The sequence below is a fragment of the Streptomyces sp. UW30 genome (assembly GCF_008042075.1).
In the GTDB taxonomy this organism is placed as follows: domain Bacteria; phylum Actinomycetota; class Actinomycetes; order Streptomycetales; family Streptomycetaceae; genus Streptomyces.
The window spans coordinates 850,769-896,825 of the sequence record NZ_RDBN01000037.1; the positions used below are offsets into that span (position 1 = coordinate 850,769).

The 46,057-nt window shown below is 71.6% G+C and carries 41 protein-coding genes, 1 rRNA gene, 1 pseudogene and 1 other annotated feature; of the genes and pseudogenes, 32 read left to right on the top strand and 11 right to left on the bottom strand.

The genetic code is table 11. The features are described from left to right. Positions 1-241, top strand: a sequence feature (23S ribosomal RNA rRNA prediction is too short). A gap of 118 nt (positions 242-359) precedes the next feature. From rrf to EAO75_RS46715, 3 genes are all read left to right on the top strand, one after another. Then, a 5S ribosomal RNA gene (gene rrf, locus EAO75_RS22530) occupies positions 360-476 on the top strand. A gap of 241 nt (positions 477-717) precedes the next feature. Then, entirely contained in the window at positions 718-1,923 is a 1,206-nt protein-coding gene (locus tag EAO75_RS46710) for a hypothetical protein (RefSeq protein ID WP_261989384.1), read from the top strand. Next, complete coding sequence (locus EAO75_RS46715) at positions 1,815-2,576, top strand: hypothetical protein (protein ID WP_222723987.1); 762 nt, start codon at positions 1,815-1,817, stop codon at positions 2,574-2,576. Before EAO75_RS46710 ends, EAO75_RS46715 begins: the two co-directional genes overlap by 109 nt. Before the next feature lie 55 nt (positions 2,577-2,631). Here EAO75_RS46715 and EAO75_RS22540 read toward each other — a convergent pair whose 3' ends face one another. Then, entirely contained in the window at positions 2,632-3,924 is a 1,293-nt protein-coding gene (locus tag EAO75_RS22540; protein ID WP_147996862.1) for a DUF1015 domain-containing protein, read from the bottom strand. Between the two features lie 72 nt (positions 3,925-3,996). Here EAO75_RS22540 and EAO75_RS22545 point away from each other — a divergent pair, with 72 nt between their 5' ends. The 4 genes from EAO75_RS22545 to EAO75_RS22560 all read left to right on the top strand — a co-directional run bounded on the left by EAO75_RS22545 (position 3,997) and on the right by EAO75_RS22560 (position 8,128). Beyond that, positions 3,997-5,025, top strand: a complete 1,029-nt coding sequence (locus tag EAO75_RS22545) for an HAD hydrolase-like protein (protein WP_147996863.1) — start codon at positions 3,997-3,999, stop codon at positions 5,023-5,025. A gap of 78 nt (positions 5,026-5,103) precedes the next feature. After that, positions 5,104-6,147 carry a FecCD family ABC transporter permease gene (locus tag EAO75_RS22550; RefSeq protein ID WP_147996864.1) on the top strand — a complete coding sequence of 348 codons (1,044 nt, stop codon included), beginning with the start codon at positions 5,104-5,106 and terminating at the stop codon, positions 6,145-6,147. Between the two features lie 8 nt (positions 6,148-6,155). Then, entirely contained in the window at positions 6,156-7,238 is a 1,083-nt protein-coding gene (locus tag EAO75_RS22555) for a FecCD family ABC transporter permease (RefSeq protein ID WP_147998023.1), read from the top strand. Then, the gene (locus EAO75_RS22560; protein ID WP_147996865.1) at positions 7,235-8,128 is read left to right on the top strand and encodes an ABC transporter ATP-binding protein; all 894 of its coding nucleotides are present in this window, start codon (positions 7,235-7,237) and stop codon (positions 8,126-8,128) included. The genes EAO75_RS22555 and EAO75_RS22560 overlap by 4 nt, the downstream gene beginning before the upstream one ends. On the opposite strand, the gene EAO75_RS22565 is transcribed toward EAO75_RS22560, so the two are convergent. Continuing rightward, positions 8,112-8,459 (bottom strand): SCP2 sterol-binding domain-containing protein, encoded by a 348-nt coding sequence (locus EAO75_RS22565; protein ID WP_147996866.1) that lies wholly within the window; start codon positions 8,457-8,459, stop codon positions 8,112-8,114. The genes EAO75_RS22560 and EAO75_RS22565 overlap by 17 nt on opposite strands. Positions 8,460-8,629: 170 nt before the next feature. On the opposite strand from EAO75_RS22565, the pseudogene EAO75_RS22570 reads away from it, so the two are divergent. From EAO75_RS22570 to EAO75_RS22590, 5 genes and pseudogenes are all read left to right on the top strand, one after another. Further along, positions 8,630-9,097 (top strand): annotated as a pseudogene (locus tag EAO75_RS22570) (SAM-dependent methyltransferase); the annotation flags it as partial. Then, a complete protein-coding gene (locus EAO75_RS22575; protein WP_147996867.1) occupies positions 9,094-9,999 on the top strand; it encodes an NAD kinase in 906 nt (301 codons plus the stop codon). The pseudogene EAO75_RS22570 and the gene EAO75_RS22575, both read left to right, overlap by 4 nt. A gap of 233 nt (positions 10,000-10,232) precedes the next feature. After that, the gene (gene recN, locus EAO75_RS22580; protein ID WP_147998024.1) at positions 10,233-11,951 is read left to right on the top strand and encodes a DNA repair protein RecN; all 1,719 of its coding nucleotides are present in this window, start codon (positions 10,233-10,235) and stop codon (positions 11,949-11,951) included. A 67-nt stretch (positions 11,952-12,018) separates the two neighbouring features. After that, positions 12,019-12,810, top strand: a complete 792-nt coding sequence (locus EAO75_RS22585) for a hypothetical protein (RefSeq protein ID WP_147996868.1) — start codon at positions 12,019-12,021, stop codon at positions 12,808-12,810. Between the two features lie 327 nt (positions 12,811-13,137). Further along, positions 13,138-14,274: a glycosyltransferase family 4 protein gene (locus EAO75_RS22590; RefSeq protein WP_147996869.1), complete on the top strand. Its 1,137-nt coding sequence runs from the start codon at positions 13,138-13,140 to the stop codon at positions 14,272-14,274. A gap of 10 nt (positions 14,275-14,284) precedes the next feature. Here the strand turns inward: EAO75_RS22590 and EAO75_RS22595 are convergent, their stop codons facing one another. The 3 genes from EAO75_RS22595 to EAO75_RS22610 form a co-directional block, all read right to left on the bottom strand. Further along, positions 14,285-15,925, bottom strand: coding sequence for a PucR family transcriptional regulator (locus EAO75_RS22595; protein WP_147996870.1), 1,641 nt, complete (start codon positions 15,923-15,925; stop codon positions 14,285-14,287). Between the two features lie 1,000 nt (positions 15,926-16,925). Continuing rightward, complete coding sequence (locus tag EAO75_RS22605; protein ID WP_147996871.1) at positions 16,926-18,305, bottom strand: FAD-binding oxidoreductase; 1,380 nt, start codon at positions 18,303-18,305, stop codon at positions 16,926-16,928. A 66-nt stretch (positions 18,306-18,371) separates the two neighbouring features. Beyond that, positions 18,372-20,174: a glycoside hydrolase family 15 protein gene (locus EAO75_RS22610; RefSeq protein WP_147998025.1), complete on the bottom strand. Its 1,803-nt coding sequence runs from the start codon at positions 20,172-20,174 to the stop codon at positions 18,372-18,374. Between the two features lie 527 nt (positions 20,175-20,701). On the opposite strand from EAO75_RS22610, the gene EAO75_RS22615 reads away from it, so the two are divergent. From EAO75_RS22615 to EAO75_RS22685, 15 genes are all read left to right on the top strand, one after another. Further along, positions 20,702-22,372 (top strand): CTP synthase, encoded by a 1,671-nt coding sequence (locus EAO75_RS22615; RefSeq protein ID WP_147996872.1) that lies wholly within the window; start codon positions 20,702-20,704, stop codon positions 22,370-22,372. Positions 22,373-22,470: 98 nt separating this feature from the next. Further along, a complete protein-coding gene (locus tag EAO75_RS22620; RefSeq protein ID WP_147996873.1) occupies positions 22,471-23,097 on the top strand; it encodes an NUDIX domain-containing protein in 627 nt (208 codons plus the stop codon). Positions 23,098-23,287: 190 nt separating this feature from the next. Next, positions 23,288-25,375 carry a tetratricopeptide repeat protein gene (locus EAO75_RS22625; protein ID WP_147996874.1) on the top strand — a complete coding sequence of 696 codons (2,088 nt, stop codon included), beginning with the start codon at positions 23,288-23,290 and terminating at the stop codon, positions 25,373-25,375. A gap of 135 nt (positions 25,376-25,510) precedes the next feature. Next, a complete protein-coding gene (gene ald / locus EAO75_RS22630) occupies positions 25,511-26,635 on the top strand; it encodes an alanine dehydrogenase (protein ID WP_187284546.1) in 1,125 nt (374 codons plus the stop codon). 399 nt (positions 26,636-27,034) lie between these two features. Further along, a complete protein-coding gene (locus EAO75_RS22635; RefSeq protein WP_147996875.1) occupies positions 27,035-28,171 on the top strand; it encodes a ParA family protein in 1,137 nt (378 codons plus the stop codon). Continuing rightward, entirely contained in the window at positions 28,156-28,770 is a 615-nt protein-coding gene (locus tag EAO75_RS22640) for a hypothetical protein (RefSeq protein WP_147996876.1), read from the top strand. The genes EAO75_RS22635 and EAO75_RS22640 overlap by 16 nt, the downstream gene beginning before the upstream one ends. Before the next feature lie 18 nt (positions 28,771-28,788). Next, the gene (locus EAO75_RS22645) at positions 28,789-29,925 is read left to right on the top strand and encodes a segregation and condensation protein A (protein ID WP_147996877.1); all 1,137 of its coding nucleotides are present in this window, start codon (positions 28,789-28,791) and stop codon (positions 29,923-29,925) included. Then, positions 29,922-30,575: an SMC-Scp complex subunit ScpB gene (gene scpB / locus EAO75_RS22650; RefSeq protein ID WP_147996878.1), complete on the top strand. Its 654-nt coding sequence runs from the start codon at positions 29,922-29,924 to the stop codon at positions 30,573-30,575. The genes EAO75_RS22645 and scpB overlap by 4 nt, the downstream gene beginning before the upstream one ends. After that, positions 30,575-31,696 carry a pseudouridine synthase gene (locus EAO75_RS22655; protein WP_147996879.1) on the top strand — a complete coding sequence of 374 codons (1,122 nt, stop codon included), beginning with the start codon at positions 30,575-30,577 and terminating at the stop codon, positions 31,694-31,696. Before scpB ends, EAO75_RS22655 begins: the two co-directional genes overlap by 1 nt. Positions 31,697-31,797: 101 nt before the next feature. After that, on the top strand, positions 31,798-32,763 hold the full coding sequence (locus tag EAO75_RS22660; RefSeq protein ID WP_147996880.1) for a sigma-70 family RNA polymerase sigma factor: 966 nt from the start codon (positions 31,798-31,800) through the stop codon (positions 32,761-32,763). Next, positions 32,760-33,308 (top strand): TIGR03086 family metal-binding protein, encoded by a 549-nt coding sequence (locus EAO75_RS22665; RefSeq protein ID WP_147996881.1) that lies wholly within the window; start codon positions 32,760-32,762, stop codon positions 33,306-33,308. The genes EAO75_RS22660 and EAO75_RS22665 overlap by 4 nt, the downstream gene beginning before the upstream one ends. Before the next feature lie 54 nt (positions 33,309-33,362). Beyond that, positions 33,363-34,778, top strand: a complete 1,416-nt coding sequence (locus EAO75_RS22670; RefSeq protein ID WP_147996882.1) for an MFS transporter — start codon at positions 33,363-33,365, stop codon at positions 34,776-34,778. Positions 34,779-34,845: 67 nt separating this feature from the next. Then, entirely contained in the window at positions 34,846-35,592 is a 747-nt protein-coding gene (locus EAO75_RS22675; protein WP_147996883.1) for an NUDIX hydrolase, read from the top strand. Further along, the gene (locus tag EAO75_RS22680; protein WP_147996884.1) at positions 35,589-36,611 is read left to right on the top strand and encodes an ADP-ribosylglycohydrolase family protein; all 1,023 of its coding nucleotides are present in this window, start codon (positions 35,589-35,591) and stop codon (positions 36,609-36,611) included. Before EAO75_RS22675 ends, EAO75_RS22680 begins: the two co-directional genes overlap by 4 nt. A 3-nt stretch (positions 36,612-36,614) precedes the next feature. Next, on the top strand, positions 36,615-37,364 hold the full coding sequence (locus EAO75_RS22685; protein ID WP_147996885.1) for a DNA polymerase beta superfamily protein: 750 nt from the start codon (positions 36,615-36,617) through the stop codon (positions 37,362-37,364). On the opposite strand, the gene EAO75_RS22690 is transcribed toward EAO75_RS22685, so the two are convergent. From EAO75_RS22690 to EAO75_RS22705, 4 genes are read right to left on the bottom strand one after another with little or no spacing between them, the layout of a single operon-like run. Beyond that, positions 37,290-38,033, bottom strand: coding sequence for a DNA polymerase beta superfamily protein (locus EAO75_RS22690; RefSeq protein ID WP_147996886.1), 744 nt, complete (start codon positions 38,031-38,033; stop codon positions 37,290-37,292). The genes EAO75_RS22685 and EAO75_RS22690 overlap by 75 nt on opposite strands. A gap of 22 nt (positions 38,034-38,055) precedes the next feature. Beyond that, the gene (locus EAO75_RS22695) at positions 38,056-38,493 is read right to left on the bottom strand and encodes a Rieske (2Fe-2S) protein (protein WP_147996887.1); all 438 of its coding nucleotides are present in this window, start codon (positions 38,491-38,493) and stop codon (positions 38,056-38,058) included. Beyond that, positions 38,490-39,074, bottom strand: coding sequence for a DUF6529 family protein (locus tag EAO75_RS22700; RefSeq protein ID WP_147996888.1), 585 nt, complete (start codon positions 39,072-39,074; stop codon positions 38,490-38,492). Before EAO75_RS22700 ends, EAO75_RS22695 begins: the two co-directional genes overlap by 4 nt. A gap of 24 nt (positions 39,075-39,098) precedes the next feature. Further along, positions 39,099-39,755, bottom strand: a complete 657-nt coding sequence (locus tag EAO75_RS22705; protein ID WP_147996889.1) for a hypothetical protein — start codon at positions 39,753-39,755, stop codon at positions 39,099-39,101. Positions 39,756-39,994: 239 nt separating this feature from the next. On the opposite strand from EAO75_RS22705, the gene aroH reads away from it, so the two are divergent. The 5 genes from aroH (at position 39,995) to der (ending at position 44,441) form a co-directional block, all read left to right on the top strand. After that, positions 39,995-40,363: a chorismate mutase gene (gene aroH, locus EAO75_RS22710; RefSeq protein ID WP_147996890.1), complete on the top strand. Its 369-nt coding sequence runs from the start codon at positions 39,995-39,997 to the stop codon at positions 40,361-40,363. Beyond that, entirely contained in the window at positions 40,360-41,445 is a 1,086-nt protein-coding gene (locus EAO75_RS22715) for a prephenate dehydrogenase (protein ID WP_147996891.1), read from the top strand. The genes aroH and EAO75_RS22715 overlap by 4 nt, the downstream gene beginning before the upstream one ends. A 110-nt stretch (positions 41,446-41,555) precedes the next feature. Beyond that, positions 41,556-42,242, top strand: a complete 687-nt coding sequence (cmk, locus tag EAO75_RS22720; protein WP_147996892.1) for a (d)CMP kinase — start codon at positions 41,556-41,558, stop codon at positions 42,240-42,242. Positions 42,243-42,295: 53 nt separating this feature from the next. Then, a complete protein-coding gene (locus EAO75_RS22725; RefSeq protein WP_147998027.1) occupies positions 42,296-42,883 on the top strand; it encodes a lysophospholipid acyltransferase family protein in 588 nt (195 codons plus the stop codon). Between the two features lie 79 nt (positions 42,884-42,962). Further along, entirely contained in the window at positions 42,963-44,441 is a 1,479-nt protein-coding gene (gene der, locus EAO75_RS22730; protein WP_147996893.1) for a ribosome biogenesis GTPase Der, read from the top strand. A 53-nt stretch (positions 44,442-44,494) separates the two neighbouring features. Here the strand turns inward: der and EAO75_RS22735 are convergent, their stop codons facing one another. Both EAO75_RS22735 and EAO75_RS22740 read right to left on the bottom strand, forming a co-directional pair. Then, positions 44,495-44,845 carry a hypothetical protein gene (locus tag EAO75_RS22735; protein WP_147996894.1) on the bottom strand — a complete coding sequence of 117 codons (351 nt, stop codon included), beginning with the start codon at positions 44,843-44,845 and terminating at the stop codon, positions 44,495-44,497. A 134-nt stretch (positions 44,846-44,979) separates the two neighbouring features. Then, complete coding sequence (locus EAO75_RS22740; RefSeq protein WP_147996895.1) at positions 44,980-45,762, bottom strand: hypothetical protein; 783 nt, start codon at positions 45,760-45,762, stop codon at positions 44,980-44,982. Positions 45,763-46,057: the final 295 nt, after the last annotated feature.

The following is a 46,057-nucleotide window of genomic DNA, read 5'->3' on the forward strand; positions in this document are numbered from 1 at the left end:
GTCCCTAGTACGAGAGGACCGGGACGGACGAACCTCTGGTGTGCCAGTTGTTCTGCCAAGGGCATGGCTGGTTGGCTACGTTCGGGAGGGATAACCGCTGAAAGCATCTAAGCGGGAAGCCTGCTTCGAGATGAGTATTCCCACCCACTTGATGGGGTAAGGCTCCCAGTAGACGACTGGGTTGATAGGCCGGATCTGGAAGCACGGTAACGTGTGGAGGTGACCGGTACTAATAGGCCGAGGGCTTGTCCATAGAGGCTCGCGTCCACTGTGTTGGTTCTGAGGCAACGACCGTTGCCGGTTTCTAGAGCAGAACAGACAAAAGAAGAGTGTGCTTGTTCGCTCGAAACCATTAGGGTTTCGGTGGTTATAGCGTGAGGGAAACGCCCGGTTACATTCCGAACCCGGAAGCTAAGCCTTACAGCGCCGATGGTACTGCAGGGGGGACCCTGTGGGAGAGTAGGACGCCGCCGAACAATCTTTGGAGGACCCCTGGTCCCAGCGTTCAGCTGGGACCAGGGGTCCTTTTGTTTTTACAATGCTTGCGGTACCGAAGACAGGAGTCACCCATGTCCACCAACTCTCCCGACGACCGACCGGAGCGCGAACCGCGGCGACGGGAAAGTGGTGACCGCGGCGACCGGGGTGATCGAGGCGGTTACCGAGGCGACCGTGGCGGTGCCCGTCGCGACAACGACCGTGGTAGCTACGGGCYTCGTGACGATCGTCGCGGCGACGACCGGGGCGGTGATCGGGGCGGCGACCGCGGTGGTGACCGTGGTGGCTTCCGTCGCGACGACCGCCGTGACGACCGTCGCGGCGATGACCGGGGCGGCTTCCGGCGGGACGACAACCGTGGCGCGGGCTACGGCCGGCGCGATGACCGCGGCGGCGACCGGCGTGAAGGCGATCGTGGTCCCCGTCCGCCGTTCCGTAGGGACGACCGTCCCGGCGGGCCGCGTCGCGACGACCGCGACCGTGGCGTCCGCCGCGAGGGCGATCGCCCCTCCTTCCGTCGTGACGACCGAGGGGAGCGTCGCGACGACCGCCGTGACGACCGCCGCGATGACCGTCGCGGCGATGACCGTGGTGGCTTCCGGCGGGACGACAACCGTGGCGCGGGCTACGGCCGGCGCGATGACCGTGGCGGCGACCGTCGTAGCGACGACCGTCGTGATGGCGACCGTGGCGGCTTCCGTCGGGACGACCGGGACCGTGGGTTCCGTGGCGACGACCGGGACCGTGGCTTCCGCCGTGACGATCGCCGTGACGACCGTCGGGGCGATGACCGCGGTGGCGACCGAGGCGGTTTCCGGCGCGATGACCGTCGTGGTGATGACCGGGGTGGCGACCGCGGTGGGTTCCGGCGCGATGATCGTCGTGACGACCGGCGTGATGACCGTCGTGGTGATGACCGCGGTGGGTTCCGGCGCGACGATCGCCGTGGTGATGACCGGGGTGGCGACCGCGGTGGGTTCCGGCGCGATGATCGTCGTGACGACCGCCGTGACGACCGTCGCGGCGATGACCGTGGCGGCTTCCGGCGGGACGACAGCCGAGGCGACCGGCGTGACGACCGTCGGGGCGATGACCGCGGTGGCGACCGAGGCGGCTTCCGGCGGGACGACAGCCGAGGCGACCGGGGTGGGTTCCGTGGGCGCGACGACCGTGGTGGTCGTGGGCCTCGTCGGGACGACCGTGGTGGGCGGCCCGGAGGGTTCCGCGGGCGGGACGACCGGCGCGATGACGGGCGTGGCGGTGGCCGGTTCCGTGATGAGCGGGATCGTGACCGGGACCGCGAGCCGATCAAGCGGCTGCCGATCCCCGAGGACGTCACGGGTGACGAGGTCGACAAGGACGTACGGCAGGAGCTTCAGAGCCTGCCGAAGACGCTCGCCGAGGATGTCGCCAAGAACCTGGTGATGGTCGCGCGGCTCATCGACGAGGACCCCGAGGGCGCTTACGGCTACTCCAGGGTGGCTCTGCGGCTCGCGTCGCGTGTCGCGGCCGTACGAGAGGCGGCCGGGTTCGCCGCGTATGCCACGCAGAAGTACGCGGAGGCGCTCGCGGAGTTCCGGGCGGCGCGGCGGATGACGGGTGGCGTGGAGCTGTGGCCGCTGATGGCCGACTGTGAGCGTGGGCTCGGGCGGCCGGAGAAGGCGCTCGACATGGCCGGGGCTCCCGAGGTGCAGAAGCTCGACAAGGCCGGACAGGTGGAGATGCGGCTCGTCGCGGCCGGCGCCCGGCGTGACATGGGGCAGCTGGACGCGGCCATCGTGACGCTGCAGAGCCCCGAGCTCGCCTCCAACGCTGTACAGCCGTGGACCGCGCGGCTGCGGTACGCGTACGCGGACGCGCTGCTCGCCGCCGGGCGGCAGGGTGAGGCGCGCGAGTGGTTCGCGAAGGCCGTCGAGGCCGACAAGGACGGCAGCACGGACGCCTCCGACCGGCTCGCTGAGCTGGACGGTGTCGAATTCGTCGACGCCTTCGACGAGGAGGAGGGCGAGGGCGACAGCGAGGACGGCAGCAGTGACGTGCAGGCGTCGGCCGACCCCGAAGAGGGCGACAAGGAATGAGCCGCGGGTGAAGTGAGGGGCGGGATTCCGGACAGGGGTCCCGCCCCTCGGCGTTTCAGAGGTCCAGCGTGCGCAGCACCAGGCCCGAGGCCGGTTTCGGGCCGAACGACGTCGACTTGCGGGGCATCGTGACGCCCTGGCGGGCGAGGTCGCGTACGACGTCCTCGCGGACCGGGTGCATCAGGACGGCCGTACCGCCGTCGCGTTCCGCTTTTCCGACCGTCGCGGCGGTGTCGTGGATGTAGGCGATGCGGGTGGGGTCGTCCTCGGGGATGTGCCAGACGTGGGCCAGGAGCGTGGCGTGCAGGACCGTCGCGTCCAGGGTGCGCCAGGCGGCGGGGCGGTCGGTGGGGACCGTGCGGGTGAGGAGGGCCGCGTCCGGTCGGTCGACGAGGTGGAAGGCGCCGTCTCCGGCGAGGAGGTAGGCGTTGCCCACGCAGGCCGCGTCGGCCAGGGTCTCCAGCGCTTCGGCGAGGGGGACGTCGAGGCGGCGTACGCGGAACAGGCCGTCGAGGGCGGCCAGGGCCTCAGGCACCGGCACGCCGTGCAGCAGGCGGTGGATCGCGCGGACGCGGAGGGGATAGCGAGCCGTGTCGACCAGCAGGACCAGGCCGTAGTCCCAGGGGCTGGGCGCGGTGTGCTCCGCGCGTAGACGTCGATAAGTCGCCCACCGGTGGTGGCCGTCGGCGATCAGGGCCTGGCGGTTGGTCAGGTCCGACTGGATGCGGGCCAGGTCGGCCGGGTCGGTGATCGACCACAGGCGGTGGCTGAAGCCGTCCTCCGTGGTGGTCGCGAGGAGTGGCGGGCCCTCGATGGTGCGCTCGATGACGGAGGTCGTGTCGGCCGCCGTGCCGTTGCCCCGGTAGGTCAGGAGCAGGGGTTCCAGGTTCGCGGACGTGGCGCGCATCAGGGCCGCTCTGTCGGCGACCACGTGCGGCATGACGTCCTCGTGCGGCAGGACCAGGCCCTCCGACGGCTCCGAGACGCGCAGGGCGCCGATGACGCCGCGCTGGAGCATGCCTTCGCCGTCCCGCTGTTCGTAGACGTAGAGGCCGGGCTCGGGGTCCGTCGTCAGTACGCCTTCGGACAGCCAGCGGCGCAGGGTCTTCGCCGCCTGTTCGTTGCGGGCGTCCGGCGAATCGGCCTGGGGGAGGATCAGGCGGACGATGTTGTACGGATCCGCGTCCTGGAGATGGTGCACGCCGTCGGGGCGGACGACGACGTCGTACGGAGGTGATGTCACGGCGGCCAGGCTGCCGACCCGGTCGGGGTCGTAGCGAAGTCCTCGGAACGGGGTGAGTTCGAGGCCTCGGCGCGCCGTTGATTCCGGGTGACCTGCTGTGTTCATCCAGGCATCGTACGGGTGTCAGTGGCATGGGGGATGATCGGGGGAAAGCCGTCGAACGAGGAGCGATGCCAAATGAGCCAGAGCGTCAGGAAGAGGCCCGCAGCCAGTGGCCAGGCCCTGAGCGAGGCGTACGACACGGCGCTGCTCGACCTCGACGGTGTGGTGTACGCGGGCGGGAACGCGATCGTGCACGCCGTCGATTCGCTCGCGACGGCCCGTGCGGGCGGGATGCATCTGGCATATGTCACGAACAATGCCCTGCGGACGCCGGACGTCGTGGCCGCGCATCTGACGGCGCTCGGGATACCCACCGGCGCGGACGACGTCATCACCTCGGCGCAGGCGGTCGCGCGGCTGATCAGTGAGCAGGTGCCGGCGAAGGCCCGGGTGCTGGTGATCGGCGGGGAGGGGCTGCGGGTCGCCCTGCGGGAGCGCGGGCTGGAGCCGGTGGAGTCGGCGGACGACGATCCGGCGGCGGTCGTGCAGGGGTACGGCGGGCCGGAATTGGTGTGGGGGCGGTTCGCGGAGGCGTGCTACGCCATCGCGCGCGGGGTGCCGTGGTTCGCGTCCAACACCGACCTGACGATTCCGAGCGCGCGCGGGATCGCGCCGGGCAACGGGGCGGCGGTGGAGGTCGTGCGGATAGCCACCGGCGCCGAGCCGCAGGTGGCGGGCAAGCCGTTGCCCCCCATGCACCGCGAGACGATCCTGCGCACCGGCGCCGAGCGGCCGCTGGTGGTCGGGGACCGGCTGGACACGGACATCGAGGGCGCGTTCAACGGGGACGTCGATTCGCTGCTCGTCCTGACCGGCGTGACCGACGGCGCCCAGCTGCTGGCCGCGCCGCCGCAGCACCGGCCGACGTATGTCGACGCCGATCTGCGCGGGCTGCTCACCGGGCAGCCTGAGGTCGCCGAGGACGGGCAGGGCTTCCGGTGCGGTGGCTGGACGGCTACCGCGCGGGCAGACCGGCTGGAACTCGACGGTGACGGGGCGGCCTTGGACGGCCTGCGGGCGCTGTGCGCGGCGGCCTGGACGGCGGCCGGGGACGGCTCGTGCGCGCTGGACTCGGGAAAGGTGCTGGCGCGGCTGGGCTGGTGAGTCGTCGCACCGCTGCGGAGTGAGCGAGCACATGCAGCGGGATCGTGGCTGAATGGGAGGGTAGGCTAACCTAACTGCGTGTTGGTTGACAGTCCTCCCGAACAGCGCGCGGAGTCCGTGTCCGCGCCCCCAACCCGACGGGCGATACGTGCCGTTGGGCTGCTCGTCTCTGTCCTGATTCTGGTGGTCGTCGTGTTGGCGAGCATCGCGATCGGGGCGAAACAGCTGTCCCTCGGGGAGGTCTGGCACGGGCTGTTCGAGAGTTCGGGGACCTTCGGCGACGTCGTGGTCGACGACCGGATCTCGCGCACCGTCCTCGGACTGCTGGCCGGCGCCGCGCTCGGCCTCGCGGGGGCCGTGCTCCAGGCGCTCACCCGCAACCCGCTCGCCGACCCCGGCCTGCTCGGCATCAACGCCGGAGCGTCCGCCGCGGTCGTCACCGCCATCACCTTCCTCGGCGTCACCAGCTTCAACGCCTACGTCTGGTTCGCCTTCCTCGGCGCGGCCGCGGTCGGGGCGCTGGTCTGGTTCCTCGGCGGCAGCCGGGGAGCCACGCCGGTCCGGCTCGCACTGGCCGGTACGGCGATCAGCGCCGCGCTCTACGGCTATCTCCAGGCCGTGATGATCATGGACGACGCGGCGCTGAACAAGATGCGCTTCTGGACGGTCGGTTCGCTGGCCTCGGCGACGGACTCGACCATCAAGCAGGTGCTGCCGTTCCTCGTGGCCGGCATGGTCCTCGCGCTCGCCCTCGCCCGGCCGCTGAACGCCATGGAGATGGGCGACGACACCGCCAAGGCCCTCGGCGCCAACCTGAACCGCACCCGGGTGCTGGCGATGCTCGCCGCGACCGTGCTGTGCGGCGCCGCGACCGCGGCCTGCGGGCCGATCGTGTTCGTCGGCCTGATGGTGCCGCACGTCGTGCGCTCCTTCACCGGCCCCGACCTGCGCTGGATCCTGCCGTACGCGGCCGTCCTGTCGCCCGTGCTGCTGCTCGGCGCGGACGTCCTCGGCCGTATGGTCGCCCGGCCCTCCGAGCTCCAGGTCGGCATCATCACCGCGATCCTCGGCGGACCGGTCTTCATCTTTCTCGTACGACGGCGGAGGACGGCCCAGCTGTGAGGACCGCACTGAAGAGCGAACCGAAGACGGCGGCGCCGGACACGGCGCCGTCCGCCCGCGCCAACCGCGCCGTACGGACCCCGGGCGGGCTCTCCGTCCGCCTGGACGTCCGGGCCCTGACCGTCGTCGTCCTGCTGCTGCTCGCCGGGCTCGCCGCGAGCGTCCTGCTGATCGGCACCGGCGACTTCCCGATCTCGGCGGGCGACGTGCTCAGGACGCTGGTCGGCGACGGCAGTGCCGGGCAGGACTTCATCGTCAACGAGCTGCGGCTGCCGCGTGTGCTGGTCGGGCTCCTCGTCGGGGCCTCGCTCGGCCTCGCCGGCGCACTGTTCCAGGCGCTGTCGCGCAACCCGCTCGGCAGCCCGGACATCCTCGGCCTCGGACAGGGCGCCACGGCCGGCGCGCTCGTGGTGATCGTGCTGTTCTCCGGGGACGCCGACCAGGTCACCGTCGGCGCGCTCGTGGGCGGACTCGCGACCGGTTTCGGCATCTATCTGCTCGCCTGGAAGCGGGGCGTGCACGGCTACCGACTGGTCCTGGTCGGTATCGGCATGTCCGCGATCATGACGGCGGTCAACAGCTATCTGATGACCAAGGCCGACCTGGTCGACGCGGCCCGCGCGGTCGTGTGGATGACCGGCTCCCTCAGCGGCCGTGACTGGGCCCAGGTCTGGCCGTTGCTCGCGCTGTGCGCCGTCCTCGTGCCGCTCGTGCTCGGCAACGCGCGCGGGCTCAGGATGATGGAGATGGGCGACGACGTCTCGTACGCCCTCGGGGTGCGCGTCGAGCGCGTACGGCTGCTGCTGATGCTGGCGGCGGTGCTGCTGACCGCGGCCGCGACCGCCGCCGCCGGCCCCGTCAGCTTCGTGGCGCTCACCGCCCCGCAGCTGGCCAGGCGCCTGACCCGTTCGCCCGGGCCGAACCTGCTGCCCTCCCTGTGCATGGGCGCCGCCCTCCTCGTCACCGCCGACTGGATCTCCCAGCGGGTCTTCGGCGCCGACCAGTTGCCCGTGGGCGTGGTCACCGGCGTGCTCGGCGGCGTATACCTGCTCTGGCTGCTGGTCACCGAGCGCAAGGCGGGCCGGATATGAGGGCCGGCAGGAGCAAGAGCAACACCAGCGAGAGCCTCAGCAGCGGGCTGAACAACCGAAGGAGCACTGTGAACCGCCTGTCCGCCGACAACGTCACCCTCGCCTACGACCAGCGGGTCATCGCCGAGCAGCTGTCGGTGGAGATACCCGACAACTCCTTCACCGTGATCGTCGGCCCGAACGCGTGCGGCAAGTCCACGCTGCTGCGGGCGCTGTCGCGGATGCTCAAGCCCAGCCAGGGCCGGGTGCTGCTGGACGGGCAGGTCATCCAGTCGATGCCGGCGAAGAAGGTCGCGCGCACGCTGGGGCTGCTGCCGCAGTCCTCGATCGCGCCCGACGGGATCACCGTCGCCCACCTGGTCGGCCGCGGCCGGTACCCGCACCAGGGGATCCTGCGCCAGTGGTCCACCGAGGACGAGCGGGTCGTCCAGGAGTCGATGGAGCAGACCGGCGTCGCCGAGCTCGCGGATCGCTATGTCGACGAACTGTCCGGCGGCCAGCGCCAGCGCGTGTGGATCGCGATGGCGCTCGCCCAGCAGACGCCGCTGCTGCTGCTCGACGAGCCGACGACCTACCTCGACATCCAGCACCAGATCGACGTCCTCGATCTGTGCGCCCAGCTGCACGAGGAGCAGGGGCGCACGCTGGTCGCCGTCCTGCACGACCTCAACCACGCCGCCCGCTACGCCACCCACCTCATCGCCCTGCGCGAGGGGACGGTCATCGCCGAGGGCGCGCCCAACGACATCGTCACGGCAGGGCTGGTCGAGGACGTCTTCGGGCTGCGGTGCCAGGTCATCGACGACCCGGAGACCGGGACGCCGCTGGTGGTGCCGGCGGCGCGCAAGGCACGTACCGAGGCGAAGGTGGCGGCTACAGAAGCTTCCTGAGGAGCAGCAGGTCGCGCACGCCCGCGTGCAGCTTCAGCCGGCCCGAGCCCCAGGCCTTGGCGAAGTTCAGCTCGCCGGCGACCAGGGCCACCAGGTCGTCGCCGGTCATGCTCAGTCTGATCTGGGCCTTTTCGCGGGGCGGGCCCTGGAGCGTGTCGTGGACGTGGATCCGGCCGCCGGCCATGCGGCCGGTGAACGTGACGTCCAGGTCGGTGATGTGGCAGCTCACCGAGCGGTCCAGGGCCGCGGCCGTGCGGGCGTCCCCTTCGGCGCGCTGCATGTTGTCCGAGAGCTTTTCGAGTGCGGCGCGGCACTCCTCAATCGTGGCCATCGCGACCGACGGTACCCCAGCGGTTCGGGGTAGCGTCTGGGCATGAGCGACACGCTTCCGGAGCCCGGCGGCGGCGCACGAGGAGGCACTGGGGGACCTGCTGGCCGCGCATCCGCTGGGCTGACCCGCGGATTGCCGGGTGCCCTTACAGGACGAAGCCCGGCTGGCCCGTCGACGTCGGATACGGACAACTCGCCTGGACTCTCCAAAGCGATGAACGCGTCACCGTCAAGGACCGTACGAACGTACGCGAGTTGACGCTCGAAGCGATCGATGGGGAACCAGTGGATCTTGTCGTGGGGGATCTGTCCTTCATCCCGCTCGGACTGGTGCTGCCCGCCCTGGTGCGGTGCGTGAAGCAGGACGCCGATCTGGTGATGATGGTCAAGCCGCAGTTCGAGGTGGGGAAGGAACGGCTGGGCAGCGGGGGAGTCGTACGGAGTCTGCAGCTGCGGGCGGAGGCCGTGCGTGGTGTTGCCGAGAAGGCGTGGGAACTCGGCCTCGGGGTGAAGGGGGTCACGGCGAGTCCGTTGCCCGGACCCTCCGGGAATGTCGAGTACTTTCTGTGGCTGCGTGCCGGGGCTCCCGCTCTGGACCCGGCCGACGTTGACCGTGCAGTGGCGGAGGGGCCGCGTTGATGCAGAACCGAGCTCGTACTGTTTTTCTCCTCGCCCACACCGGGCGGCCGGCGGCCATTCGCAGCGCCGAGCTGGTGGTCAAGGGACTGCTGCGGTCGGGGATCGGCGTGCGGGTGCTGGAGGCGGAGGCGGAGGATCTGCCGTTGCCGGACGAGGTGAAGCTGGTCAAGGAGGCGACTCCGCAGTGCCTCGACGGGTGCGAGCTGCTCATCGTGCTGGGCGGTGACGGGACGCTGCTGCGCGGCGCCGAGTTCGCGCGTGCCTCCGGGGTGCCGATGCTGGGCGTCAACCTCGGGCGTGTCGGGTTCCTCGCGGAGGCCGAGCGGGACGACCTCGACAAGGTTGTCGACCGGGTCGTCACCAAGGCGTACGAGGTCGAGGAGCGGATGACCGTCGACGTCGTCGTGCACAAGAACGGCGACATCGTGCATACGGACTGGGCGCTGAACGAGGCGGCCGTGCAGAAGGCCGGTGCCGAGAAGCTGCTTGAGGTCGTGCTGGAGATCGACGGGCGGCCCGTCACGGGGTTCGGGTGCGACGGGATTGTGCTGTCCACGCCTACCGGGTCGACTGCTTATGCCTTCTCCGCGGGTGGGCCTGTGGTGTGGCCCGAGGTCGAGGCGTTGTTGATGGTGCCGATCAGTGCGCATGCGTTGTTCGCGAAGCCGTTGGTGACCTCGCCGGATTCTGTGCTGGCGGTGGAGGTTCTGCCGCATATCCCGCCGGGGGTCTTGTGGTGCGACGGGCGGCGGACTGTTGAGTTGCCGCCGGGGGCTCGGGTCGAGGTGCGGCGGGGGGCTGTGCCGGTGCGGCTGGCTCGGCTGCATCACGCGTCGTTCACGGATCGGCTGGTCGCGAAGTTCGCGTTGCCGGTTTCCGGGTGGCGAGGGGCGCCTCATTAGCGGTTTGTAGGGGGCGGTCGGGGACTCAGGGCGGCTGCGAGTCCGCCGTGGGTGTCGCGCCCACGCGGCGGAGCCGCACATTGATACAGCCCCGCGCCCCTGGGGGCGTGACACTCGGCTGGGTGACATGTGCTGTCGGTACACATTCGTCACCTGCGCCTTCACATCATCGACCCGGGGGCCGTCGCACTCCGCGCCCCCGACCTCGTAAGGTCGTGTCCGTGTTGGAGGAGATGCGGATACGGTCGCTCGGAGTCATCGACGACGCAGTCGTCGAGCTGTCGCCGGGGTTCACCGCCGTGACGGGCGAGACGGGTGCGGGCAAGACCATGGTGGTCACCAGCCTCGGGCTGCTGCTCGGTGGGCGGGCGGACCCGGCGCTCGTGCGGATCGGGGCCGAGAAAGCGGTCGTGGAGGGACGGATCACCGTTCCCAGGGGCGCGTCGGCCGCCGTGCGCGCCGAGGAGGCGGGGGCCGAGCTCGAGGACGGCGTGCTGCTGGTCAGCCGTACCGTTTCCGCCGAGGGGCGGTCCCGGGCCCATCTGGGCGGGCGCAGCGTGCCGGTGGGGATGCTGGCCGAGCTGGCCGACGAGCTGGTGGCCGTGCACGGGCAGACCGACCAGCAGGGGCTGCTGAAGCTGTCCCGGCAGCGGCAGGCGCTCGACCGGTACGCGGGGGACGCCGTCGCGGTGCCGCTCGCCAAGTACGGCGAGGCGTACCGGCGGCTGCGGGCCGTCGCCGTCGAGCTCGACGAGATCACCACGCGCGCGCGTGAGCGGGCCCAGGAAGCCGACTTGCTGCGGTTCGGGCTCGATGAGGTCGCCGGTGTCGAGCCGCGCGCCGGGGAGGACGTGGAGCTCGCGGAGGAGGCCGAGCGGCTGGGGCACGCGGAGGCCCTGTCGTCCGCCGCCACGGCCGCTCACGCCGCCCTCGCCGGCAATCCCGAGGACCCCGAGGGTATCGACGCGGCCACGCTCGTCGCGGGTGCGCAGCGCGCCCTGGAGGCCGTGCGCTCGCACGACCCGGCGCTGGCCGCGCTGACCGACCGGATCGGGGAGATCGGGATCCTGCTGGGCGACGTCGCCGGGGAGTTGGCGGGATACGCCGACGACCTGGACGCCGACCCCCTGCGGCTCGCGGCCGTCGAGGAGCGGCGGGCCGCGCTGAACACCCTCACGCGCAAGTACGGCGAGAACATCGCCGCCGTGCTCGCCTGGGCCGAGGAGGGCAGCGCGCGGCTGACCGAGCTGGACGGCGACGACGACCGGATCGGAGAGCTGACCGCCGAGCGGGACGCGCTGCGCACCGAGCTGGGCGGGCTCGCGCAGGCGCTCACGGACGCGCGCACGGAGGCCGCCGAGCGGTTCGCCGCCGCCGTCACCGCGGAGCTGGCCTCGCTCGCCATGCCGCACGCGCGCGTGTCCTTCGCCATCCGGCAGACCGAGGACGCGGAGGGCGTGGAGGTCGGCGGTCGCGCGGTCGCCTACGGGCCGTCGGGCGTCGACGAGGTCGAGCTGCTGCTCGCCCCGCACCCGGGAGCGCCGCCCCGGCCGATCGCCAAGGGCGCGTCCGGCGGTGAGCTGTCACGCGTGATGCTGGCCGTCGAGGTCGTGTTCGCGGGGACCGATCCCGTACCGACGTATCTCTTCGACGAGGTCGATGCCGGCGTCGGCGGCAAGGCGGCCGTGGAGATCGGGCGCCGGCTGGCACGGCTTGCCAAGTCCGCACAGGTCGTCGTGGTGACCCACCTGCCGCAGGTCGCCGCCTTCGCCGACCGGCAGCTGCTCGTCGAGAAGACCAACGACGGGTCGGTCACCCGGTCCGGCGTGAAGGTCCTGGAGGGCGAGGAGCGGATCCGGGAGCTGTCCCGGATGCTGGCCGGTCAGGAGGACTCGGAGACCGCGCGGGCGCACGCCGAGGAGCTGCTGGCGACGGCTCGGGCGGACGCCTAGCCCGTCCCCGGAAGCCGTGGCTCGGGCGGACCTCCAGCCCGTCCCCGGAGGATCGTAGGGTGGCCGGATGATCAAGCCGGCCGCCTCCTTCGGTCTCTCCGCCGCCCTCACCCGCGCCGCCGTCATCGCCCTGCGCGCCAAGGCTCCCGGCGGCCGTGACCGCTGGGAGCGCAAGAACTACGCCGGGCGGAGTGTGGAGTTGTACGCCGGGCCCGCTTCGGCCCTGGCCTGCGCGGCCCTGGCCGGGCGGGTGTCGCCGGCCGCCGGGGTCGCCGTGGCCGTCGCCGGGATCTGCGGGGCGTACGACGACGTCGCCGGGGCAGGTGACGCGCGGCGGGGCCTCCGGGCACACCTGAGCGCCCTTCGGGACGGCGAAGTCACCAGCGGGGCCGTCAAGTTGTTCGGGATCTCGGCCGCCGGGCTCGTCGCGGGGGCGTTCCTCAAGGAGCGGCCGCTGGACAAGCTGCTCGCCGGGGTCGTGATCGCCGGAGCCGCGCACTTCGTGAACCTCGTCGACGTACGGCCCGGGCGGGCCGCCACCTGCGTGCTCGCGTTCGGCGCGCCGGGGCTGTTGCGCGCCGGGCCCGGTGCCGAGATCGCCGCCACCGCCATGGGGGCCGCCGCGGCAGTACTGCCCGACGACCTCGGGGAACGGGCGATAATCGGCGACACCGGGGCGCACGCCCTGGGCGCGGCCCTGGGCGCCGCCGTCGTCGCAGGATGGGGGTCCCCCCGCTCGAGCGGAGTCGAGAGTGGGGGAAGCCGGGCCGGACTGGTCGCGCACGCCGCAGCCGTCGTGGCCGCGGCGGTGTACGGCGACAAAGTGACCGAGATGGCGCGTGTGTTGGGCGGGCCGTGAGCCAAGGGGGCGGGGCGGGCGAGGTGGTGAGGGTGTCGGGCGTGGCGTGATGCGCGCGGTCGCGCCTCTCGTCCCGGCCGGGCGTTGAGACATGCGCCACGCGCGCGTGTTCGTGTACAACGGCCACCCAGACTCACTCGTGCAGGTGACTCCGGTCGCCGCGTTGCCCGCCCCCGTCCTCCCGCCGGTCCCGGAACGGCCGTGCGTCCTGGCATCCTTGGCGTAAACACGTCGTACGCGAAGGGATCCTCGCGGTACACCCCCTGCGCCCGATCCTTCTGTACTTTCTTCGTGACCGCCCCACCCACAACCAGGAGCCCCGGCCACGTGACCCCCGTGAGCAGCCACTCACCGCACGGCCAGTCGTCGCTGCGCACCGTGCAGGTGCTGGGCGGCGGCAACGCCGGCAGTAGCGCGCATGTGCGATCGCTGGCCTCGGGGCTGGTCGCGCGGGGCGTTCGGGTCACCGTGGCCGCCCCCGTCGAGGCCGATCGGGCCTACGACTTCACCGGAGCCGGCGCCGAGCACGTACACGTCCCGCGCAGCAGCGATCCCGCCTCGGTGGCCGCGCTGCGGGCGGCGTGCGCGGACGCCGATCTGGTGCACGCGCACGGACTGCACGCCTCCTTCCGCGCGGTGCTGGCGCTGAGCGGGCGGCGCACCCCGCTCGTCGTCACCTGGCACGACCGGGCGCATGCCGAGGGCGCCCGCGCCCATCTCCTGCGGCTGTTGGAGCGGCGCGTCGTCAAGGCCGCGTCCGTCGTCCTCGGGACCACCTCTGCGCTCGTCGACCGGGCCCGCCGGACCGGTGCGCGGGACGCGCGGCTCGCCGCCGTGGCGATGCCCGGACGCCGCCACCCCGTCGAGCAGGACGACCCCGACCGGCTGCGGCCCAAAGTGCGCGCCGAACTCGGGTCCACCGGGCGGCCGTTGCTCATCGCCGTCGGCACGCTGGAGCGGCAGCGCGGATACGACGTACTGCTGGACGCCTCGCGCGCGTGGCGGCGGCTCGATCCCGCGCCGCTGGTCGTGATCGCCGGGGAGGGGGCGATGCGGGCCGCCCTCCAGCGCCGTATCGAGGACGAGGAGCTGCCCGTGCGGCTCATCGGACGGCGCGACGACGTCACCGAACTGCTCGCCGCCGCCGACATCGCCCTGCTGTCCAGCAGTTGGGAGTCGCGGTCCGTCCTCGCCCAGGAGGCCCTTCACGCGCGCGTGCCGCTCATTGCCACCGACGTCGGCGGCATGTCCGAGCTCGTCGGCGACGCGGCCGAACTCGTCCCGTACGGCGACCCGGACGCCCTCGCCGAAGCAGTCGTGCGGCTGCTCGGCGACCCCGAGCGGCAGGACGTCCTCAGGGAACGGGGCGTGCGGCAGGCGGCCACTTGGCCGAGCGAGGACGAGACGGTGGCCCAAGTGCTCAGCGTCTACGACGAGTTGACGCAGCCCCGGCCCATGATCTAGCCCCTCGACGCTACGGCACTAGCCGGCGTGCCCGCAGGGCCAGACTCAACGCCAGGACCGTCTGCGGGTCGTCGAGGTCAGTGCCCAGCAACTCGCCGATGCGGGCGAGGCGGTTGTACAGCGTCTGCCGGTTGAGGTGCAGTTCGCGCGCCGTCTCCGCCTTGCGGCCCGCGTGTGCCAAGTAGGTCTCCAGCGTGGGCAGCAGGGGCGGCCGGGAGCGGTCGTCGTGCTCGCGCAGCGGGCCGATCGCGCGGTCCACGAAGGCCGCGAGGTCGGGGTGGTCGCGCAGCCGCCACAGCAGCAGGTCGATGTCCAGGCGGCGGGCGTCGTACCAGGGGCGGTCCGCCAGGCCCTGCGCCGCCGTCGCCGTCTCCGCCGCGTGCCTGAGGCCCGCCGACGCCGCCGCCCAGCCGCCCGCGACGCCGACGACCACCACCGGCGGCGCGGCGCCCGGCCGCTGGATCCCGGCCCGCTCCACGCCCGCCCGCAGCGCCGCCGCGACCCGGTCCGCGACCGCCGACCGCTCCGCCTCCGCGCGCAGGCCCACCAGCAGCGGCACCCGGCCCTCCACCGGCCGCACGCCCAGCAGGACCGGCACCCCCACCGAGGCCAGCTCCTCACCGACCGCGCGCGCCAGCACCGCCCAGCCACCGGGCGCAGGCCCGTCACCGAGCCGCATCACGACCGGCAGCAGCGGGCCCGTACCCGGCTTGAAGCCCAGTACGCGCGCCTGTGCCGGGGCGTCCTCGGCGGCGATACGGCCCTCCGCGAGGTCGGTCAGGAAGTCGCCCCGCCCGCGCGCCGCCAGCTCCTCCTCCTGGCGCGCCTGCATCAGCACCACGGCGAGGATGCCCGCGGCCCGTTCGGCGGCGATCCGGTGCACGGGCGCCAGCGGGCCCAGGACGGGCAGCAGGACGATACGGCCGCGGACCGACCCTGCTCCCTGGCCGCCGCCCGGCACGTCCACCAGCACCGACCCCGAGGGCGGCGGGGCGTCCTTGTGCTGCTCCCGCAGCCCCTCCCACACCTGCAACGGGTCCGTGCCCTCGGGGCCGGCCCCGGCGGCGTACAGGAGCCGTCCGTCCGTCGCCTCCAGGAAGACCGGGTTGCCGCTGAAGTCCGCGAGGATGCCGAGCACCTGCGGCACCCCGCCGCCGCCGAGCAGGGCCTCGGTGCAGCGGCGGTGCACCTCCTCCGCGCGCTGCAGCAGCGCGTAGTGCCCGTTGACGATCTCGGTGTGGATCTCCTCGGTGACCGTCACGAAGGGGACCTGGCGATGCAGCTGCACGAGCGGGAGGCCGGCCGTGCGAGCCGTGTCGACGAGGGCGGCGGGCAGGCGCGTGAAGCGGGTGCCGAGCTCGATGACCAGGGCCGCGATGCCGCGCTCGGCCAGGGTGCGCACGAACGCCCGCTGGTCGGCCGGGCGGGTGCCGAGGCCGTAGCCCGTGGTCAGCAGCAGTTCCCCGCCCTTCAGCAGGGAGGCGATGTTGGGCACCTCGCCCGCGTGCACCCAGCGCACGGTCCGTTCCAGCCGGTCGGCGCCCGCGAGGATCTCCGGCAGCCCACTGCGCAGACCGGGCAGCTCCAGCGCCCGCCGGACGGTGATCCCGGCGCCGTGGGTGTCGAATGCGCTGTTCGTGCCGCTGTCCATGTGCGGACGCTACCTGTGCGGATGGCTTCCTGACATCTCCGAAGGCGTTCATGGAGAGGGGGCTGGCCCGGGCGGCCGGGTCGGCATGGACCGCAGCGTGGTTGCCGTGGCGCGGGAGGACGACAGCGCGGTCGAGGAGCCGTCGCGGGTGGCGGTGGTCGCCGACCGGCTCGGGTATCGCGAGGTGTGGGCGGGGGAGGGCCGACCTGGGACTCCTTCGTCCTCGCCGCCGCGATCGGGCGGGCCACCGGGCGGGTCGCGCTGACGGCCGGTCCGGTGGCGGTGTCGGTGCGTGCCGCGTTCGGCGTCGCGCGGGGTGCCGCGTCGGTCGCGGCCATCGCCGGGCGGCCGGTCGGGGGGGGCGCTGGGGACGTCCGGCAGGCGGGTCGTGGAGGGCGTGCACGGGGTGCGGCGCGCGCGGTCCGCGGCGGTGCTGGAGGCGTCGGCAGCGGCTTCCTGCAGGGCGAGAGCGGCGAACCGGTGGTCCTCGGCAGCACCTTCCGGCGCCGCCTCCAGCCGCCCGGCGGCCCTCACCGTCGCGGCGTTCGGCGACGTGCGCCATCGCCACGGCGGCGGCGCACGCCGACCGGAAGCTGCTCGACATCGTCTCGCCGGAGCAGGTGCGCACGCTGCGGGCGCAGCTGGAGGTGGCCGCTGAGCGCGTGGGCCGTACGTCGCCGCCTTCCCTGGCCGCCTGGCTCCCGGCCGCCGTCGATCCCGACCCGGCCTCCTTCGCGCAGGTCGTGCGGAGCATCGCCGGGTATCTCACGGTGCCCGGCTACAGCGACACGTTCGAAGCTGCCGGTTTCGGGGACGAGGTCGAGCCGGCCCGTACCGGAGCCGACGCTGCCCGCCGCGGCGGCCGGGCACGTTCGCAGTCGTCGGCGATCTGGACGCCGTACGCGCGCGTGCCGAGGAGTACGCCGAGGCCGGCCTCGACGAGATCGCCCTCTGGCCGGCCACGGCGGGCGACCCGGGCGGGAGCGGACGCCAGCGGCGGTCAGGCCGGGCTGATGTTGTGGTTGAAGCGGAACACGTTGTCGGGGTCGTAGCGGCGCTTCAGATCGGCCAGCCGCCGGGTGTTCCCGGTGCCCATTCCGGCCACGACCCGCTCGGCGCCCTCGTCGCCGATGAAGTTGAGGTAGACCGCGCCGGTGCTCCACGGCCGCGCGTCGGCGCGGACGTCACGGACCCACTGGACGCAGCGCTCGTCGTCCGCGGGGTCCTCCCAGATCGCGAAGGGATGCACGGCCCAGGGCGCGTCCCGGTAGGGCACGGGGTACTCGTGCGGGCCCGCGGCGATCGCCCCGCCCAGCGGGAACAGCACATGGATGGTCCCGGTCGCGGGCATGGACTCGCCCCGGGCGCAGAAGGCGTCCAGGTAGGCGTCGGGCGCACTCGTCAGATACTCCGCCGACCAGTAGTTCCGCATCCCCGGCGGATCGTCGAGCATGCACTGGACATCGGCGTACGGCATCGCCCCGACGACCTCCGCCTCGTGCGGCAGCGCCAGCAGGGGCTCGGCCAGCTTGCGCATGTCCTCCTCGGACCCGGCGTACGTGAGCAGGGCACCGCACAGGAGCGTGCCGACCAGATGCGGCGGCACGAACTCCTCGGGCGGGCCCGTGAGATACAGCACACCGCCGCTCGCCTCGTCCGGGGCCACGCCGATCAGCTCGCGGTAGGTGCGGACGACCTCGGGGCCCATCTCCGGCAGGTACAGCACCAGCGCGATGGAGAACTCGGGCAGCTCGTGGAGCTTCATGGTGAGCGCGGTCGCGACGCCGAAGTTGCCGCCACCGCCGTGCAGGCCCCAGAACAGCTCCGGGTTCTCGTCGGCGCTCGCGTGGATCCGCTCGCCGTCCGCGGTGACGAGTTCGACGCCGAGCAGGTTGTCGACGGCCAGCCCGCACCAGCGGTCCAGCCAGCCGGAACCGCCGCCGAGGACGAAACCGCCGACACCGGTCGTGGAGGCCCGCCCGCCGGTCGTGGCGAGAGCGTGCGGCTGGCAGGCGCGGTCCAGGTCGCTCATCGTGGCGCCGCCCGCGACCCGCACCGCCTCGGCCGCGGGATCGACGCTCACCGCCCGCATGTGCCGCAGGTCGACGACCAGTCCGGCGTCGTTGACGGCCATGCCCGACACGCTGTGCCCGCCGCCGCGCACCGCGATGTGCAGGTCCAGGTCCCTGCCGAACCGCACGGCCCGTACGACGTCGTCCTCGTCCACGCACTGGGCGATGACCGCGGGCCGGCGGTCGATCATCACGTTGAAGACGGTCCGGGCCTCGTCGTAGCCCGGATCGTCCGGAGCGAACACGTCGCCGACCAGATCCTCGCGCAGCGCGGCGAGGGCCGCGCCCGCCTTCGATGGGGAGGCCATGGGGCGCCCCCTTCCTGCAGGGGCTGATGGATCCCAGCCTAGGCAGGCTTTGGCCGGCGGTCCTGTTCAGCCGCCGTAGGCCCCCGAAGCGGTCAGACGCAGCGCCGTGTCGATCAGCGGGACGTGGCTGAAGGCCTGCGGGAAGTTGCCGACCTGGCGCTGCAGGCGCGGGTCCCACTCCTCGGCCAGCAGACCGAGGTCGTTGCGCAGCGACAGCAGCTTCTCGAACAGCTTGCGGGCCTCGTCGACGCGGCCGATCATCGCCAGGTCGTCCGCCATCCAGAACGAGCAGGCCAGGAAGGCGCCCTCGTCACCGGGGAGGCCGTCGACGCCCTCGTGCTTGCCCTGCGTCGGGTAGCGCAGGATGAAGCCGTCCTGCGTGGACAGCTCGCGCTGGATCGCCTCGATGGTGCCGATGACGCGCTTGTCGTCCGGCGGCAGGAAGCCCATCTGCGGGATCAGCAGCAGGGAGGCGTCCAGCTCCTTCGAGCCGTACGACTGCGTGAAGGTGTTGCGCTCCTTGTCGTAGCCCTTCTCGCACACATCCCGGTGGATCTCGTCGCGCAGTTCCTTCCAGCGCTCCAGCGGGCCGTCCGCGTCCCCGGACTCGATGAGCTTGATGGTGCGGTCGACGGCGACCCAGGCCATCACCTTGGAGTGCACGAAGTGGCGGCGCGGGCCGCGCACCTCCCAGATGCCCTCGTCCGGCTCCTGCCAGTGGTCCTCGAGGTAGCGGATCAGCTTGAGCTGGAGGAGGGCGGCGTAGTCGTTGCGGGCCAGGCCCGTCATGTGGGCCAGGTGCAGGGCCTCGGTGACCTCGCCGTATACGTCCAGCTGGAGCTGGTGCGCCGCGCCGTTGCCGACCCGGACCGGCGCGGAGGCCTCGTAGCCGGGCAGCCAGTCCAGCTCGGCCTCGCCGAGCTCGCGCTCACCGGCGATGCCGTACATGATCTGGAGGTTCTCCGGGTCGCCCGCGACCGCCCGCAGCAGCCACTCGCGCCAGGCACGGGCCTCGTCGCGGTAGCCGGTGCGCAGCAGCGAGGACAGGGTGATCGCCGCGTCGCGCAGCCAGGTGTAGCGGTAGTCCCAGTTGCGCACGCCGCCGATGTCCTCGGGAAGCGAGGTCGTCGGGGCGGCGACGATGCCGCCCGTGGGGGCGTAGGTCAGCGCCTTCAGGGTGATCAGCGAGCGGACCACCGCCTCGCGGTAGGGGCCGTGGTACGTGCAGTGCTCGACCCACTCGCGCCAGAAGTCCTCCGTCGCCTCCAGCGACTGCTCCGGCTCCGGCAGCGCGGGGGGCTGCTTGTGCGAGGGCTCCCAGGAGATGGTGAAGGCGATCCGCTCACCCGGGGCGACCGTGAAGTCCGAGTACGTCGTGAGCGACTTGCCGTAGGTCTCGGCCTCCGTGTCGAACCAGACCGAGTCCGGGCCGGCGACGGCCACCGTACGGCCCTCGTGCTTGTGCACCCACGGCACGACCCGGCCGTACGAGAAACGCATCCTGAGCGCCGAGCGCATCGGCACCCGGCCGGAGACGCCCTCCACGATCCGGATCAGCTGGGGCGCGCCGTCACGCGGAGGCATGAAGTCGATCACCCGGACCGTGCCGCGCGGCGTGTCCCACTCGGACTCCAGGATCAGGGAGTCGCCGCGGTAGCTGCGCCGGGCCGCGGTGGGCGGCGGGGCGTCGGAGGCGTGGGCGGGGCCGAGCCGCCAGAAGCCGTGTTCCTCGGTGCCCAGCAGGCCGGCGAAYATSGCGTGSGAGTCGAAGCGGGGKAGGCACAGCCAGTCCYCTGTGCCGTCCCGGCAGACCAGMGCTGCGGTCTGCATGTCTCCGATGAGTGCGTAATCRTCGATGCGCCCGGCCACGTGCAACTCCAGTCGAACGGCCACGTCACCCCCTTGTGGCAAGGGGGCTCTCGCTAGTGCGGTCAAGGGGTGTTGTTAAGCGTCGTTGAGCGGTGAAGCAAAGCAGTCGCTTCGGCCGTGAGGCAAAACGACCGTCTGTTCTCGACGATCTCTGCTCAACGAACTGACGAGCTCTCGTTGTTCCGGTGGTTACGAGCGAGGGGTGGTGCCGTGTTACCGGCCGGGCTCGGCAGCGAATGTCCGAGCAGGATACGACGCACGTAGATGATCTGCGTGCCGCTCCGGACAACCCGGGTCCGCCGAACGGGTGAGCAAGGGGTGAGAAACCGAGACGCACGTGCAGGTTCGTGGCGAGACGTGTGCGGAGCGTGGCCGGAAGCCATCGGTTCCGGTCGCTGATACCCTGGTAGCCCGTGGACCGGTGGGAGAAAAACCCCCGAACCGCAGCGACGGCGACCCCGGAGAACTCTCCGGTCAGGCAGCCGTAACGCACCCCAGACCGCGACCACGGGAGCCCCCTCTTGGCCATGACGCCCAAATCCACGACGACCAAGCACATCTTCGTCACCGGGGGTGTCGCCTCCTCGCTCGGCAAGGGCCTGACGGCCTCCAGCCTCGGCATGCTCCTCAAGGCGCGGGGCCTGCGGGTGGTCATGCAGAAGCTGGACCCGTACCTCAATGTCGACCCTGGCACGATGAACCCCTTCCAGCACGGCGAGGTGTTCGTCACCAACGACGGCGCCGAGACCGACCTGGACATCGGCCACTACGAGCGCTTCCTCGACCGCGACCTGGACGGGTCCGCGAACGTCACCACCGGCCAGGTGTACTCGACCGTGATCGCCAAGGAGCGGCGCGGCGAGTACCTCGGCGACACCGTGCAGGTCATCCCGCACATCACCAACGAGATCAAGCACCGCATCCGCCGCATGGCGACGGACGAGGTCGACGTGGTGATCACGGAGGTCGGCGGCACGGTCGGCGACATCGAGTCGCTGCCGTTCCTGGAGACCGTCCGCCAGGTCCGTCACGAGGTCGGTCGTGACAACGTCTTCGTCGTCCACATCTCGCTCCTGCCGTACATCGGCCCCTCGGGAGAGCTGAAGACGAAGCCGACCCAGCACTCGGTTGCGGCTCTGCGGAACATCGGTATTCAGCCGGACGCGATCGTGCTGCGCTGCGACCGCGAGGTGCCGACCGCGATCAAGCGGAAGATCTCGCTGATGTGCGACGTCGACGAGGCCGCCGTGGTCGCCTGCCCCGACGCCCGCTCCATCTACGACATTCCCAAGACCGTGCACGGCGAGGGCCTGGACGCCTATGTCGTCCGCAAGCTGGACCTGCCGTTCCGCGACGTGGACTGGACGACCTGGGACGACCTGCTCGACCGCGTCCACAACCCCGACCACGAGATCACCCTCGCGCTGGTCGGCAAGTACATCGACCTGCCCGACGCCTACCTCTCGGTCACCGAGGCGCTGCGCGCGGGCGGCTTCGCCAACAAGGCCCGCGTGAAGATCAAGTGGGTCACCTCGGACGACTGCAAGACCCCGGCCGGCGCCAAGCAGCAACTCGGCGACGTGGACGCCATCTGCATCCCGGGCGGCTTCGGCGACCGCGGCGTGCTCGGCAAGGTCGGCGCGATCAAGTACGCCCGCGAGAACAGGATCCCGCTGCTCGGCCTGTGCCTGGGCCTGCAGTGCATCGTGGTCGAGGCGGCCCGCAACCTCGCCGACATCTCGGACGCCAACTCCACCGAGTTCGACCCCGCCACCTCCCACCCCGTCATCTCGACGATGGCCGAGCAGCTCGACATCGTCGCCGGTGAGGGTGACATGGGCGGCACCATGCGCCTCGGCATGTACCCGGCCAAGCTGGCCGAGGGCTCCATCGTGCGCGAGGTGTACGACGGCAAGGAGTACGTCGAGGAGCGGCACCGTCACCGCTACGAGGTCAACAACGCCTACCGGGCGGAGCTGGAGAAGAAGGCGGGCATCCTGTTCTCCGGCACGTCGCCGGACGGCAAGCTCGTCGAGTACGTGGAGTACCCGCGCGAGGTCCACCCTTACCTGGTGGCCACGCAGGCCCACCCCGAGCTGCGCTCGCGCCCGACGCGCCCGCACCCGCTGTTCGCCGGGCTCGTGAAGGCAGCCGTCGAGCGCCAGCAGGCCGAGGGCGTCGGCAAGAATTCGAAGTAACACGAGAGTTGTACGGTGGCCGGGGCGCAAACCTTRYAAGGTTMGCGCCCCGGTTTTCTTTGGCGGGTTCTTTTTGAAAGCGTGTGGAAGGGCAGGGCATGACGATCAAGGACACCCCCGAGGAGTGGGAGATCCGGGCGACGGACACCCCCTTCGTGGGCAACAAGACCTCCGTCCGCACGGACGAGGTGGTCATGCCCGACGGTTCGGTCGTACGGCGTGACTACCAGGTCCACCCCGGCTCCGTTGGCGTCCTCGCCCTGGACGACCAGGACCGCGTCCTGCTGATCAAGCAGTACCGCCACCCGGTGCGCCAGAAGCTGTGGGAGATCCCGGCCGGCCTGCTCGACATCCCCGGCGAGAACCCGCTGCACGCGGCCCAGCGCGAGCTGTACGAGGAGGCGCACGTCAAGGCCGAGGACTGGCGGGTGCTGACGGACGTCTACACAACCGCCGGCGGCTGCGACGAGGCCGTACGGCTCTTCCTCGCCCGGAATCTGTCCGAGGCCGACGGGGAGCGCTTCGTGGTGGAGGACGAAGAGGCCGACATGGAGCACGCGCGCGTGCCGGTCGACGAGCTGGTGCGGGGTGTGCTCGCGGGCGAGCTGCACAACAACTGCCTTGTCGTGGGCGTGCTGTCGCTGGTCGCCGCGCGCGGTGGCGACGGGCTCGACGCGCTCCGTCCGGCGCAGGCGCCCTGGCCCGCGCGCCCCTTCGAGTCCTGAACGGACGCATCCCCTTCGCGTCCCCTTCGCGGCCCCTCGCGGTGTGAAGATCGGCTGATCCGATCGAGGGACGTCCGCGCCGTGCCCGCCACGCTCCGCCCGGAACGTAGCAGAGCGTGAACTAGGCTCTGAATACGCCCGAACCGGAGTCCCGGCGGGCTTGCGCGTGCGTGGGACGGGAGTGTGGCCCGTGACGGATCAGGTGGTGGACACAGGCGGCGTGCAGGTGTCGGCACGGACTTCCGGCGCGAACCAATTCCTGGGCCGCACCCGCGAGTTGAAGGAGCTGCGCGCCGACATCGAGCGCGCGGGCCTGGACACTCTCTCCGGCCGCAAGGCCCCACGCGCGCGTGTGCTGCTCATCGCGGGCCGCCCCGGCTCGGGCCGCACCGCACTCGCCGAGGAACTCGTACGGCAGGTCGCGGACCGCTACGCGGACGGTGTGCTGCGCGCCCGCCTGACCGACTCCGACGGCACCCCCGTCCCCGTCGAGCGCACCGCCCGCGAACTGCTCACCGCCCTGGACCTGCCGAACCCGGCCGGCGCCGCCGCGGACGACCTCACGGCGGCACTGCGCGAGGCCCTGGCCGACCGCCGGGTCCTGCTGCTGCTCGACGACGCCGCCGAGGCCGGCCAGGTCGACGCCCTGCTGCCGGACACCCCGGAGTGCCTGGCCGTCGCGGTCTCCGGCGGTCCGCTGACCGGGATCTCGGACGTGCGGCCCTGCACGCTCGGCGGCCTCGACACCAAGTCCGCCGTCGAGCTGCTGTCCCGGCACGCCGGCTCGGTCCGGATCACCGTCGACCCCAGGGCCGCCGAGGGTCTGGTCGAGGTGTGCCAGGGGCAGCCGGCCGCACTGCGGCTGGCGGGCGGCTGGCTCGCCGCCCGCCCCAAGTCGGCCGTCGCCGACCTCGCCAAGCAGCTGCGGGCCGAGGGCGAGGAGGGCACACCGCTCAGCCGGGTCTTCCGCCTCGCCTACGCCGCCCTGCCGACCCCCGCCGCCCGCATACTGCGGCTGCTCTCCCTCGCCCCGGGCGGCCTCATCGACCCGCACACCGCCTCCGCGCTCGCCGGCAGCTCGGTGGAGGGCGCCCACACCACCCTGGACGACTTCGTCGCCCTCGGCCTGCTGCACGCCGTCGACTCGCCGCTGCCCCAGTACGAGGTCCCGGCCTGCCTGCACCCGCTGCTCAAGGCCCTCACCGAGACCCAGGACCGCCCCGCCGAGCTCCAGCTCGCCCGCGCCCGGATGCTGGAGCGGACCGTACGGCTGTTGCAGTCCTGCCGGGCGATCACCGAGACGGACAGCCCCGAGACCCGGCAGAGGCTCATCGGCATGCCCCGCGCCCTGCGCTTCCCCAACCCCCGGGCCGCCGCCGACTGGCTCGGCATCCGCAGGCCAGCCCTGCTGGCCTCGGCCCGCGCCGCGGTCGCCGACGGGGAGCTGGACACCCTCGCCAGGCGCCTGATGTCCCAGCTGGTCAGGGCGATGGTCGCGCACTTCGGCACCCAGGCCGCCGCCCCCGACCTGTACGAGGTGCACAGCCTGGTCCTGGACGTGGCCGAGCGCCGGAACCTGCCCCGCGAGCAGGCCGCGGCCCTGTTGAACCTCGGCGACCTCGACGCCCGCACGGGGCGCACACGCGAGGCGCTGGTGCGTTTCCGGGCCGCGCTGGACGCCGGACGGGAAGGAAATGACCCGTACGCGACCGGCCGCGCGATGGAATCCGTAGGCGGCGCGCATCTGGAGATCGGGGACTACGACCGGGCCGCCGACTGGTTCGGCCGCGCCCTGGCCCAGCGGCTGGCCCGGGCCGAGCGATCGGACACCGCCCGGCTGTACGGCCGCATCGCCGAGGCGCACACCTTTGCGGGCCAGTACGGCGAGGCGCAGCGCAGCTGGCGCGCCGCGGTCGCCGGGTACCGCAAGGACGGCGATGTCGCGGGTCACGCACGGGCGTTGAGCGAGCTGGCCCGGGTCCAGGAGTACGCCGGGCGGCTGGCGGAGTCGCTGCGCACCTGCCAGGAGGCGGTGGACTGGGCGCGCCGCGCCGAGGACCCGCGGCTTCAGGGCGCCCTGTATCTGCGGCTCGCCGACACCCTGGACCGCCTGGGCGATCCCGCGGCTGCGCAGCTGCACCGGGGCGCGGCGGAGCGGATGCTGGGGGAGGAGCCCGAGGACTCCGATGCGGCCGAGTCCGAGCCCCGGCAAGAGGCAATCGAGCCGGAATCAGACCCTAACGCCTGCGAAATCCGCAGTGCATCGAACGAAGATTGATGCAATGAAAGGCTAGACAGCGGGAACACCTTCATTAGACTGGCTCTGCCGCACCTTCTCCTGCGGTGTCTCCCGGTGTGCCCTGCATGCCTGGGTATGTCTTGTAATGCCCCCACACCCCCTGAGCCAAGGACCGTGATCGACGTGAAGGTCGGCATCCCCCGCGAGGTCAAGAACAACGAGTTCCGGGTGGCCATCACCCCCGCCGGCGTGCATGAGCTGGTGCGCCACGGCCACCAGGTCGTCATCGAGCAGGGCGCCGGTGTCGGCTCGTCGATCCCGGACGAGGAGTACGTCGCCGCAGGCGCCCGGATCCTCGGCACCGCCGACGAGGTGTGGGCCACCGCCGACCTGCTGCTGAAGGTCAAGGAGCCCATCGCCGAGGAGTACCACCGCCTCCGCAAGGACCAGACGCTCTTCACCTACCTGCACCTGGCCGCCTCCAAGGAGTGCACGGACGCCCTCATCGAGTCCGGCACGACGGCGATCGCCTACGAGACCGTCGAGCTGCCCTCCCGGGCCCTGCCGCTGCTCGCCCCGATGTCCGAGGTCGCGGGCCGCCTGGCCCCGCAGGTCGGCGCCTACCACCTGATGCGCGCCAACGGTGGCCGCGGTGTGCTGCCCGGCGGTGTCCCGGGCGTGCTCGCCGGCAAGGCCGTCGTCATCGGCGGCGGCGTCTCCGGCTGGAACGCCGCGCAGATCGCCATCGGCATGGGCTTCCAGGTGACCCTGCTCGACAGGGACATCAACAAGCTCAAGGAGGCGGACAAGATCTTCGGCACGAAGATCCAGACCGTCGTCTCCAACGCCTTCGAGCTGGAGAAGGCCTGCCTCGAGGCCGACCTCGTCATCGGCGCCGTCCTCATCCCGGGCGCAAAGGCCCCGAAGCTGGTCACCAACGAGCTCGTGTCGCGCATGAAGCCGGGAAGTGTTCTTGTCGACATCGCGATCGACCAGGGCGGCTGCTTCGAGGACTCGCGTCCCACCACGCACGCCGAGCCGACCTTCCCGGTCCACGAGTCGGTCTTCTACTGCGTCGCCAACATGCCGGGCGCGGTGCCGAACACCTCCACCTACGCGCTGACGAACGCCACGCTGCCGTACATCGTCGAGCTGGCCAACCGCGGCTGGGTCGAGGCGCTGCGCCGTGACCCCGCGCTGGCCATGGGCCTCAACACGCATGACGGCAAGGTGGTTTACCGGGAGGTCGCGGAGGCGCACGGCCTGGAGCACGTGGAGCTCGCCTCGCTGCTCGGCTGAGCCGATCGGCTAAGTCACTTTCTGGTAAAGGCGATACGTCAACACGAGTCGTCAACCGTACGCACCCGGCCGGACCTTGCCCGAAAAGGTCCGGCCGGATGTGTGTATGGTCACTTTGCGACTCTCGGTCAACTCGCCTCGAACGCAACCCTTCGACCGATTCGCACACCCTTGAAACCTGCTGTGCGACGGCCGTACGCCCTTGACAGCGGGATGTTTCATTGTCGACACATCTGCCCGGTCCGGCGGATTGTGTTGCTGCGGACCGCCGACACGCCATAGAGTCGCCGACTGTCGGCATGGTGCCACGCTGACCTGTCTAGAAGTTTCCTGGTCACCAAGGAGGTAAGACGACTTGTGAATGAGTCGACATTTTCTCCCGGGGGTGGTCAACCAGGAATGCCGGTACGGGACCAGGGTCCCGCGGGATTCGAGGCTGTCGGCTCCGTTGCGGTGCGCACCTTCGCAGCCCACCAGAGTCACCAGATCTCAGGGTTGACTCAGACAGCACACCAGAGCATGGATGGCCATCACGTGAACGCCATGGCCGGCGACGGAAGTGGCGCGCCCCACAACCAATTCGCCGTCTACGACGAACTGCCCGACGGGCACTTCTACGACCCCGACGCGGAGTACGAGCCCGACCCCGAGTACGCGGCCACGCTCGCGCCCGACGCTGCCCGCCAGCGCCGTGAGCGCGTCGGTCCGACCGGGCGTCCGTTGCCGTACTTCCCGATCCCGGGTCCACTGACCGACCACGGCCCCGCGAAGATCATCGCGATGTGCAACCAGAAGGGCGGCGTCGGCAAGACCACGTCGACCATCAACCTGGGTGCCGCGCTCGCGGAATACGGGCGCCGGGTCCTGCTCGTCGACTTCGACCCCCAGGGCGCGCTCTCGGTCGGTCTCGGCGTGAATCCGATGGAGCTCGACCTCACTGTCTACAACCTGCTCATGGAGCGGGGCATGTCGGCGGACGAGGTGCTCCTGAAGACGGCGGTCCCCAACATGGACCTGCTGCCCAGCAACATCGACCTGTCGGCCGCCGAGGTCCAGCTGGTGAGCGAGGTCGCGCGCGAGTCGACGCTCCAGCGCGCCCTGAAGCCGCTGCTGCCCGACTACGACTTCATCGTGATCGACTGTCAGCCCTCGCTGGGCCTGCTCACGGTGAACGCGCTGACGGCCGCGCACAAGGTGATCGTGCCCCTGGAGTGCGAGTTCTTCGCGCTGCGTGGTGTGGCGCTGCTGACCGAGACCATCGAGAAGGTCCAGGAGCGGCTCAACCCGGAGCTGGAGCTCGACGGGATCCTCGCGACGATGTACGACTCGCGCACCGTGCACAGCCGTGAGGTGCTCGCGCGTGTGGTCGAGGCGTTCGACGATCACGTCTACCACACGGTCATCGGGCGAACGGTCCGCTTCCCGGAGACCACGGTCGCCGGTGAGCCGATCACCACGTACGCCTCCAACTCCGTCGGTGCCGCCGCTTATCGCCAGCTTGCCAGGGAGGTGCTCGCCCGGTGTCACGCCGAGTGAGTCTGCCGGGGGCCGACGAACTGTTCCGTACGACAGGGGGTATGGCACTCCAGCCGTCCACTCCCCGGCGCCCGGTCAACGGCGAGGCCCGGGTGCCGGCTCCCGCGGGAGAGAGTGACGGGGCCGCCGCCGCGGAGGACGCGCCGCAGTCGGTGCCCGCTCAGGGCGGTGACGGCGACGGCGCCGAGCACGTGGCGGCCGACGCCGAGTCCGCCGACGCCGGCGAGTCGCGCAGCCGGTCCGCCACCGCGGAGCGTTCCGCGCGACGTCAGACAGCGCAGGAAGGTTCTGCCGGGGCGCCGACGAGCTCTCCCGGCGGATCCACCGACTCCGGTGCGGCCGCATCGGCGCCGCGCAAGCGTGGACGCGCCGCAGCGCGCCGGCCCAGTGGTCGCGAACGGCACGACGAGAAGATCACCGTGTATGTCTCCGCCGAGGAGCTCATGGATCTGGAGCACGCCCGTCTGGTGCTCCGGGGCGAGCACGGGCTGGCCGTCGACCGCGGGCGGATCGTCCGCGAGGCGGTGGCCGTGGTCCTCGCGGATCTGGAGAGCCGGGGAGACGCGAGCATCCTCGTACGACGGCTGCGCGGGCGGTAGCGGTAGCCTGCGGGGGCCATGACCTCGAACGACGTTCCCGCCCACGGTGCCGGTGCCTCCGGCGGCCGTCGGCGTGCGCTGGGTCGGGGGCCGGGGTCATCGCCGGTACCTGTGTCGACTCCGGTGCGCGAGGATCCGGAGCCCGAGGTTCCCGTAGTCGTGGTCCCGGAGCCGGAGCCTCAGGTCGTTGCTCCCGAGCCGGAGCCGGAGCCTCAGGTCCTCGCTCCCGAGCCGGAGCCCGAGCCCGAGCCCGAGTCGGAACCAGAGCCGCCGGCACATGTGGATACCGTCGCCGAACCCTCTCCTGAGCCCGCTGCCCAGCAGGACGAGGCCGAGTCCGGTGACAACGGCGTCTTCAAGGTCCGCCTCTCCAACTTCGAGGGCCCCTTCGACCTCCTCCTCCAGCTGATCTCCAAGCACAAGCTGGACGTCACCGAGGTCGCGCTGTCCAAGGTGACCGACGAGTTCATGGCGCACATCCGGGCGATGGGGCCGGACTGGGACCTCGACGAGACGACCGAGTTCCTCGTGGTCGCGGCGACCCTGCTCGACCTCAAGGCGGCCCGGCTGCTCCCCTCCGCAGAGGTGGAGGACGAGGCCGACCTCGCGCTGCTGGAGGCGCGGGACCTGCTGTTCGCGCGGCTGCTGCAGTACCGGGCGTACAAGCAGATCGCCGACATCTTCAGCCGGCGCCTCGACGACGAGGCCCGGCGCTATCCGCGGACCGTCGGGCTCGAACCGCACCACGCCGAGCTGCTCCCCGAGGTCGTCATCAGCATCGGGGCGGAAGGATTCGCCAGGCTCGCGGTCAAGGCGATGCAGCCGAGGCCCAAGCCCCAGGTCTACGTCGATCACATCCACGCGCCGCTGGTGAGCGTGCAGGAGCAGGCCGGGATCGTCGTCGCTCGGCTGAAGGAGCTCGGCGAGGCCAGCTTCCAGTCCCTGATCGAGGACACCGACGACACCCTCACCGTCGTCGCGCGCTTCCTGGCCCTTCTGGAGCTGTACCGGGAGAAGGCCGTGGCCCTCGACCAGGAGACCGCGCTCGGCGAGCTCCTCGTGCGCTGGACCGGCGGGGACGGGGACGGGGAGCCGATGGTGACCGACGAGTTCGACCGGCCGCCCGAGCTGCCCAAGGAGGAGAAGAAGGCGTGAGCGAGGAGACCACCGAACTGCCCGTCGGGCTGCGTACCGTCGCGGACCTCGACCTCAAGCCCGCCCTGGAGGCGATGCTCATGGTCGTGGACGAGCCCGCGACCGAGGAGCGCCTCGCGAAGCTCCTGGAGCGGCCCCGGCGGCAGATCGCCGACGCCCTGCGGGAGCTGGCCGACGAGTACGCCGTGCAGGGGCGAGGCTTCGAGCTGCGGTTCGTCGCGGGCGGCTGGCGCTTCTACACCCGCGCCGAGTACGCCGCCGCCGTCGAACGGCTGGTGCTCGACGGCCAGACGGCCCGGCTCACCCAGGCCGCCCTGGAGACGCTCGCGGTCGTCGCCTACCGCCAGCCGGTCAGCCGCAGCCGTGTCTCGGCCGTGCGCGGAGTGAACTGCGACGGTGTGATGCGCACCCTCCTGCAGCGCGGGCTGGTGGAGGAGGCGGGCGCGGAACCCGAAACAGGTGCGATCCTGTACAGGACGACGAACTACTTCCTGGAGCGGATGGGCCTGCGCGGTCTGGACGAACTCCCGGAGCTCGCGCCCTTCCTCCCGGAGGCGGAGGCGATCGAGGCCGAGACGCTGGAAGGAGTCCCGTCGTTCGATCCGGACGCTCCGGATTCCGAGGACGCAGACGACAAGACGGAACTTTGATGCGAAGCAGCAGCGGCAGGAACAGCAGCGGAAACAACGGCGGGAGCCGTGGTGGCAACAGCGGCGGCCGCGGCGGGAGCAGCGGTGGCCGCGGTAATTTCCGCGGCGCCGGTAACAACCGCGACGACAAGCAGGGCGGCCGGCCGAAGAAGCCGCGCCCGGAGGAGAGGCGCTACGACGTAGGCCCCGGCGGCACCCAGGAGGGTCCGAAGTCGGGGCGCGGCGCCTCGGCGCGCGGCGGCGCCAAGGGCGGTCCCAAGCAGAGCCAGGGCACCGGGCGCGGCCGTACGGCTCCGGCGAGCTCCCGCGAGTACGACGCGCGGGCCGAGGAGCGCAACCGCGAGCGCTACGCCGGCAAGAAGGACGTCAAGCTGCCCAAGACCTTCCCGGGCGCCGAGCAGGAGGGCGAGCGGCTGCAGAAGGTGCTCGCGCGTGCGGGCTACGGCTCCCGGCGCTCCTGCGAGGAGCTGATCGAGCAGGCCCGGGTCGAGGTCAACGGCGAGATCGTCCTGGAGCAGGGCAAGCGGGTCGACCCGGAGAAGGACGAGGTCAAGGTCGACGGCCTGACGGTCGCGACGCAGTCGTACCAGTTCTTCTCGCTGAACAAGCCTGCCGGTGTCGTCTCCACGATGGAGGACAACGAGGGCCGGCAGTGCCTCGGTGACTACGTCACCAACCGGGAGACGCGTCTCTTCCACGTCGGGCGGCTCGACACCGAGACCGAGGGTGTGATCCTGCTCACCAACCACGGCGAGCTGGCGCACCGGCTGACCCACCCCAAGTACGGCGTGAAGAAGGTCTACCTCGCGCACATCGTGGGCCCGATCCCGCGCGACCTGGGCAAGCAGCTCAAGGACGGCATCCAGCTGGAGGACGGCTACGCGCGCGCGGACCACTTCCGGGTCGTCGAGCAGACCGGCAAGAACTACCTGGTCGAGGTCACCCTGCACGAGGGCCGCAAGCACATCGTGCGCCGCATGCTCGCCGAGGCGGGCTTCCCGGTCGACAAGCTGGTGCGCGTCGCCTTCGGCCCGATCACGCTGGGCGACCAGAAGTCGGGCTGGCTGCGGCGGCTGTCGAACACCGAGGTCGGCATGCTGATGAACGAAGTCGATCTGTAGACCCGTACGCGTACGTGGCGGCCGGTTCCGGAATGCATCCGGGGCCGGCCGATTCGTTTTCGCCGTTCCGCCGGTCTGTATCGGTGACGGAGGGAGCGGGGATGAGTGCGACCACTGTGGACCGTGACGAATTCGTACGGCTGACCGATCCGTACCGGCGGGAGCTGCTCGCGCACTGCTACCGGATGCTGGGGTCGGTCGACGAGGCCGAGGATCTGGTGCAGGAGACGTATCTGCGGGCCTGGCGGTCCTACGACGGCTACGAGGGCCGGGCGTCCCTGCGGACCTGGCTGCACCGGATCGCCACCAACACGTGTCTGACGGCTCTGGAGAGCCGCGCGCGACGTCCGTTGCCCTCGGGGCTCGGCGGGCCCGCACAGACGCCTGAGGAGCCGCTGACGGCCCCTGTGACCGACGTTCCGTGGCTCCAGCCGCTGCCGGACGCGCTCGTCGACCCGGCGCACGTCGTGGCGGCACGGGGGAGCCTCAGGCTGGCGCTGGTCGCGGCCCTTCAGCAGTTGTCCGCGCGCCAGCGTGCCGTGCTGATCCTGCGGGACGTGCTGGCGTGGCGGGCGACCGAGGTGGCCTCGTTGCTCGGCACCTCCACGGCGGCGGTGAAGAGCAGCCTGCAACGCGCGCGTGCCCGTCTCGACGAGGTGGCGCCGGACGAGGACCTCGTCGAGGAGCCGGAGGACGCCGCCGACCGCGAGGTGCTCGACCGGTATGTGGCCGCCTTCGAGAACGCCGACGTGGACACGCTGATCGGTCTCCTCCAGGACGGCGTCGAACTTCAGATGCCGCCCTACCTGGAGTGGTACAGCGGCAAGAAGGACGTGCTGCGCTTCCTGCACGCGCGCGTGCACGAGAAGGGCGCCCTGCGGATGCTGCGCACGCGCGCGAACGGGCAGCCGGCCGTGGCGATGTACGTACGCGGGGAGGACGGCGTTCTGCGGGCGCACTCCCTGCAGGTGCTCACGGTGGAGAAGGGGCTCCTGACCCGGATCACGGCCTTCCTCGATCCCGCACACGTGCTGGACCGGTGCGGGCTGCCTCAGGAGCTGTCATGAACTCCGGGGAGCTGCTGGAGCGTTCCCTCGCGTACGCGCTGGGCAGCGTCGCCGAGGTCCGGACCGTGAGCCTGGGGCGGGGGACGCCCTGCGCCGAGTGGGACCTGGAGGAGCTGCTCGCGCATCTCGACGACTCGCTGGACGCTCTGTACGAGGGGCTGACGGGCGGGCGGATCGGGCTGTTCCCGCGCGCCGACCGGGCCTGTGGCTTCCGCACGCGCGCGTGCGCGGTGCTCGGCGCCTGGGCCACCGGGCCCGCCGAGGAGCGCGTCCTGGTCGGTGAACGGTCGCTGGACGTGCGGGTGATGGGCGCCGTGGGCGCCGTCGAGATCGCCGTGCACGGGTGGGACGTCGCCCAGGCCTGCGGTCGGCCGAGGTCCATCCCGGTGCCGCTCGCGGCCGAGCTTTTGAACGTCGCCCGCTGTGTGGTCGCTCAGGAGGACCGGGGCGTGCGGTTCGGCGCGCAGGTCCTGGTTCCGCCGCGCGCGCGTGCCGACGTCCGGCTGCTCGCCTTCCTGGGCCGCCGCGATTCCTTTCCGGAGTGAGCCTGGTCTGCCTTCCGTGAGCGACCTCCTCCGCAACTCACGGAAGGCACGATCATGACCGACACGCTCAAGGCTCCTCTGCGTACGCCACCCGCCGAACAGACGCCGACGCGACGGGTGTGGACCGTCGCCCTCGCCGGGCTCGGCGCGCTGCTGTGCTCCCTCGACGTCGTGGTCGTCGCCACCGCGCTGCCCGCCCTGCGGGCCGACTTCGGCGCGAGCCTGTCCGAGCTGGAGTGGACGATCAACGCCTACAACCTCGTCTTCGCCTGCCTCACCCTGACCGGCGCCGCACTCGGCGACCGGTTCGGGCGGCGGCGGATGTACGTCGTGGGCCTCGCCGTCTTCACGCTCGCCTCGGCCGCCGCGGCCCTCGCCCAGGGCCCGGGCCAGCTCATCGGCGCGCGCGTGCTGCAGGGCGCCGGGGCCGCCGTACTGCTGCCGCTCACCCTCACCCTGATCAGCGAGGCGTTCCCGGCCGAGAAGCGGGGCGTCGCCATCGGGATGTGGGGCGGGGTGACCGGACTCGGCGTGGCCGCCGGACCGGTACTGGGCGGGGCCGTCACCGAGGGGCTGTCCTGGCAGTGGATCTTCTGGCTGAACGTGCCCATCGGGCTCGCCATGATCCCCCTCGCCACCCGCAAGCTGCACGAGAGCTACGGCACCCGCCCCCAACTCGACCTGGTCGGGCTGGTGTTGGCGGCCGTGGGCCTGACGGGCCTCGCCTGGGCACCCGTGCGCGCGCCCGAGGCCGGGTGGGGGAGTGCCGAGGTATTGACCGCGCTGGCGCTCGGGGTCCTGTTCGTGGCTGCCTTCCTGGGCTGGGAGCGCAAGGGGGCCCGCTATCCGATGCTTCCCCTCTCGCACTTCCGACGGCGCGGCTTCTCGACCGCCAACGCCTCCGCCTTCCTCCTCTTCGCCTCGCTGCTCGGCGCCCTGTTCATGATCACGCAGCTCTTCCAGCTCGGCCTCGGCTACTCCCCGCTGGAGGCGGGCGTCCGGATCCTCGTCTGGAACGCCACACCGCTGCTGATCGCGCCGATCGCCGGGGCGCTCGCCGACCGGTACGGGACCCGGCCGTTCATGCTGGGCGGCCTGGTGCTCCAGGCGACGGGCCTCGCCCTGCTGGCCTGGCTGGTCGAACCCGGCGTCGGATACGGCAGCCTCGTCGTCCCGCTGATCGTCGCCGGCGTCGGCATCTCCATGGTCTTCCCGAGCGTGGCCAACGCCGTGACCTCGTCCGTCCCACTGGGCGACGCGGGCGTCGCGGCCGGCGTCAACAACGCGCTGCGCGAGCTGGGCGGGGTCTTCGGGATCGCCATCGCCGCCGCCGTGTTCACGACGTACGGCGGCTACGGCTCGCCGGCTGCGTTCATCGAAGGCGCCGGTGCGGCGCTGTGGGTGACGGCGGGCACGGCGGCCGTCGGGGCGGGGGTGGCGGCGTTCGCGCCCTCCCGCGGCCGTACCTAGGCAAGGGGTTGTCGTAGCGCCCCCACCCTCTTTATAGTCGTAGTGACTATTAAAGGGGTGGGTTCGCATGGACAGCGAAAAGACGGCCTACGACAAGACGGGCTACGACAAGTACGCCCATGAACCCTTCGCCGTCACCGCCGACCTCGCCGTCCTCACGATCCTCGACGGCGTCCTGCACGTCCTGCTCGTCGAGCGCGGACAGGAGCCGTACCAGGGGCACTGGGCGCTGCCCGGCGGTTTCGTGCAGCCGGACGAGTCGGCGGAGAAGGCCGCCCGGCGTGAACTCGCTGAGGAGACCGGCCTGTCGGACGTCTCCGGGCTGCACCTGGAGCAGCTGCGGACCTACAGCGAACCCGACCGCGACCCCCGGATGCGGGTCGTGACCGTCGCCTTCGCCGCTCTGTTGCCCCACCCTCCCGAACCGCACGGCGGCAGCGACGCCGCGCAGGCCCGCTGGGTGCCGTACGACAAGGCGGGGCCGCTCGCCTTCGACCACGACCGGATCCTGGCCGACGCCCATGAACGTGTCGGCGCGAAACTGGAGTACTCCGGTCTCGCCACTGCCTTCTGCCCGCCCGAGTTCACGCTCGGCGAGTTGCAGCACGTCTACGAGGTGGTCTGGGGCACGGCCCTCGACCGGCCCAACTTCCGCCGCAAGGTGCTCGCCACGCCGGGCTTCGTCGAACCGGTCCCCGGCGCTGCCCGGCTCACCGGCGGCCGCGGCAAACCGGCCGCGCTGTACCGCGCGGGCACCGCCACCGCCCTCCATCCGCCCCTGCTGCGGCCCACCTCGGAAGGACGCCCCGCATGACCACGACCACGGTCCGCAAGCGCGCCGCCACCGGCTCCCTGCTCGGCCTCGCCCTCGGCGACGCGCTCGGCTTCCCGACCGAGTTCAACGACGTGCCGTCGATCCTCGCCAAGTGCGGGCCATGGCGCGAGATGGAACTGCCGACTCCGGCGATCGTCACCGACGACACGCAGATGACGCTGGCGTTGGGGAAGGGGTTGCGGACGGCGATGGACCTGGGCGTGCTCAGGCCCGAGGCGATGGTGGAGCCTGTGCGCGCGGAGTTCGTGGCGTGGAACCGTTCCCCGGAGAACAACCGGGCGCCGGGCAACACCTGTCTCCGGGCCTGTGACCTGCTGGAGCGCACTGACCTGCGTTGGCAGGACGCCAGCCAGATCGGCTCCAAGGGCTGCGGTGCCAACATGCGCGTCGCGCCGGTCGGGCTCGTCCCCGGGCTGAGCGACGAACAACGCGCGGGCGCCGCCCAGTTGCAGTCCGCGCTCACCCACGGCCATCCGACGGCGCTCGCCGCGTCCGACCTGACCGCGCACGCCGTACGGCTGCTCGCGCAGGGCGCCGAGCCGACCGGGCTGGTGGGGCTGCTGCGGTCGTACGCCTACGACAACCGCACCCAGTACCACGAGCGTTGGCTCGGCGACCTGTGGACCCGCAGCCAGGACCCCACCGCCGAGCACTTCATCGCGCGCGGCTGGGACGAGTGCCTGGGCGTGCTGGACCGCCTTCAGGAGGCCGTGCGCAGCGTCTCGCCCGAGACCGACCCGTGCCTGGCGACCGGCGAGGGCTGGATCGCCGAAGAGGCCATGGCCACCGGGCTGCTGTGCTTCCTGTGGTTCGTCGACGAGCCGCTCACGGCCCTGCGGCGAGCCGCCTGCACCGCGGGGGACTCGGACTCGATCGCGTGCCTGGCCGGCGCGTTCGCGGGCGCCTGGCTCGGCGCGGACGTCTGGCCCACCCGGTGGGCGGACCGGATCGAGTACCGGGGGGACCTGCTGACCCTCGGAGCGCTCTGGGACGCTTGACGGATGATCGACGCCCTGGACATCGACCTCGCGCCCGTCGTCGCCGAGCAGCCCGACCCGGTGCTGTTCGCGACGGTCTCCGGCGCGCATCTGTACGGCTTCCCGTCCCGCGACAGCGACGTGGACCTGCGGGGCGTGCACCTGCTGCCGGCCGCCGACCTCGTCGGGCTGCGGGAGCCGGACGAGACGCGGTCGCGGATGTGGCTGCGGGACGGCGTCGAGATGGACCTGGTCACGCACGACCTGCGCAAGTTCGTACGGCTGATGCTGCGCCGCAACGGCTATGTGCTGGAGCAGCTGCTGTCGCCGCTCGTCGTGCACACCACGGACGCCCACCGGGAGCTGACCGAGCTCGCGCCAGGCGTCCTGACCAGCCACCACGCCCATCACTACCGGGGATTCGCCAACACGCAGTGGCGGCTGTTCGAGAAGACCGGGGAGCTCAAGCCGCTGCTGTACACCTTCCGGGTGCTGCTGACCGGCGTGCATCTGCTGCGCAGCGGTGAGGTGCAGCCGCATCTGCCGACCCTGATCGGGCAGGTCGACGCACCCGGATATCTGCCTGAGCTGATCGCGGCGAAGGCGGAGCGGGAGCACGGGGACGCCGACGTCGATCACACGCGCGTGGCGGCCGACGTCGAGCGGCTGCACGGTGTGCTCGACGAGGCGCAGGCGGCCTCAGTGCTGCCCGACGCCCCGAGTGCCTACGACGCCCTGCACGCCTTCGTCGTACGGACCCGGCTGAAGAGCTGAGGCGCGGCGGACCCGGATCAGGAAGTCCTCCACCCGGCGGCGGTCCGGTTCCGTCGGAAGCGGGCTGTGGCGGGCGGCCTCCTCCGCCTCGGCCGCCAGGCGGGTCATCCGGGACTCCACCTCCGGCCAGGGGACCTCGCCCCGCTTGACCTCCAGCAGCGACTCGCGCCGGTCGCCCACGTCGATCGTGAGGCGGCCGGTGAGGAGCAGGTCGCGGGCGCTCGCGAGGAGGCGCAGGAGGTGCATCGCGTGCTTCCAGCGCGGGGCGCCGTGGAGGCGGATGTCGGCCTCCAGCTTCTTGTGCTGGCCCACGGCGTAGCGCGTGAACGTCTCGTGCGCCTGGCGGGACAGGAACGCCTCGCGCAGGGCCAGCAGCTCGCGCCCCGTGTCGTCGACGTGCTCCACGACCGGGGAGTGCAGGCACTCCAGGATGTTCGGGTTGGCGCGCAGGGCCAGTTCGCAGAAACGCTCCAGCTCCCAGCTGAACTGCTCCTGAAGCGGGCCGTCGACATGGGTCGGCGGCTTGTCGAAGCGCCAGAAGAGCGGCGTGGGAGCGAGGAACACGCCCCGGCGGTCGGTGTCGCTGCCGTCCGTGGCCAGACCGAAGGCGCGCGAGCCCATCACACAGGCGTAGATCGTGTGGTCGCGGACCAGGGTCTCGGGGTGCATGCCCCGGAGGGTACGCGGCCGGTCACACGAGGCGGATCGAATTTCCTTCGACGACGATGTTCTTCGCCGGCAGCGGCTTCGTGGCCGGAGGGTTGGCCACCGCGCCGTTCGTGATGTCGTACTTGCTGCCGTGGCAGGGGCAGTTGATCGTCCCGTCCGAGACGGAGCCGACCGTGCACCCCTGATGCGTGCAGATGGCGGAGAAGGCCTTGAACTGGCCCTGCTCCGGCTGGGTCACCACGACCTTCTCGTCCTTGAAGATCGTGCCCCCGCCCACCGGGATGTCGGACGTGCTGGCCAGTTCCTTGCCCTCCTGGCCGGGGGAGACGGTGGTGGAGGTCGGCGTCGAGTCGCCGCTGTCGCCGGAACCGCCGGAATCGCCGCAGCTCGCGACGAGCGCCGTCGCGCCCGTGGCGCCCGTGGCGATGAGGATCGTGCGCCGGGTCGGACGGTTGGTCATGTCGTCACTCCGAAGGTGCGGAAGAACCAGAGGGCGGAAGTCAGCCAGACGATCGCGAGAGCGGTGAGGACCGCTCCGCCGACGATCGGCAGCAGCCAACCAGGAAGCCGCTCCGAGCGGATCAACAGCATCTTTGCACTGAAAGCACCAAAGAAGAAGCAACCCAGGAGGGAGTGCCAGAAAACGCGCGAATCGTACGTCTGGTAGCCCAGCGCATACAGGCAGTGCACCGCCACGGGGACGGCGACCAGGAACGCCACGCGCCCCGACCAGCGGTGCAGCGCGGCCGACCAGGCAGGCCCCGGCAGCCTGCCGTAGAGCATCAGCGCGGAGACCAGCTGGACCAGCGCGAAGAAGATCGCCGCCGTCGCCAGCCAGGACTTCATCGCGCTCGTACTGCTGAACCCGGCGAGGTTGAAGACCGTCCCGGCCGGGTCGTGGACCTTGCCGTACACGCCCAGGGCCACCGCGACCGCGCCGGCGACCAGGGCGGGGACCACGTAGCGGGCCGCACCCGGGCGGCGGTGGCCGGGCCCCGGAGACGGGAAGTCCTGGGTGAGCGCGTTCGGGTCGACGGTCATGATCGACTCCCGTGACGAAGGGGATCAGGGGGTGGCCGGGCGGGCCGTGAGCTGCTGTCCGTCGACCGTCACCGCGCCGGTCTCCGGGTCGATCTCCGGGGCGGCCGAGGGCCTGCCGTCGCGGGTGAGGACGCCGACCTGCCGGCCGTCCGGCAGCACGATCCAGCCGCCGTCGACCTCGGCGCCACGCACGGTGGTCGTGGCCCGGTACAGGCCCGACGGCTTCTTGGTCCTGTCGGCGGTGAAGGCGTACGACCCGCCGTCGATCTCGACCCTGCCGCGCACCAGCTTGCCCTCCTTGAGGGCGCCGTTCAGCACGGACCCGTCCTTGGCGGTGAGCCGCATGGTCCCGTCGTCGTTCACGGGGCCCTTCAACCACGACTCCTTGGCGTGGCCGTCGCAGAAGTAGGCGACAGCCCTGCCGTCGCGCAGGGTGAGGGCGACCGCGGCGGAGTCGTCGTCGGTGCGGCCCGCGTAGCCGGCATCGGGAATCGGGGTTCTCGACGGTGACGGTGGCGGTGATGGAGACGGAGTCGTCCGCGTGGGGCTCGGCGACTGCTTCGTCGTGTCCGCCGACGAGGACGCCGCGCTCTTCGTCCCCGTCGTCGCATTGAGCGCCAGCATGAACACGCCGACCAACAGTCCCGCGAGAAGGGTGAGCAAGGGTCCGGGACGCTTCATGAGGCCTCCCCCGAGGCGAGCTTCCTGCCCATGAGAGCGGAGCCGTGGCCCGGCGTCCAGAGGCGCACGGTGGCGTTCGCCCTCTGGTAGCGAAATCGGGATGGACGGGTGACAGTGACTCAAAGCGGACCGCGGGGGTCCAGGTATCTCAGCGGGCGGGCGACCCGCGTCCACCGCACGGGGGCTGACTAGGCTGGACTCCCGAAGAGCCGATCCGTAACTCAGCAAGGAGCAGCGCCGTGGCGGTACGAGCGGTCCGGGGGGCCGTCCAACTGGAGCGGGACGAGGCCGGCCACATGGACGAGCAGGTCGGGGCCCTGCTCGCCACGATCCTGGAGCGGAACGACCTCACGGCGGACGACCTGATCAGCGTCTGGTTCACGGCCACGCCCGATCTGCACAGCGACTTTCCGGCAGCCGCCGCCCGCAAGCTCGGCAGCGGCTTCGCCGACGTACCGCTGATCTGTGCCCAGGAGCTGGACATCGAGGGCGCCATGCCCCGGGTCGTCCGCGTCCTCGCGCACATCGAGTCCGACAAGCCCCGCGCCGACATCGCCCACGTCTACCTCGGCGCCGCGGCCGCCCTGCGCAAGGACATCGCCCAGTGAGAACCGCACTCGTCATCGGCACCGGCCTCATCGGTACGTCCGCCGCGCTCGCCCTGTCCCAGCGGGGCGTCGTCGTCCACCTCGCCGACCACGACCCCGAGCAGGCCCGCACCGCGGCCGCGCTCGGCGCCGGCACCGACGAGGCCCCCGACGGGCCCGTCGACCTCGCGATCGTCGCCGCCCCGCCCGCGCACGTGGCCGGGGTGCTCGCCGACGCCCTGCGCCGGGGCGTGGCCCGCGGCTACCTCGACGTGGCCAGCGTCAAGGGCGGGCCGCGTCGTGAGCTGGAGGCGCTCGGCCTCGACCTGTCGTCGTACATCGGCACGCACCCCATGTCGGGCCGCGAGAAGTCCGGCCCGCTGGCCGCGACCGGGGACCTCTTCGAGGGCCGGCCCTGGGTGCTGACGCCGACCCGCGACACCGACACCGAGGTGCTGAACCTCGCCCTGGAGCTGGTCTCGCACTGCCGCGCGGTGCCGGTGGTCATGGACGCCGACGCCCACGACCGCGCGGTCGCCCTGGTGTCCCACATGCCCCATCTGGTGTCCAGCATGGTCGCCGCGCGCCTGGAGAGCGCCGAGGAGGCGGCCGTACGGCTGTGTGGCCAGGGCATCCGGGACGTGACCCGGATCGCGGCCTCCGATCCCGGGATGTGGATCGACATCCTCTCCGCGAACCCCGGGCCCGTCGCCGACCTGCTCACCGACGTCTCCGCCGACCTGGAGGAGACGGTGCGGGCGCTGCGCGCGCTCCAGTCGTCCGACGAGGCCAAGCGGACCGAGGGCACGGCCGGGATCGAGGACGTGCTGCGGCGGGGGAACGCGGGGCAGGTGCGGGTGCCCGGCAAGCACGGGACCGCCCCGCGGGTCTACGAGGTCGTCGCCGTGCTCATCGACGACCAGCCGGGACAGCTGGCCCGGATCTTCGCGGACGCCGGGCTGGCCGGCGTCAACATCGAGGACGTACGGATCGAGCACGCGACAGGGCAGCAGGCCGGTCTGGTGCAGCTCATGGTGGAGCCCAAGGCGGCGCCCGTGCTGTCCGCTTCGCTGCGGGAGCGGGGCTGGGCGCTGCGTCAGTAGGGGAGCCGAGCGGCGCCCGGCCGGACGAGTGACGGGAACCCAGTAACCTTGTGCGGGGCGCCCTCGCGTCCCCACACTCCCGCCACACCGCATCTGGAAGGTGTCCCCCCGTGGAAAACGGTGCCGCCAAGCCCGTGATTGTCGCCATCGACGGCCCGTCCGGCACGGGCAAGTCGAGCACGTCGAAGGCCGTCGCCGCACAGCTCGGGCTGAGCTACCTCGACACCGGCGCCCAGTACCGGGCGATCACCTGGTGGATGGTGAGCAACGGCATCGACATCGAGGACCCGACCGCGATCGCGGCCGTCGCCGGCAAGCCCGAGATCATCTCCGGCACCGACCCGGCCGACCCGACGATCAGCGTCGACGGCACCGACGTGGCCGGTCCGATCCGCACGCAGGAGGTCACCTCCAAGGTCAGCGCGGTCAGTGCGGTGCCCGAGGTGCGGGCGCGGATCACCGAGCTCCAGCGCACGCTGGCGACCTCCGCCGAGTACGGCATGGTCGTCGAGGGGCGCGACATCGGCACGACCGTGCTGCCCGACGCCGACCTGAAGATCTTCCTCACCGCCTCGGCGGAGGCCCGTGCCGCCCGGCGCAGCGGGGAGCTCAAGGGCGCCGACGTCAACGCCACCCGCGAGGCCCTGATCAAGCGCGACGCGGCCGACTCCTCCCGCAAGACCTCGCCGCTCGCCAAGGCGGACGACGCGGTCGAGGTGGACACCACCGAGCTCACGCTCCCGCAGGTCATCGAGTGCGTCGTCACGCTCGTCGAGGAGAAGCGAGCCGCGAAGTGAACCTTCCGTCCGAACGGGGCGCCGAGATCGGCCGGCGTATCGGCGTCCCCCTGATGTACGGGCTGTGGCGGCCGCGGGTCCTGGGTGCCTGGAAGGTGCCCGCGGCGGGGCCGGTGATCTACGCGGTCAACCACAGCCACAACGTCGACGGGCCGATGGTGATGGGCGTGTCGCCCCGGCCCGTGCACTTCCTGATCAAGAAGGAAGCGTTCGTCGGCCCGCTCGACCGCTTCCTGACCGGCATCGGCCAGGTCAAGGTGGACCGGCACGCCGCTGACCGGGCGGCGATCACGCAGGCGCTCGACGTCCTGTCGAACGGCGGGGTCCTCGGCATATTTCCCGAGGGCACCCGTGGCGAGGGCGACTTCGCCTCGCTGCGCGCCGGGCTCGCCTACTTCGCCGTGCGCGGCGGCGCTCCGATCGTCCCGGTCGCCGTGATGGGAAGTTCCGAGAAGCGGGGACGGTTGGCAAAGGGGCTGCCTCCGCTGCGCCACCGCGTCGACGTCGTCTTCGGCGACCCCTTCGAGGCGGGCGACGGCAGCGGACGGCGCACCCGCACGGCGCTGGACGAGGCGACCGAGCACATCCAGAAGCAGCTCACCGAGCACCTGGAAAACGCCAGGCGGCTGACCGGCCGCTAGGCGACACTGAGTAGTGGATCAAACCGGAGAATCCGGGGCGTCCACCGATCACCACGATGAACGACGAGGTACGGACTTCATGAACGACCACATCCACTCCGAGGGCTCGGGCGAGGAGCACGACCACGGAGAGCTTGGCGATGCCGAGTACGCGGAGTTCATGGAGCTCGCCGCGGAAGAGGGCTTCGACCTCGAGGACGTCGAGGGCGCCATCGAGGAGGCCGGCCACGGGCCGCTGCCCGTGCTCGCCGTCGTCGGACGGCCGAATGTCGGCAAGTCGACCCTCGTGAACCGCATCATCGGGCGCCGCGAGGCCGTCGTCGAGGACAAGCCCGGCGTCACCCGCGACCGCGTGACCTACGAGGCCGAGTGGGCGGGCCGCCGCTTCAAGGTCGTCGACACCGGCGGCTGGGAGCAGGACGTCTTCGGTATCGACGCCTCCGTGGCCGCGCAGGCCGAGTTCGCGATCGAGGCCGCCGACGCCGTCGTGTTCGTCGTCGACGCCAAGGTGGGCGCCACCGACACCGACGAGGCCGTCGTACGACTGCTGCGCAAGGCCGGCAAGCCCGTGGTGCTGTGCGCCAACAAGGTGGACGGCCCGAGCGGCGAGGCGGACGCCTCGTACCTGTGGTCCCTCGGCCTCGGCGAGCCGCACCCGGTCTCGGCGCTGCACGGCCGTGGCACCGGCGACATGCTCGACGCCGTCCTGGAGGCGCTGCCCGAGGCGCCGCGCGCGGCGTTCGGCGGGGGCGGCATCGGCGGCCCGCGCCGTATCGCGCTGATCGGCCGCCCGAACGTCGGCAAGTCCTCCCTGCTCAACAAGGTGGCGGGCGAGGAGCGCGTCGTCGTCAACGAACTGGCCGGCACCACCCGTGACCCGGTCGACGAGCTCATCGAACTCGGCGGCGTGACCTGGAAGTTCGTCGACACGGCCGGCATCCGCAAGCGCGTCCACCTCCAGCAGGGCGCCGACTACTACGCCTCGCTGCGCACCGCCGCCGCCGTCGAGAAGGCCGAGGTGGCGGTCATCCTGATCGACGCCTCCGAGTCCATCTCGGTCCAGGACCAGCGCATCGTGACGATGGCCGTCGAGGCGGGCCGCGCGATGGTCATCGCCTACAACAAGTGGGACACCCTCGACGAGGAGCGCCGCTACTACCTGGAGCGGGAGATCGAGACCGAGTTCGGCCAGGTCGCCTGGGCGCCCCGGGTGAACGTCTCGGCGCAGACCGGCCGCCACATGGAGAAGCTCGTTCCGGCGATCGAGACGGCCCTCGCGGGCTGGGAGACCCGGGTCCCGACCGGCCGGCTGAACGCCTTCCTCGGTGAGCTGGTCGCCGCCCACCCCCACCCGATCCGCGGCGGCAAGCAGCCCCGGATCCTGTTCGGTACCCAGGCGGGCACCAAGCCCCCGCGGTTCGTGCTCTTCGCCTCCGGCTTCATCGAGGCCGGCTACCGCCGCTTCATCGAGCGCCGGCTGCGCGAGGAGTTCAGCTTCGAGGGCACGCCGATCCACATCTCGGTGCGGGTGCGCGAGAAGCGCGGCAAGAAGAAGTAAGCGGACATGGAGGAAGGGGCGGCCCGGATCGGGCCGCCCCTTCCTCCATGTGCTCACCCCCTGCGCGCCGGCGGCAGCGCGGCCGGGACGTGGTGCATGCCCGTGCCCTGTGGGCCGATGTGCCCGACCCGCTGCCACTGCGGCTGCTGACCGGTGCCGTGGCGGGCGCTGTGGGCCCCCGCGCTGTAGGCGCTGTACGAACTGCTGAACGACCCCGGGCGATGGCCGCCGTACGGACCGGTACCGCGCTGGATGTTCCCGAAGGCGATGAAGCCCAGGTCCTCCTCGCCGCTGCGATCACCCGGCAGCGAGCGGAAGGACTTGACGTACTCGGCGTAGAGCGCGTCGTAGATCGGCGTGGGCGATGAGCCGCCCTGAAGGTGGGGAACGTCGTATGCATGCACGTATGTCCAAACGACCCGGCACCGGAAGAGATGCGGCTGGGTAACGCCGTAAAGGGGCGCGGGGAACCGCGCGACCGGCCATATGTGACCCGCAGTCGCCGAACGTCGCACAGCTCCCGCTGAACAGGCGCGTCTCAGGTTCCGGCGAGAGGCAGCGCCGCCGCGACCAACTTCCCGTTCGCCGCGGCCTTGTCCAGCGCGTCCCGGAGCAGATCCTCCCTGGGCTGACGCCCGATGGACCCCACCGGCGCCGCGAACATCAGCACCTGCTGATGCTTGTTGGCGGCGGCCCGCCAACCGTCCGTCACCAGCAGCGGCTGATGCGCCTGCCACCACGCGACCGGCTGCCCGCCGTTCGTGCCCGGCTGGAGCACCGCGTGCAGCTGCCCCATGGCCAGCAGCACCGACCACCCGTGCAGCACCGGCGGCACATCGGTCAGCTCGGTCGCCGGCATGAACCCCTGTTCGATGAGCAGCGGCAGGAAGTCGTCGCCGGCGCCCACCGCCCCGGGGCGCACGATGGGCCCGGTCGGCTCGACGACGAGCGCGGGGTGCAACTCCCCGGCGATCAGCACCAGTCCGCTGGTCACGCCGAGCACGGCCTGCTCCGGCACGATCGACTCCGGCTCCAGGTCGACCCTGTCGCCGGTGATGGACTTCACGGCGCCCCGCAGCTGCTCCTCGGTGACCTGGACGACCTGTGACGGCAGGCAGGTGGCGTGGGCGAAGGCGAGGACGGCGGTCTCGTCCCCGATGAACAGGACGGTGCTGGTGCGCTCCTGTTCGGAGTCGCCCGGGGTGCGGCAGGACGTGCAGTCGTAACTGCCGGGGGCGTTCTCCCCGGCGAGCAGCCGGTCGGCTTCCTCGTCGCCGATCTCGGCACGTACCTCGTCGCTGACATCGAGCATGCGCGGCACGGGTGGCTCCTCGGGATGTGGTGCGTGGCGGGGCCGGGTGGCTCCCGGCCCGTGAACCGGGCGGGTCCCGGGCTCATGAAGAAGACAACGGGCGATCTGTGGCGGGAGTCACGCACGACGGCGAACGGAATCGAACCATCCAACGCGCAGGGTCACCTTGCGTGCGGAATTGCCCACTCACCGTCAAGTCCTAGGAAATGGAAGGAAGTTGGTTGCGTGGGGTGTATCACAGATCGTCGGGGACGGTGGTCGACAAATCCGGAAATCAGCGAATGAAGTGGGTGGCCGAAAATCG

Bases quoted from the DNA above. Each gene is read 5' to 3' on its own strand.
- EAO75_RS22670 (WP_147996882.1), top strand. From the start codon at position 33,363: ATGACCGACACGCTCAAGGCTCCTCTGCGTACGCCACCCGCCGAACAG.
- EAO75_RS22635 (WP_147996875.1), top strand. From the start codon at position 27,035: ATGCCGGTACGGGACCAGGGTCCCGCGGGATTCGAGGCTGTCGGCTCC.
- EAO75_RS22655 (WP_147996879.1), top strand. From the start codon at position 30,575: ATGCGAAGCAGCAGCGGCAGGAACAGCAGCGGAAACAACGGCGGGAGC.
- EAO75_RS22560 (WP_147996865.1), top strand. From the start codon at position 7,235: ATGAGGGCCGGCAGGAGCAAGAGCAACACCAGCGAGAGCCTCAGCAGC.
- EAO75_RS22725 (WP_147998027.1), top strand. From the start codon at position 42,296: ATGTACGGGCTGTGGCGGCCGCGGGTCCTGGGTGCCTGGAAGGTGCCC.
- EAO75_RS22540 (WP_147996862.1), bottom strand. From the start codon at position 3,924: ATGAACACAGCAGGTCACCCGGAATCAACGGCGCGCCGAGGCCTCGAA.
- EAO75_RS22595 (WP_147996870.1), bottom strand. From the start codon at position 15,925: ATGGACAGCGGCACGAACAGCGCATTCGACACCCACGGCGCCGGGATC.
- EAO75_RS22705 (WP_147996889.1), bottom strand. From the start codon at position 39,755: ATGAAGCGTCCCGGACCCTTGCTCACCCTTCTCGCGGGACTGTTGGTC.
- EAO75_RS22605 (WP_147996871.1), bottom strand. From the start codon at position 18,305: ATGGCCTCCCCATCGAAGGCGGGCGCGGCCCTCGCCGCGCTGCGCGAG.
- EAO75_RS22660 (WP_147996880.1), top strand. From the start codon at position 31,798: ATGAGTGCGACCACTGTGGACCGTGACGAATTCGTACGGCTGACCGAT.
- EAO75_RS22545 (WP_147996863.1), top strand. From the start codon at position 3,997: ATGAGCCAGAGCGTCAGGAAGAGGCCCGCAGCCAGTGGCCAGGCCCTG.
- EAO75_RS22565 (WP_147996866.1), bottom strand. From the start codon at position 8,459: ATGGCCACGATTGAGGAGTGCCGCGCCGCACTCGAAAAGCTCTCGGAC.
- EAO75_RS22675 (WP_147996883.1), top strand. From the start codon at position 34,846: ATGGACAGCGAAAAGACGGCCTACGACAAGACGGGCTACGACAAGTAC.
- EAO75_RS22700 (WP_147996888.1), bottom strand. From the start codon at position 39,074: ATGACCGTCGACCCGAACGCGCTCACCCAGGACTTCCCGTCTCCGGGG.
- EAO75_RS22620 (WP_147996873.1), top strand. From the start codon at position 22,471: ATGACGATCAAGGACACCCCCGAGGAGTGGGAGATCCGGGCGACGGAC.
- EAO75_RS22665 (WP_147996881.1), top strand. From the start codon at position 32,760: ATGAACTCCGGGGAGCTGCTGGAGCGTTCCCTCGCGTACGCGCTGGGC.
- EAO75_RS22645 (WP_147996877.1), top strand. From the start codon at position 28,789: ATGACCTCGAACGACGTTCCCGCCCACGGTGCCGGTGCCTCCGGCGGC.
- EAO75_RS22695 (WP_147996887.1), bottom strand. From the start codon at position 38,493: ATGACCAACCGTCCGACCCGGCGCACGATCCTCATCGCCACGGGCGCC.
- EAO75_RS22685 (WP_147996885.1), top strand. From the start codon at position 36,615: ATGATCGACGCCCTGGACATCGACCTCGCGCCCGTCGTCGCCGAGCAG.
- EAO75_RS22680 (WP_147996884.1), top strand. From the start codon at position 35,589: ATGACCACGACCACGGTCCGCAAGCGCGCCGCCACCGGCTCCCTGCTC.
- recN (WP_147998024.1), top strand. From the start codon at position 10,233: ATGCGGATACGGTCGCTCGGAGTCATCGACGACGCAGTCGTCGAGCTG.
- EAO75_RS22585 (WP_147996868.1), top strand. From the start codon at position 12,019: ATGATCAAGCCGGCCGCCTCCTTCGGTCTCTCCGCCGCCCTCACCCGC.
- EAO75_RS22615 (WP_147996872.1), top strand. From the start codon at position 20,702: ATGACGCCCAAATCCACGACGACCAAGCACATCTTCGTCACCGGGGGT.
- EAO75_RS22690 (WP_147996886.1), bottom strand. From the start codon at position 38,033: ATGCACCCCGAGACCCTGGTCCGCGACCACACGATCTACGCCTGTGTG.
- der (WP_147996893.1), top strand. From the start codon at position 42,963: ATGAACGACCACATCCACTCCGAGGGCTCGGGCGAGGAGCACGACCAC.